The 57,671-nt window shown below is 42.9% G+C and carries 48 protein-coding genes; 5 read left to right on the top strand and 43 right to left on the bottom strand.

Translation table 11 applies throughout. The features are described from left to right. Positions 1–165: 165 nt before the first annotated feature. The 18 genes from ABD014_RS06645 to cobD all read right to left on the bottom strand — a co-directional run bounded on the left by ABD014_RS06645 (position 166) and on the right by cobD (position 23,961). A complete protein-coding gene (locus ABD014_RS06645; protein WP_343859006.1) occupies positions 166–3,366 on the bottom strand; it encodes a cohesin domain-containing protein in 3,201 nt (1,066 codons plus the stop codon). After that, positions 3,363–4,892: a dockerin type I domain-containing protein gene (locus tag ABD014_RS06640; RefSeq protein ID WP_343859004.1), complete on the bottom strand. Its 1,530-nt coding sequence runs from the start codon at positions 4,890–4,892 to the stop codon at positions 3,363–3,365. The genes ABD014_RS06645 and ABD014_RS06640 overlap by 4 nt, the downstream gene beginning before the upstream one ends. Positions 4,893–4,908: 16 nt before the next feature. Then, entirely contained in the window at positions 4,909–6,561 is a 1,653-nt protein-coding gene (locus tag ABD014_RS06635; RefSeq protein WP_343859001.1) for an S-layer homology domain-containing protein, read from the bottom strand. Positions 6,562–6,737: 176 nt separating this feature from the next. Further along, positions 6,738–8,984 carry a helix-turn-helix transcriptional regulator gene (locus ABD014_RS06630; RefSeq protein WP_343858998.1) on the bottom strand — a complete coding sequence of 749 codons (2,247 nt, stop codon included), beginning with the start codon at positions 8,982–8,984 and terminating at the stop codon, positions 6,738–6,740. A 56-nt stretch (positions 8,985–9,040) separates the two neighbouring features. Further along, positions 9,041–9,904: a carbohydrate ABC transporter permease gene (locus tag ABD014_RS06625; protein ID WP_251408447.1), complete on the bottom strand. Its 864-nt coding sequence runs from the start codon at positions 9,902–9,904 to the stop codon at positions 9,041–9,043. Next, the gene (locus ABD014_RS06620) at positions 9,898–10,875 is read right to left on the bottom strand and encodes an ABC transporter permease (RefSeq protein WP_379337857.1); all 978 of its coding nucleotides are present in this window, start codon (positions 10,873–10,875) and stop codon (positions 9,898–9,900) included. Before ABD014_RS06620 ends, ABD014_RS06625 begins: the two co-directional genes overlap by 7 nt. 94 nt (positions 10,876–10,969) lie before the next feature. Further along, positions 10,970–12,595 (bottom strand): extracellular solute-binding protein, encoded by a 1,626-nt coding sequence (locus ABD014_RS06615; RefSeq protein WP_343858992.1) that lies wholly within the window; start codon positions 12,593–12,595, stop codon positions 10,970–10,972. 306 nt (positions 12,596–12,901) lie between these two features. After that, positions 12,902–13,804, bottom strand: coding sequence for a Gfo/Idh/MocA family protein (locus tag ABD014_RS06610; RefSeq protein WP_343858990.1), 903 nt, complete (start codon positions 13,802–13,804; stop codon positions 12,902–12,904). A gap of 28 nt (positions 13,805–13,832) precedes the next feature. Continuing rightward, entirely contained in the window at positions 13,833–15,008 is a 1,176-nt protein-coding gene (locus ABD014_RS06605; RefSeq protein ID WP_343858988.1) for a M20 metallopeptidase family protein, read from the bottom strand. Positions 15,009–15,010: 2 nt separating this feature from the next. Beyond that, positions 15,011–15,895, bottom strand: coding sequence for an L-serine ammonia-lyase, iron-sulfur-dependent, subunit alpha (gene sdaAA / locus ABD014_RS06600; protein ID WP_343858984.1), 885 nt, complete (start codon positions 15,893–15,895; stop codon positions 15,011–15,013). Continuing rightward, positions 15,892–16,575, bottom strand: a complete 684-nt coding sequence (gene sdaAB, locus ABD014_RS06595; RefSeq protein WP_343858982.1) for an L-serine ammonia-lyase, iron-sulfur-dependent subunit beta — start codon at positions 16,573–16,575, stop codon at positions 15,892–15,894. The genes sdaAA and sdaAB overlap by 4 nt, the downstream gene beginning before the upstream one ends. Before the next feature lie 17 nt (positions 16,576–16,592). Further along, positions 16,593–17,708: a dihydrodipicolinate synthase family protein gene (locus ABD014_RS06590; RefSeq protein ID WP_343858980.1), complete on the bottom strand. Its 1,116-nt coding sequence runs from the start codon at positions 17,706–17,708 to the stop codon at positions 16,593–16,595. Beyond that, a complete protein-coding gene (locus tag ABD014_RS06585) occupies positions 17,663–18,679 on the bottom strand; it encodes an NAD-dependent epimerase/dehydratase family protein (RefSeq protein WP_343858978.1) in 1,017 nt (338 codons plus the stop codon). Before ABD014_RS06585 ends, ABD014_RS06590 begins: the two co-directional genes overlap by 46 nt. 96 nt (positions 18,680–18,775) lie before the next feature. Beyond that, on the bottom strand, positions 18,776–20,095 hold the full coding sequence (locus ABD014_RS06580) for a hypothetical protein (protein ID WP_343858976.1): 1,320 nt from the start codon (positions 20,093–20,095) through the stop codon (positions 18,776–18,778). An 81-nt stretch (positions 20,096–20,176) separates the two neighbouring features. Continuing rightward, entirely contained in the window at positions 20,177–21,025 is an 849-nt protein-coding gene (locus tag ABD014_RS06575; RefSeq protein ID WP_343858974.1) for a hypothetical protein, read from the bottom strand. A 145-nt stretch (positions 21,026–21,170) separates the two neighbouring features. Then, entirely contained in the window at positions 21,171–22,139 is a 969-nt protein-coding gene (gene cbiB, locus ABD014_RS06570; protein ID WP_343859707.1) for an adenosylcobinamide-phosphate synthase CbiB, read from the bottom strand. Continuing rightward, a complete protein-coding gene (locus ABD014_RS06565; RefSeq protein ID WP_343858971.1) occupies positions 22,139–22,867 on the bottom strand; it encodes an adenosylcobinamide amidohydrolase in 729 nt (242 codons plus the stop codon). The genes cbiB and ABD014_RS06565 overlap by 1 nt, the downstream gene beginning before the upstream one ends. Beyond that, complete coding sequence (gene cobD, locus ABD014_RS06560; protein ID WP_343858969.1) at positions 22,864–23,961, bottom strand: threonine-phosphate decarboxylase CobD; 1,098 nt, start codon at positions 23,959–23,961, stop codon at positions 22,864–22,866. The genes ABD014_RS06565 and cobD overlap by 4 nt, the downstream gene beginning before the upstream one ends. A 338-nt stretch (positions 23,962–24,299) precedes the next feature. Here cobD and lplA point away from each other — a divergent pair, with 338 nt between their 5' ends. The 3 genes from lplA (at position 24,300) to ABD014_RS06545 (ending at position 26,849) form a co-directional block, all read left to right on the top strand. Then, positions 24,300–25,304 (top strand): lipoate--protein ligase, encoded by a 1,005-nt coding sequence (lplA, locus tag ABD014_RS06555; protein ID WP_343858966.1) that lies wholly within the window; start codon positions 24,300–24,302, stop codon positions 25,302–25,304. A 284-nt stretch (positions 25,305–25,588) separates the two neighbouring features. Next, positions 25,589–25,807 (top strand): hypothetical protein, encoded by a 219-nt coding sequence (locus ABD014_RS06550; RefSeq protein WP_343858962.1) that lies wholly within the window; start codon positions 25,589–25,591, stop codon positions 25,805–25,807. A 241-nt stretch (positions 25,808–26,048) separates the two neighbouring features. Further along, entirely contained in the window at positions 26,049–26,849 is an 801-nt protein-coding gene (locus tag ABD014_RS06545; protein ID WP_343858960.1) for a Cof-type HAD-IIB family hydrolase, read from the top strand. Positions 26,850–26,947: 98 nt separating this feature from the next. Here ABD014_RS06545 and ABD014_RS06540 read toward each other — a convergent pair whose 3' ends face one another. The 19 genes from ABD014_RS06540 to ABD014_RS06450 all read right to left on the bottom strand — a co-directional run bounded on the left by ABD014_RS06540 (position 26,948) and on the right by ABD014_RS06450 (position 48,373). Further along, positions 26,948–27,727 carry an MBL fold metallo-hydrolase gene (locus ABD014_RS06540; protein ID WP_343858958.1) on the bottom strand — a complete coding sequence of 260 codons (780 nt, stop codon included), beginning with the start codon at positions 27,725–27,727 and terminating at the stop codon, positions 26,948–26,950. A gap of 752 nt (positions 27,728–28,479) precedes the next feature. Then, entirely contained in the window at positions 28,480–29,844 is a 1,365-nt protein-coding gene (locus tag ABD014_RS06535) for a sugar phosphate nucleotidyltransferase (protein ID WP_343858956.1), read from the bottom strand. 160 nt (positions 29,845–30,004) lie between these two features. Then, positions 30,005–31,063, bottom strand: a complete 1,059-nt coding sequence (locus ABD014_RS06530) for a nucleoside-diphosphate kinase (protein ID WP_343859705.1) — start codon at positions 31,061–31,063, stop codon at positions 30,005–30,007. Then, positions 31,053–32,033, bottom strand: a complete 981-nt coding sequence (locus tag ABD014_RS06525; protein ID WP_343858953.1) for a glycosyltransferase family protein — start codon at positions 32,031–32,033, stop codon at positions 31,053–31,055. Before ABD014_RS06525 ends, ABD014_RS06530 begins: the two co-directional genes overlap by 11 nt. 376 nt (positions 32,034–32,409) lie before the next feature. Beyond that, positions 32,410–32,658: an acyl carrier protein gene (locus tag ABD014_RS06520; protein WP_343858951.1), complete on the bottom strand. Its 249-nt coding sequence runs from the start codon at positions 32,656–32,658 to the stop codon at positions 32,410–32,412. A gap of 21 nt (positions 32,659–32,679) precedes the next feature. Continuing rightward, a complete protein-coding gene (locus ABD014_RS06515; RefSeq protein ID WP_343858949.1) occupies positions 32,680–34,146 on the bottom strand; it encodes a class I adenylate-forming enzyme family protein in 1,467 nt (488 codons plus the stop codon). 26 nt (positions 34,147–34,172) lie between these two features. Further along, complete coding sequence (locus tag ABD014_RS06510) at positions 34,173–34,418, bottom strand: phosphopantetheine-binding protein (protein WP_343858947.1); 246 nt, start codon at positions 34,416–34,418, stop codon at positions 34,173–34,175. Next, a complete protein-coding gene (locus tag ABD014_RS06505) occupies positions 34,415–35,293 on the bottom strand; it encodes a hypothetical protein (RefSeq protein ID WP_343858945.1) in 879 nt (292 codons plus the stop codon). The genes ABD014_RS06510 and ABD014_RS06505 overlap by 4 nt, the downstream gene beginning before the upstream one ends. Continuing rightward, a complete protein-coding gene (locus ABD014_RS06500; RefSeq protein WP_343858943.1) occupies positions 35,280–36,392 on the bottom strand; it encodes a nucleotidyltransferase family protein in 1,113 nt (370 codons plus the stop codon). Before ABD014_RS06500 ends, ABD014_RS06505 begins: the two co-directional genes overlap by 14 nt. A 27-nt stretch (positions 36,393–36,419) precedes the next feature. After that, positions 36,420–37,397 (bottom strand): hypothetical protein, encoded by a 978-nt coding sequence (locus tag ABD014_RS06495; protein ID WP_343858940.1) that lies wholly within the window; start codon positions 37,395–37,397, stop codon positions 36,420–36,422. Positions 37,398–37,476: 79 nt separating this feature from the next. Continuing rightward, positions 37,477–39,249, bottom strand: coding sequence for an ABC transporter ATP-binding protein (locus tag ABD014_RS06490; RefSeq protein ID WP_343858937.1), 1,773 nt, complete (start codon positions 39,247–39,249; stop codon positions 37,477–37,479). 14 nt (positions 39,250–39,263) lie between these two features. After that, on the bottom strand, positions 39,264–40,994 hold the full coding sequence (locus ABD014_RS06485) for an ABC transporter ATP-binding protein (RefSeq protein WP_343858935.1): 1,731 nt from the start codon (positions 40,992–40,994) through the stop codon (positions 39,264–39,266). Between the two features lie 15 nt (positions 40,995–41,009). After that, positions 41,010–41,666 carry a PHP domain-containing protein gene (locus ABD014_RS06480; RefSeq protein WP_343858933.1) on the bottom strand — a complete coding sequence of 219 codons (657 nt, stop codon included), beginning with the start codon at positions 41,664–41,666 and terminating at the stop codon, positions 41,010–41,012. A gap of 86 nt (positions 41,667–41,752) precedes the next feature. Continuing rightward, entirely contained in the window at positions 41,753–42,511 is a 759-nt protein-coding gene (locus ABD014_RS06475; protein ID WP_343858930.1) for a GTP cyclohydrolase II, read from the bottom strand. Next, positions 42,495–43,370 carry a glycosyltransferase family 2 protein gene (locus tag ABD014_RS06470; RefSeq protein ID WP_343858928.1) on the bottom strand — a complete coding sequence of 292 codons (876 nt, stop codon included), beginning with the start codon at positions 43,368–43,370 and terminating at the stop codon, positions 42,495–42,497. Before ABD014_RS06470 ends, ABD014_RS06475 begins: the two co-directional genes overlap by 17 nt. Before the next feature lie 26 nt (positions 43,371–43,396). Beyond that, positions 43,397–44,257, bottom strand: coding sequence for a queuosine salvage family protein (locus ABD014_RS06465; protein WP_343858925.1), 861 nt, complete (start codon positions 44,255–44,257; stop codon positions 43,397–43,399). Positions 44,258–44,275: 18 nt separating this feature from the next. Beyond that, positions 44,276–45,016 (bottom strand): BUD32 family EKC/KEOPS complex subunit, encoded by a 741-nt coding sequence (locus ABD014_RS06460; protein WP_343858922.1) that lies wholly within the window; start codon positions 45,014–45,016, stop codon positions 44,276–44,278. Between the two features lie 87 nt (positions 45,017–45,103). After that, positions 45,104–46,702 carry a discoidin domain-containing protein gene (locus ABD014_RS06455; RefSeq protein WP_343858920.1) on the bottom strand — a complete coding sequence of 533 codons (1,599 nt, stop codon included), beginning with the start codon at positions 46,700–46,702 and terminating at the stop codon, positions 45,104–45,106. A gap of 606 nt (positions 46,703–47,308) precedes the next feature. Next, the gene (locus ABD014_RS06450) at positions 47,309–48,373 is read right to left on the bottom strand and encodes a sulfate/molybdate ABC transporter ATP-binding protein (RefSeq protein ID WP_343858917.1); all 1,065 of its coding nucleotides are present in this window, start codon (positions 48,371–48,373) and stop codon (positions 47,309–47,311) included. Positions 48,374–48,849: 476 nt separating this feature from the next. Here ABD014_RS06450 and ABD014_RS06445 point away from each other — a divergent pair, with 476 nt between their 5' ends. Further along, the gene (locus tag ABD014_RS06445) at positions 48,850–49,824 is read left to right on the top strand and encodes an alpha/beta hydrolase (protein WP_343858914.1); all 975 of its coding nucleotides are present in this window, start codon (positions 48,850–48,852) and stop codon (positions 49,822–49,824) included. A gap of 220 nt (positions 49,825–50,044) precedes the next feature. On the opposite strand, the gene ABD014_RS06440 is transcribed toward ABD014_RS06445, so the two are convergent. The 3 genes from ABD014_RS06440 to ABD014_RS06430 form a co-directional block, all read right to left on the bottom strand. Beyond that, on the bottom strand, positions 50,045–50,641 hold the full coding sequence (locus ABD014_RS06440) for a TetR/AcrR family transcriptional regulator (protein WP_343858911.1): 597 nt from the start codon (positions 50,639–50,641) through the stop codon (positions 50,045–50,047). A 5-nt stretch (positions 50,642–50,646) separates the two neighbouring features. Beyond that, a complete protein-coding gene (locus tag ABD014_RS06435) occupies positions 50,647–51,279 on the bottom strand; it encodes a YigZ family protein (RefSeq protein ID WP_343858909.1) in 633 nt (210 codons plus the stop codon). 107 nt (positions 51,280–51,386) lie between these two features. Further along, positions 51,387–52,742 carry a glucose-6-phosphate isomerase gene (locus ABD014_RS06430; protein ID WP_343858907.1) on the bottom strand — a complete coding sequence of 452 codons (1,356 nt, stop codon included), beginning with the start codon at positions 52,740–52,742 and terminating at the stop codon, positions 51,387–51,389. 376 nt (positions 52,743–53,118) lie between these two features. On the opposite strand from ABD014_RS06430, the gene ABD014_RS06425 reads away from it, so the two are divergent. Continuing rightward, the gene (locus ABD014_RS06425) at positions 53,119–54,015 is read left to right on the top strand and encodes an NAD(P)-dependent oxidoreductase (RefSeq protein WP_343858905.1); all 897 of its coding nucleotides are present in this window, start codon (positions 53,119–53,121) and stop codon (positions 54,013–54,015) included. An 81-nt stretch (positions 54,016–54,096) separates the two neighbouring features. Here ABD014_RS06425 and ppnP read toward each other — a convergent pair whose 3' ends face one another. The 3 genes from ppnP to ABD014_RS06410 form a co-directional block, all read right to left on the bottom strand. Beyond that, positions 54,097–54,432 (bottom strand): pyrimidine/purine nucleoside phosphorylase, encoded by a 336-nt coding sequence (gene ppnP / locus ABD014_RS06420; RefSeq protein ID WP_343858903.1) that lies wholly within the window; start codon positions 54,430–54,432, stop codon positions 54,097–54,099. Positions 54,433–54,469: 37 nt separating this feature from the next. After that, positions 54,470–56,497 carry a transketolase gene (tkt, locus tag ABD014_RS06415; RefSeq protein WP_343858901.1) on the bottom strand — a complete coding sequence of 676 codons (2,028 nt, stop codon included), beginning with the start codon at positions 56,495–56,497 and terminating at the stop codon, positions 54,470–54,472. 930 nt (positions 56,498–57,427) lie between these two features. Next, positions 57,428–57,671 (bottom strand): hypothetical protein (locus tag ABD014_RS06410; protein ID WP_343858899.1); only part of this gene is annotated, 244 nt, incomplete at its 5' end.

Genomic DNA, 57,671 nt, shown 5'->3' with positions numbered 1-57,671 from the left:
CCATTTCTACACAATTAAGAGGAACGCCTGCACTTGGCACGCCGGGCAGCATACTAGCTCTCCGCCTATAAAAAAAACTCCCGGGACCATGACATCCATGATAATCATAGACGTCTGCATGGCCATCGGGAGATGGGAGGTTAATTATTTTATCGTCTGACTATTCTACTCCAGCGATTTCAGCACAACCAGCGCAAGATCGCTAATATCTAAAATACCATCGCCGTTCAAGTCCAGCATCCGATTGCTATCATCGAGCGGCTTGCCAAGTTGCTTGGCGATGAGTGCAGCATCCTGGGCATCGACCTTATGGTCTTTGTTCAAGTCTTCTGCAGCGTACCCAAACTGGACGCCGAGCTTCATATCATCAGACATGGAATAGGATAGCTTGGTAATGTCTGCATTCTTATCCGTAAATAACGATTGTTTACTTACAACTAGGTTCGCTGAATCGGCAAACTGTTTGGACTTCATTGTAATTTTGGCGATGTCTACAGTTCCGCCGAGCGCCCGTTCGCCGAACTGAGTGGCAATAATGTTGACTTTGCCCTTTTCGCTAACCTGATTCCAGCCTAAATAGGCATTGGAAGCAGAGCCGAAGCTGTTGGCCATTTGCACATCCACTATTTCGAAAAGAGTTGGATCAAATTCAAGCGCTGCCTGCACAGCGTACAGGTCAGTAACATCCTGAGCTTGCAAGGTCACGTTAAAGGTGTCCCCGACGTTAATTTCACCATTCGCCTTAAGTTGTAAGCTTCCTGGTGATTGCCCCTCAAAGGTTACATGATCATAATATCCGATCATCATATTCCATCCTGAAGAGTACAAGCCAATTCGTGTATATGCCGCTTGCTCCGGAGCCACCCCAGTTGCAGCGAGGTCGATCCATTCCTTTTGCGGCATGCCTTTGATCACAGTTCCGTTAGCCGTACCTATCTCTTTGCCTGACTTATCATAAAAATATAATACAATGCCTGAGTCATCCGTTCTTGTACCTTCGATCAGTCCCTGCTCAATATACAGCTTGGCTGCAGCTGTATATTCCCCGCTGCGAACTACCGGAATAGGATCACTAAGGTAAGTTCCTACACCTTTATCGTTCTTATCGATAATTTTCAAGCTTTGGCCCGTCTCCCCACAATAGCTTTGCTCGTTCGAAAGGCTAAATTCAACACTCGAAGCTGCACTGACATTGCTCCAACCCGGAATCGTTCCATCCGCATTAAGCGGTTCCTCGAAGCAGCTATTTCTGACTGGCAACTGTACGCTGGTTGACTCGGTAATTGGAATCATCATCAGCTTTGTTTTATCGGTATAATAGATTTGTTCATGCCCCTCAGCATCCTTGGCCAGCGTCATGAAGCTCATCTCGAAGTTACTCGGGGTAAGGGAGCGATACTCCAATGTATCCGGATCGACTACAGTCATCCGATTTGCCAGTCCGGCGTAGAGCAATCCGTCTTCACCCCAGCGGAAGTAGTATGGACGCCACATTCCGTAATCCTTCACATCAGTGTAAATATTCTTCTGTTTCACGATGGAGAGATCATCTGGGTTCAAAGCGAACAAAATCCCGTCTACGCCGCCCCAGAGTAATCCATCCGGACCAAAAGTGAGGCCGCTGATCATACGATGTGTTCCCAAGTCCTTCAGCGTTGTGAGCGGAGTGTGCATCGTCATTGCTTTTTTCTCAATATCCCAGACAAATACTTCCGGGTCATTCTTCGGCATATCCGTGTTCAATCCACCGGACTTCGTAGTTGAACCATAGATTTTCCCATCCTTATAAGCAAGGCCTATAATGCTATGGTCTTTGATAATATCTCGATAGACCTGTTTGTCACCCGTTGCCAAATCGTAAATGGTGAGCGCCCCGCCTAACCTCCCGTAATCCGGAATTGTCCCGATGATCAGCTTGCCGTCGGCGTACTCCATTTTATACGGTCTGTCCTGAGATGATCCGATCGTGAACAGCAGCTTAGGATCGCTCATTTTACCGCCGGTAATGTCCACCTCATAAATATCTCCGCCGGGATAGATCCCGTAATATACTTTATTTCCAACAGAGATAATCCCCTCGGCTTGGCCGATCAAGAAGCTGAAGGATTGATTCGTTCTTGGGTCAAATACTCCGCCATTTCCGCCTGGATAAGCCGACATATATAATCGTCCATCCGTCCCACGTTCCAGGTTGTGAATCGGAATTGGCCCACCCTTGGCAGCAACACCCGGCAGATCCTTGCGAATTCCCTTTTTGACATCCAGAGCCGATAATTTACCATTCGCCTGAATCGTTACAATCGTATGATCCGATGTTAATTCAGGGTCCTTCATATCAACCCAGGCTGCTCCACGCAATGAGGTAGCAAAGCTGATTCCCGTATTTCTCGTCTCAAGCGTCGTTAAATCAACCTCCAGGATGCCTCCATGAGCAGGCACATAGGCTTTGCCATCTGCAACCGGAATTTGATTGTAGCTCATGACTCCTCTGTTACTAACGGGATCAACGCCTATAAATTTATTTTCCCATTTCTTCTTTTCCAAATTGTAATACACCATGACTAGGCCTGATTCTTCTCCACTGGCTTTGACGAATAAATATTTATCCACGACTGCCATGTCATAGGCAAATTCAATCTTTCCATGTTCTATGCCAAGGATACCCGGCACCTCATCAGAGATAACCTCCGAAGCTCCCGTCTCTACGTTCACCTTAACCACTTCGAATGGCAACGCTATACCAGCATAGATATATCCGTCGTGATATGCCATGGAACGAATATAATTATGGCCTGCAAGCAAGGTCCCATAATCCCTCAATTCCTTAGTCTTCGGATTGTATTGGAACAGCTTGCCGTTATCATAAGTGCCAATATAGACATTTCCTAAAGGGTCGGTGGTCATAGACCATACCGATTTCTCGCTGCCCATCACCTTAAGCTTCTGAACTGTCTTGGTCACCGGAGAGTAGCTCCACAGTTCTCCTGTCCCCGATGAAGTAATTGCACCGATATAGACAGTTCCATCCGGTGCAATTACATGTCTCCACGACTGCGCCACACCAGCCAGCTCAAAATCTCGGATCCGCTCATTATTCTTCACGTCAATTACATTAAATACAGCCGGAGTCGTTGAGGCCGTCGTGTATAGAACCTGCTTGTCGTCTTCCACTCCCATAACACCATCATTGATCGATACGGAAGTGATCGGATACCCCATATTCACAGGTGTTCCGAATTTCATTTTTGACAACTTGCTCCCCTGCTCGGAAGCTGCCTGTGCCCCAGATGGCAACAACAAGCTTAGTCCCAGCGCACAAATAAGCAACAAAGCTAGCGAACGATTCCTCACATTGCGTAGGTTCATAAACTGTGTCCTCCTTCGTTCTCATCCAGCAGCTTCGTCAAGATCGCGTCGGTCAGCGTTTCGACATCCGCCTGATCGATTTTGCCGTCGTTAGTTACGTCGAATTTCCAGTTATCATTGGTTACCATTTGCCCGGTCAGCTTGGCTACAGCCATCACATCGTAAAGATCGATCTTACCATCGCCATTCACATCTAGAGAAGCTCTACGGATATAAGTGCTCGCACTCTCATCTCCAGGGCTTATATAAATTTTGTTATTCTGAACGCCATCGGTATCTTGGACACCTGAATCTTCCAGAAGCGTAACATCCACTCTCTCCGTATTACCCAATACTTTAAACTTAACACTGAGTACCTGCTTATCCTCGCTAACAGAAGACCCCTCAGACCTGGATACCTTGAATTTAAGAACCCCTGGTTCATTATTGCTCCATTCTATCGTTGCCGGCTCGCCAGCATTAAAATCATTGGCAACGATCACATCGGCAACCTCTAGTACCACCGGATCATAGGCCAGGCTTCCAAAGGCTGTCTCAACATCAATTCCGCGGCTAAGCAATATCTTAGCTTCAAGAGTCTGATTCGCTAGGATTCCGGTTGGCATTTGCAAATGAAGAGTACCCGGCGCTTTCTGTTCCTGTAGCGAGGTCAAAGTGAAGTCGTCATAAAATGCACCGGACTCAGCCGTAAAATAGTTAGATATAGAGGCTGCTACCCTTGCATACACAGCATTCGCCGGAGCAGTACCTGTCACGGTTACTCGCGTCCATGCCCCAACTTGTCTTAAATGCACGATATTTTCGCCGTCTTTATCCGTATTTACCTGCTTGCCGGTGGCATCATAGAAACGCAGCACCAGGCTCGCTCCGGCCGCATTCCCCGCATTCGGGGCAATATACATCATAGCCGAACCATTATACGTATACCCCGGTGTCACATATCGCGGATCGCTCTGCAGATAGATAGGTAGTGTATTCGATTTGTCTACCAGCTTCAGACTGGAATTGCCATAGTAGCGTACATCCTGCGTTATTTCATAGGATGTTCCGTCATTAGGAGCAAAGAACATGCTCCAGCCCGGAATCGCTCCGTCTGCATTTACCGGCTGCTCAAAGCCATTATTCAGAAGAGGTTCAACGGTATACACCGTCTGAGTCACCGTCTCAATCTGATCGCCTATTCCGGCCAAAAGCTCTGCTTCTTCATCTTCCACAGCCTGTAAATCATCCTGTTCAGTCACAGCTTCATCGGGTTCAATACCTTCTGATTCACCAGATGGCCCCTCCCCAACTTCCCCTGCGTGCCCATCAGTCACAATCTCAGCCTCATCAATGAGCCCCTCAGCGACGCCCGATTGTGATTCCCCCAGTTCGGATTTCTGTCCATTCATCATCATGTCTAGATCGAGTGTGGAAGCCTGAATCGTCGGAGCAGGTACAACCATAAGGGACGGCAGTACCAGCAGTAAAGCTAAGGCTGCCATGCTCCCCATTCTCCCCAGTTGTTTTAATTTGGAGTTTTTCATTCGCGCTTCTCCTCCTTTAGTTCAATTGCTGAAGCATTTTCCAGATGAATACCGCCGTATCCGCGCGATTGGTCGGCTGCTTCGGCATAAAGCGGTTCTGACCGGTACCTGATACAAGCTTCAATTCTCTGGCCATGTTCACGGAATCCTTCGCCCAACTGCTAATCGTCTCATCATCTGTGAACTTCTCAGCAGTGCCGCTGCTGTTCGGAAGTAGTTCTAGACTGCGCAAGGCATTCATGACAATGACAACCATCTGCTCACGGGTCACTGGGTCGTTCGGTCTGAACGTGCCGTCACTAAATCCGTTAATAATGGCAAGCTTATTCAAGACAGCTACATCCTTGGAATACCATGCCTCTGTTCCTACATCAGAATAGGCGCTCTTAGCTTGATCAGCCGAATCAAGCAAATCCAGATTAAGCGCTCTCACGATCATCGAAGAAAATTCAGCGCGAGTCACTTGTTTGCTTGGCGAGAATAACGTGTCTGATGTACCGTTCACAATATGTTTTGCTGTTAATACTTCAACTGCGTATTTGGCTTCCGCATAGATTCCTGCGGTATCCGTGTACGGCCTGGAGTATTCCATGATGCGGTAAGAACCCGCCTGCTTCGCGGCAACTGTAAATTTCCCAGCATCGATCTGATGCACCGTGCCTCGTACATAATCCCAGGTTCCAGAAGTCTCGTTATAACGATACACGCCCAGCTTGTTGACATCCCGTCCAGACAGCGTATATTCCATCACCGCTTTTAGCTGTGCGTTGTCAATTTGCGGAGAATCTATATTCCATTTATGCAGTGAAGCTCTAATACTCTGAAGCAATGAATCATATTGAGACAAATCGGCGGCGGAAATAACGTAGACGGTATCTACACCCGTTCCCTCCTTGTTTGCAGGTACCACGGAAAGTCCTGCAACCGTTGCCTCGGCCGCCTGAAGCAAAGCCTCCTTCTCTACGGCTGATAGCTCTGATTTCAATCCGCTAAGCAGCGCCTGCAGTTTCTCTGCAGCTTTCATCGGATCCTTTTCATTCAAAATGGCTTTTGCTCCATCGATGATGGTAGGTGCTGACGCTGCAGGCTTATCACTAGAACTTGTCGAACTCGTCTGCCCGCTGCTATAATCCGGCGCTTTACCATCCTGTTTGGCGATTTGGATGACGATCGCTTCGCCAGCTTCTGATGTAAGCCCTTTCAAATCTTTGTATCCTTGTTGATTCGTTTGCCGTTCACTACCCACTGCTTTTATCCGCCGGATTTGAACTTCCACACCCTTATCCTTCAGCGCTCTAAAAGTGACATCTGCCAGATGGACTGAAGCTTGTGGGTTAGGCTGCAGCTGCTTCCTTGCTAAGGGTAAGTAAAGCTCCCCTTTTGCAGCGTCAATCTGATATGCATCAAAGGAATCATATGCCTCACCGGCTTTCACATCTTGCACTTGTAAAGCTTGGGCGTCATAAGCTAGCATAACTTCAACGGCGAACAGATCCTCGAACTGCTCTCCGTTAATCTGCAGCTTGAACGTATCTCCGACGCGAATATTGCTGACATTGCCGCTAATTGTTATCTTCGAGCTTTCAGCCGCCCTTACCCCCGTACTGCCATAAGTAAATACAGTTGAGCTTATCAGGATCAAGCATAGGGCAAAAATCATTTTTTTCATCCTAACTTCCCCTCTCTTCGGATCAAACATGGAATTCCTAATCATGAATCTATCATTTACCGGATTACCACCTCCCTTCGCAGCCTCGCAACAGCCTGCACATAGGAATCAGCAGCTATTGCGGGGCATTAAGGAGTACAGAATGATAACACTAGAATCGATCCATCACTTCACAGTTATTCATTTGTATTTTGCTTACGATATTCACTCGGAGAAATACCGTAATATTTCTTGAAGGTCGTTGTGAAAGTAGAAGAGTTCAAATACCCTGTCTTCTCCCCGATTTCACCGATCGTCAAGGATCTGTCCTTCAGCAGTTCTTTGGCATGGGACAGCCTTACTTTGTTGAGATATTCCACGTAGTTGACCCCAAATGTCTTCTTGAAATAGCTTGAAAAATACTTTGGCGAAGTCTCCACGATCTCTGCGATATGATCCAGATATAAATTCTCCATATAGTGCAGCTCGATATACTGCGAAATAAAGCTCGGATTAAGCCGGTTCGTATCCTCGGGCTTGCTATGCTTGGCAATATGTTTTGCCGCTTCTATTAGGGTGTTCTCTATATCCAGATAATCATGCGCGAAATCGATTCTCTGCAGAAATTGCTGCTCCAGCTTATACAAATCATCATCTGTGCCCGCCGTCTTATTAGCGTGCCTGAGCATGTACAGGAACATCGTCTTCGCGATATGCGCCATCTGATGGTGATGAACATTCCGATTCGCATTCTCCCCGAGCGTCTCGGAAATGATCTCCTTCGCTTCCTGCAGCTTACCGTTCGCCATATAGTTCGAGAGCTTCTCTATTTTATCGAATGGGAAATACAGACTCCATCCGAAATGAATTTTCTCGGCATCCTGAACATGGGACGACTCTTTCACATTTCTGTATAGCAGACCATCCATAGCGCTGCGGTAAGCCAGCTTATAATTTTTCAGCTCGGTCGCATACAACTTGCTTACACTTGCCCATACGGAATAGCCCTGCAGCTCCGCCTGTTCCAGACTTATGCACAGCCGTTGCAATTGCTTCAACAGGGCGGCCCGATTAGCAGGCTGCTCCAGGCCAATGACCACTACGAAATGCAGATTCTTATCATAGAACACTAGCACCTCGCCATTTACTTGACGCAGAGCCGCATTTAGTACCTCCGTAATGCTCTCCACCGTCATAGACGGCGGCTGATCCTTGGTCTTCGGATCCAGATGCACCATGGTCAGTACAAAATACTTACTGCATAAAATGTCGCTATAACTGCTTTGCAGAAGCGAATTATGCTCGCTGGAGTAAGCGTGTTCATCGACCGTCTGAAGAAAGACGCTGCGCCTCGCTTCTGACTCCGCAAGCTTCAATTGTTCCTTCGTAGTGTCGATCTCCATTTGCATTTTGACAACACCGCTCAGAATTTTGCGGAAATCATTACCCCGACTCGTACCGCCAAGCTGACGGATAATCTTCTTAACCGGTCGATTCAAATAAATGCTCAGAAGCACAGATAGAAGTACCGCGCAAATGATCGCCGACATCATAATCATCTCGTTCGCTTCAACGACAGAATCGATATTCTGGAACTGATACGGTACTTTATTGATATAGATGAAATCGTTAAATTCCGATTTATAGAAATTGTATTGATAATCTTCTCTCTTCAATGAACCTTCCTGAGACGAATTGAAATAGACCTCGTCGAGCAATCCTGATAAATCGGTGTCTGCGTCTGTACTCAGCACTACACTGCGGTCTTGATCGAGTACAATTAGCGAAGCACCAGGGATCATCAGCTTCTGGTTCACATGCTTCAGCAGTGCCGCCTCATCGATAAGAATAATGATGTTCTTGTTCGATATGCGGATCTTATTACCGCCAACGGCGACCATTAGCTTCTTCCGCTGCCACGATGAATTCGTGGCCACCTTAAAATTTTGTCCAGGCATCAGCTTAAAGCTGTTCTTGCCCCGGATATACGAACGCCAGTAGCTCTCGTTATACAAGTCATGCTTATATTTCTTCTCGAATAACTGACTTAGGCTGCTCGTACCTACCGAGGTGATGGCCAGATCCATATCATCGTAGAACACAATCACATCCTCGATGAAGTCCACGGAAGATGCAAGTGAAGAAATGCTGTCCTGCATCGTATATACCTTGGCCATATCAATACGCCCATCCTCCTCCGATTCCAGGCTGCTATAAGGAAGGCCATGAATCGTATGGATGATGTTGTTGACCGAGCGGAAGCTGTTGTCGAAGGACTGAATCATCGTTCTTACCGACAGCGTATTGTTCTGTGCAACCTTCTCGTAAATACCTGAGATCGAATTCTTGAATACAAAATAATTGGATACATACATGATGCCGATGACTAAGAGCAGCGAACAAAAGATTTGCACGATACCCAGATTAGTAAAAAAACGCTTCAAGTCATAGTCATCCTTTCTCCTTGTTGTTTATCCAATTAATTATACATGAAGTAGACTCATCCCTTCTCGGCACCGATCATAACGCCCGAAGCAAAATATTTCTGAGCAAATGGATAGATCATCAAGACAGGGATCATCGACAGGATGATCGTGGCATTCTTCTTCGCCTGAGGCGCGAGTGCAGCCGCATCAACCAAGCTAGAACGGTTCCCCTCATCAAAGATGAGCATATCCCGAAGCACAACCTGAAGCGGATACAAGGTTGAATCATTCAAATAAATCATCGGCAAGAAGTAGCTGTTCCAGTGCCCCATGAAATAAAAGAGTGCGATTGACGCCAGCGCTGGTTTGGATAGTGGAATCACGATATTGAACAGTATCCGATATTCAGAAGCACCGTCAATGAGCGCCGCTTCACGGACCTGATCAGACATGCCCTCATAGAAGCTCTTCAGAATGATCAGTTCCATCGTCCATATCGCATTCGGAATAACGAGCGCCCACACCGTATCAGTAAGACCAAGCCCTTGAACAATCAAATAGTTCGGAATGATACCCGGATTGAGGAACATCGTTAATACGATGCCAAACATCCAATATTTGCGCCAAATGAAATTAGGACGAGACAGCGGATATGCCGCTATCGCAGTTAGTGCCAGGTTAATAAAAGTACCGAAGCCGGTATAAAAAATAGTATTCAGATACGCTCTCGGAATCCGTTTGTCTTTTAAAACATCCAAGTAAGCATCAAAATTAATTCCTTTAGGAAATAAAGTGATTTTCCCCTGAACAACAGCGGCTGTATCACTTATCGATATTGAGAAAATATAAACAATCGGATAGACGGTAATAATTCCAACGCAGATTAGGAGCAGGGCGTTGATGACTCCGAACAGGTTAAATTTTGATTCTCCTACCATAGCCCCTTACCTCCAGCCTTTTTACTTATGAAGTTAGCCGACAGCAGCATGATCATGGCGATTAATGCTTCAAACATGCCAACAGCGGCGGCATAACTGTAATTAGACTCAATCAGACCTTTTCTGTAAACATAAGTAGAGAATACATCCGCCACTTCGTATGTTGTCGGCGTATAGAGAAGCAATACCTTCTCGTATCCGATTTGCAGCATTTTGCCTGTTTTCAAAATGAACATAATGAGAATCGTCGGCATTAAACTTGGAAGCGTAATATTCCATAGACTCTTCCATCTGCTGCACCCATCCACCCTGGCAGCTTCATACAACGTCGGGCTAATTCCAGCGACAGCAGCGAGATAGATGATGGCGTCATAGCCGGCGGTAGCCCAAATATCCGACGCGACGTAAATGGTACGGAACCATTCAGGCGCAATCATAAAGTAAATTTTCTCGAATCCAAGCGCGACCATCAGCTTGTTAATCAATCCGGTGCTAGGAGACAAGAAGTCAATAACCATACTGCAAATAATGACGATCGACAAAAATGCCGGCAAATAGGTAAGCGTCTGAATCGATTTTTTTAACCACTTCACCCGCAACTCATTAAGCGAAATAGCCAAAAGAATCGGAATCGGAAACCCGAATATCAAGGTGAAAAAACCTAATGTTAGCGTATTTTTGAATAGAAGCAAGAAATCATCACTCGAGAAAAACTTGACAAAATGCTTCAGACCGACCCATTCACTACCAAAAATGCCTTGAAATACGTTATAGTCCTTGAATGCTATCGTTAATCCAAACAACGGACCGTACCGGAAAATAATATAAAACACAAGGCACGGCAGAAAGAGAACCAATAGCTGTCTGTCCCGTTTGATATGATCCCACGTCGAACTAAGCGATGTAGAGAACCGGGAGCCGCGTGGTGGCTTATTCAGTGTGAGGACCTTCTCCGTGTTAGGGTTTGGCACGTTTCTTCTCCTCCTGGATGTTGGCGAATGGCATTTCGGGCTTGAAGCCATTTAACCCGTCATGCCATTCACCACCCTATTATCTGTTTTCTATTTATTTATTGGCGTCATAGCGTTTTTGGGCCTGATTGTATACATCGGCATATTTACTTGCGCCCATCTTCTCAGCCGTTGTCAGCCAGTCATTCCATTCCTTGTCCCCATAATTCTTATTAAGAATGTACTTGGCGTTGAATTCTTCCATCGATTTGATAATCGAGGTTTGCAGTTCAGCAACCGTTGCAGTTTCTTCCTCGGTTAGATTAAGTACAGGATCGAGCGGTTCAAATTTGTTGCCAGATAGTATCTTATCCTGAGCTTCTTGTTCTTTCTCAGTAAAGTTATAGTATACAGAACGATGATCCGGGTTCAGGTACATTCCTTCCACCCACATCCCATAATGATCTTCCAACGCTTTAATATCTACATTCGGAAGATCAGCGAGCTCTGGATATACCGGCTTTCCGTTCTCATCAAAGTTGAAGTTAACACCCTCGATACCAAGCGTAATCAACTCAGCGCCCGATGGACTCGTCAGATAATCAAGCAATTTAAGTGCTGCTTCTTTATTCTGGTTATTGGAAACTGCCATCGAGAAATCTGCATCGATTTTTGGCAACGTACGGATGTGACCTGTAGGTCCGACCGGATTGCCGTAACGCAGATCATATTCTGGATTTTCCGAGCTTACTTGGTTATAGAACAGATCTAGACGGCCGATCCAGTCCCAAGTGACAAAAGATTTGTCGGTCGTCATCTTGGCTGTCCAGGATTCCGGCGTATCGGTCAAGAATTCTTGATCGAGCAAGCCTTCGTTGTACAGTTTTTTCAAGAAATCTAGCATATCCTTGTATTGTGGCTGAGTACCTGCAAATTTCCAGGTGCTATCGGATTCATCATAATAGGCAGGGTAGGTTAAGCCCCCGATTCCCCAACCGTAAGCAAGATCTCTGAAGATATCTCCCTTGGTTTTAGAAGCCATCGGATAAGAATCAGGGTAGATCTCTTTCAATTTCTTCAACGCCTGATAGAATTCTTCGGTATTGGTCCACTCAGGAATGTTATTTTTATCGAAAATATCTTTTCTGTACATCATCCCATGGTTCACGTCACGGTTCATGTTGTAAATCGGCCAGGTGTAGAGTTTTCCATTCTCATCACCATATGAATTCACGACCCATGGATTCTCATCAATGTACAATTTTTTGAAGTTCGGCAGCATATCTACATAGTCATTAATAGCCACTACCGCTTTTTGCTGACCAATTTTCTTCAGTTCATCCGGTCTGAGTCCATTGAAAATATCAGGCAGTTTCCCGGATGCGACAACTAAACGAAGCTTATCTTCATAAGTTGTTGCGGAATAGCTTTGGAAATCTACTGTGATCCCCGTACGCTTCTCAATTTCCTTAGCAATCAGCTTGTCGTTTAGCTGAAAATCACTAACAACCATCCAAGTGAGCTTCGTCGGCTTATCCACTAACGGGAGCTTCAATCCGCCAGTATCACCATACTGATTGCTAGTATCTTCCACTACTGTGTTGCTTGGAGTGTTGCTAGCTCCTCCGTTCTTGTCTCCGTTTGAAGCGCTCCCATTTTTGCCGCCGCCTGAACCACATGCAGCCAGCAGTGTACTTGCCATAATCAGAACAAGTACCATACTGAGAATTCTCTTTGACATTTTTTTGCCTCCCCTTGTGATAGGTGATAATTCACTATGTCCGAGTCTCTCGTATCGGACAATTCAAATTGTAGGATGGGGGTTAACACCTCGTAAATAAAGCGTTTTCATCAACCGCAATTTTTCGGTATAAAAAATTATAAAAAAACGCAAAAACCTTGATGCACCAGGCATTTTCGAATATGGAAAATGCTAAAGAGGTGGAAAATGCTATATAGGTGTTTTCTTTTTTTTGCTTTTTCCGCATTTTCCGAATTTCTACCCCTTAAATCGATGAAGAGATAACCAGTAAAATACTCCAATTCCTTACAGGCAGACTGGATTTCCTGACTTTCTGCTCTCCTCAGCCGCTTCAACAAAACGAATGACCTCCAGCGTCTCCTGCCACCGAAGCGGAGGAATTCGGGTCTGGAACAAAATCATAATCTGTTCGAGCAGACTAGCATAAAAGGGCTTGGCTGCAAAATCGATCTCGATCGATGAGGTTTGTCCCTGTCGGTGAATTTCCGCACTGAACGGAGTTCCCGGCTGGCGGCTGAGCCTGACCGTTCCCACACGTCCATCTCTCCAGACTGCTGAAATATGTTCCACCTCTTCCGCTCTTGTTACATTTACCTCCACACAGTTGCTGCCCATGATACCATACAACAGCTCAATAGAATGTATTCCATACCAGTAATAGTAGGATTGCGTCAGCTCGACATCCAAAGGTCCGCCGACATCGGCGCTAATTACAGATGCGGTGCCATACAAGGCCAGATCTTCTGTAATTTGCTGGGCATATCTTAGGGTCGAGCTGCTCATCAGCGGAACCTGATGCTCCTGGGCGATACGGAATATCTCCTCCGCCTCTGGGCTGCATAAAGCCAGTGGTTTATCGATAAAAACCGGCTTGCCATAGGGAGCGATCCGCTTGAATTGCTCCAGATGCACCCGTCCATCCGCCGACGTAAGCAGTATGGCGTCGCAGTTTGCCGCAATCTCCTCTGGACTATCCATTCGGCTTACGCCATATTCGGTCTCCAGCGTGGCCATAAAGCCCTGAACTCGATCTGCGCTTAGCGCAAAATCCTCTGACCCGCCTAAAAAAGCTGCTACAACCTTCCCGCCCGGAATATGATTCACATCGGACGGGTCGTTGAGCAGCCTGGTAAATGCAACGGAATGAGAGGAATCCGTACCTATAATTCCAATATTCAAGTGTTCCACCCTTGCTTTCCCCTTTCCAGACTGTTTATTAGTTTGCAGATAATCTCTGTAATGCTATAGCTGCAAGTAGGGCTGCACCAAGCGGAATACATTCTTCATTCAATTCATATTTCGGATGATGAAGTCCATAAGCACTGCCTGCGTTAACGCTAGGACCTGAGCCCAGCCAGAAGAAGCAGCCTGGAACATGCTGCAAATACACAGAGAAGTCCTCCCCAGCCAAGGTCGGAGGGGCCTCGATTCGGCGTTCAGCACCAATCGCACGGTCGATTACCTGTTCAACATGTCGGTTGCATTCCTCATCATTGACTAGTACCGGGGTTTGCTCGATATACTTCAGCTTCGCCTGGCACTTATATCCTGTGGCGATTTGCTTGACGATCCGCTCTATTCTCTCCGGCATTTGCTTCTGAACCTTGGCATCAAAGGTGCGAATCGTTCCGGTCATCTCCGCGTAATGTGGAATGACGTTATTTGCCTCGCCTGACTTGATGCTGCCGATCGTGACGACAACCGGATCAAAGGGCGATACCTCACGACTGACAATACTCTGTAGTGCCATGACGATATTCGAAGCACATACGACGGGATCTATAGATTGATCCGGAATCGCTCCATGCCCGCCGCGGCCTTCCAAATGAATCTCGATGCGGTCCACCGAGCCCATCAAGGAACCGTATCGCGTAGCTGCCAGTCCTGCCGAAAGTGTCGGAAGATTATGCAGTCCGTAGATTTCATCAACGCCATCAAGCGCGCCCTGTTCAATCATCGCCTTCGCTCCTGCATTAATCTCCTCAGCCGCTTGGAACAAAAAGCGCACAGTGCCCTTTACTTCTTTATCGGCAAGCAGCTCCGCCGCGCCTAGTAAAATAGCCGTATGCGCATCATGCCCGCAGGCATGCATAATCCCCGGGCGCGTGGAAGCAAAATCCAGCTCCGCTTCCTCATGAATCGGCAGAGCATCCATATCCGCCCGCAGCGCAATAACCGGCCCCGGCTGCTCCCCTTTCAATTCGGCGACGAGCCCAAAGCCGCCAACCCCGCTGCGGAAATCAATTCCGAGCTGGCTAAGCCTCTGCACTACCTTCGCAGCCGTCTCCGACTCCTGCAAGCTTAACTCGGGATGGCGGTGCAGATCTCTGCGAAATGCAATCAGTTCCGCCTCTAGCTGCTTGCCCTCTTGAACGAGTGATGATAAGTCCATCTTCATCTCTCCTCTTTTTCATACAGCTCTTTCATAATTTTCTTGCCTGTAGGGGTCTGTGCAAGCCCTCCCAGCGCTGTCTCGCGATGCTTCTCTGGCATCATGCTGCCGACTTCCAGCATCACATCAATGACTTCATCTGAAGGAATAACGCTTCTGATGCCGGCCAATGCCATATCCGCCGCGGCCATCGCCGTAACCGCGCCGAATCCGTTCCTGACGATGCAGGGTATCTCTACTAATCCGGCTACCGGATCACAAATAAGACCCAGCGAATTTTTCAGCGCCAAACCTACCGCATGCACTGCCTGCTCGGCCGTTCCTCCACGCAGCTCGACTAGGGCTCCCGCGGCCATGCCGATAGCAGAGCCTACCTCAGCCTGGCATCCGCCTTCGGCCCCAGATACGAAGGAGTTATTAGCGATAACATAACCGATTGCCCCCGCACTGAACAAGCCCTGAACCATATGCTCATCGCTCCATCCAAACCGTTCCTGTGAGCTGACGAACACCCCTGGGATAATCCCGCAAGAGCCTGCTGTCGGAGTAGCAATAATCCTTCCCATTGATGCATTTACCTCAGATACCGCCAAGGCATAAGCCATCGCGGTGCAGGCTTCCTCTCCAAGAGAAGGCATGCCCTGCTGTAAATAAGAATGGACTCGCCCAGCATCTCCGCCGGTTAATCCGCTGCGGGGCTGCATCTCGCCCTGTATCCCCTTTTGAACGGCCTCTTTCATAACTTCATAATACGCTGTCATCTGCTGGACGATCTGCTGCTCTGTCTTCCCCGTCTCAGCAGCCTGCTCTGTGACCATCAACTGCCCGATCGTGGCCGCTTCTTGCTCACATAGCCGAATTAACTGCTCTAAATTAGCAAACCTCATCCCCGATCCCCCTTAGCGCCAAGATGAATAAGACGAACCCTGTGAACATCCGGTAAGCTGCAAATTCTCTCGATAAATTCACAATCTAATATCTCATCGCACTCGATCACGGTCAGAGCATCTCCACTTCTCGACTTCCGGTCGACTTCCATAAAACCGATATTGGTGTTGGAATGCTTGAATATATCTGTCATCTCGGCCAAAATACCGCGTCGGTCGGAGTGAAAGATCAGCAACGTCGGATAGATCGCCGTAAATTTAACGTCAAAATCGTCGATACTCACGATCTCTATATTTCCGCCACCGATGGAGCTGCCCGTTACAACGATTTTATGCTCCCCCCGCCGCAAGATCATCGTTGCGGTATTGGGATGCACTCCGCTCTTCTGGATGGAGCGAATCTTTACCTTCATCCCAGCTATTTCAGCCTGCTCAAAGGCCTCCCTGATTCGCAGATCATCCGTATCGTAATCAAGCAAACCGGCAATAATCGCCAGATCCGTTCCATGACCGCGATAAGTTGCCGCAAAGGAACCATAGAAAATAATCTCCACCTGCTCCGGCTGTTCCCCAAGAACATGACGGGCTGTTCTCCCCAGCCGCACAGCGCCTGCGGTATGAGAGCTGGAGGGGCCCACCATGCTCGGACCGATAATGGAGAATACATCCTTGAATCGCATGCTTGAGCCCTCCTTAATTATTTGTGTTCAAGCCATTCAGTCAGATGCACAGCCACAAATTCGTCGTCGTGCAAATGAGGATAGTCCCGGTACACGCGGTCGATTTCCTCCATCTGACCCGGTGACAGCTCCTCGTGCGGGTTCAGACACCAGATGCCCCGCATCAGACCTTGGCGACGCAACACTTCATGAATACCCGGAATACAGCCAGCAAACTGATGGGCAGGATCAAAAAAGGCTGCATTGGTATCCGTCACCTGAATGTTGCGGGTTAACCATTCTTTCGCGATTTCGCCATGAACGCGGGCAAGCTTGATTTCTTCCAGCAGTTCAACGGCTTTTTTCGTCCAGACTGCCCAATGACCCAGCAAACCACCAACTACAGCCTTTTCGACAACTTCTCCATTTACTTCAAAACGGTAGGTTGTCAGCAGATCATTGATGATATTGTCATCATTACCTGTATACAGTGCGATCTCATCCCGTCTGCTTGAATAGCATATAGCACGAGCTACATCGATGGATTGGTAACGGTTGAACGGAGCCATCTTGATCGCGACCACATTCGGGATCTCGGCAAACTGGCACCAGAAATCAAAGCTGAAGATCCGTCCGCCAACAGACGGTTGCAAGTAGAAGCCGATAACAGGCATAATGCCGGCAACCTGCTTCGTTCTGTCCAGAATATCCTGCTCGCTCCAGTCAACCAGTCCGCCCATACTGAGCAGGACAGCATCGTAACCCAGCGATTGCGCTAACCGTGACTCTTCAACCGCCTGCTCTGTCGGCCCACAGACGCCTGCCACCTTATTAAACGGACGATCGATATTGGCCTTGGCGATCTCCTCGGCAGCCATTCTAAGCACAGGCTCAAACAGATTATGCTCTGGATCACGAATTTCAAATTGGGTGGAATGAACGCCAATCGCAATCCCACCGGCCCCCGATGCAGCATAATAACGGGTTAAAGCCCGTTGATACTTCTCATCCAATCGACGGTTCTCATCTAGCGCCAGAGGATGGGCAGGGATGACCAGGCCCTCGTGCAGCGCTTTCATCAATTCCGGTGAAAGTGTTGTAGCAGCCACTAGAATTTCCCCTTTCTTTCCTGGAAGTGAGTCGGTTTGTTCCATGTCGATCCTCCGGCTTCAACCCATTCGGCCATCCAATCGATCATTTGCAGCAAGGATACCGCAGGGTAGCCGAAGCGCTGATGTGACTTCGAGGCATTGTTAAGTAGCGCCAGCTCGGATTCCGTTCCTTCGAAGATCGCTTCCTTACCAAGCCGCTTGGCGAATTCCTCGGCAGCCCAGCGGATCGACATCGTCTCCGGCCCGGTGATATTCATAATGCTTGGCGGATTTGTGCATTCCGTCAGGCAGCGCAGCGCCATCTGGTTGGCATCCCCCTGCCAGATCACGTTCGCATGCCCCATCGTTAGATTGATCGCCCGCTGCTCATGGACGGACTTGGCGATTTCGAGCAATACACCATAGCGCATATCAATCGCGTAATTCAAGCGATAGAACAGCATCGGCGTTCCGTTCTTATGTGAATGGTATTCAAAAATGCGCTCCCGCCCCAAGGTTGATTGGGCATATTCACCGATCGGTTCCGGTGTGATCGATTCACTGGCGCCGCCGCTGCCGACCGACATAAATGGATAGATGTTCCCCGAAGAGAATACGACGATACGCGAATCCTTATATTTCTCAGCCACTCTGCCTGGCAAATACGTATTCATCCCCCAGGTGAAATGCTCCCGGCCTGTAGTTCCAAATTTATTGCCGGCCATATAGATGATGTTGTCAGCATGGGGCAGCTTCATCAGTTCCGCATCGTTCAACAGGTCACAGGAAATTGTCTCAATGCCTGCATCCTCCAGCTCGCGTCTTGCCTCTTCATTGGAGAATCGCGATACGCCGATGATGCGCTTGTTCAAGCCGCCCTCACGTACAGCGTTTTGCGCCAATCGGGCTAGACTAGGGCCCATTTTTCCGCCTACACCAAGAATCAGGATATCTCCTTCAATTGTAGATAAGTCCTTAACCAATGCCTCGGAGGGCTCAGCCAATTTTGCTTCCAATTCCTCAATTGTTCTCAAAGCATTTTCCCCTTTCATCAGTGGATCTGTCTCCATCATAACGACAGGGAGTATATAAAGACAAATCTTTAAATAGTCTTTAAATAGTTAGAAAATTTAAATCATAGCCTTATCTCTCAAGAATGAAAAGCGATAAATTTGCCGTGGCCGTCCCTTTGGCACCTTCTCCATCCCGGCAATATCAACAAGCCCGTTATCGATCCAGAGCAGCAGCAGCCGGTGGGCACTTCTAACTGTAATATCAAGCAAAGCAGCAAGCTCATGTACCGTATATTCATATTTGCCGAATTTCGCCGTATAAGACAGCAGCTTACTCAAATAAGCGCTTGTCATCCCCGCTTCCTCCGCCTGCTTGATTAAGCCCGAGTAAGTTGGGGATAGCACAGTCTGTATGGGATCCGACATTTCCAGCGGCCCGATCAGCGTCTGATCTTCGCGAATAATGAAGCAGGTATTCCCGCCAGCTTCCCTCGATTTGCGCAGCGCGGCCCGTGCGTTGGTTCCCGCTTCATTGGCCGTGGTTCCAAACCCTACTCCAAAGCTAAGGGAAATCCCAAAGGACTGGTTAGCATCCTTGGCCAGCGGAATCGTCTTGTAACCGCCGGTTTCTCGCTCGAAGATGCCTCGAGTCGTAAAAAATAAATACTCATCGCCGCCGATCGGCGTCAGGTAGCCATCCAGCGACTCAACATAATCCAATACCATGCGGTGGATGTCGAGCTTCAGCTTCTGCACCTCATGCTCGCTGCCGCGCTTCATCACAAGCTTCCCGAACTCATCAACCTTAATCATGCCCACTACAATTTGTGATTCCTTCATCCGCCGTGATTCCGTAGACAGCAGCGCACGCTCCAAGGTCACGCTCATATCCTGATCCGATGGAACCAGCCATTCATTGGCAGCACCAGCAGCGGATAACCTGCGGGCCACCGATTCTACCCCTGTAATCGCCAGAGAGCAGGCCCCGGCATTCAGCTGTTGTTGGTGAAAAGCAAACAGCTTGTCCGCTGAAGCATGTGCAGGACCATTGTAAAGAACGATCTTCGCCTGCTCGATACCGAGATCCTGAAGGGCGTTCATGACCATCGTCTTGGTCAGTGAATCGATGGAGATACCGCCATCCAGACGTCCGGTATGCTGGGCTCGAAACAGCGTCCTGTACAGCCCTGCCCCGGTCAACGGAACATAGTGCACTGGAATCGTTAGATTGACTTTCTCCTTCACCTTGCGGTGCGATTGCGCGCCGAACAGAATCAGCGCCTCTACCTCTGTCATCAGCAGCTCAGCAGCTGCGGGAATCTCGCCTTCGTCCTGCACGATCTTCACCGCCGGCATAAACGTCGGAAACGCCTTGAGCACTTTTAGCAGCTTATCTACAACGGGCTGAATGCCAATAATACCAATCTTGATTTGCATGGATAAGGTTCCTCCTCTATCTATGGCAAAATGAAATTTTCTTAATCATACTACAGGACTCCACAGTGAATCTTGATATGGTCAAGAATTTTCCTTTTGAATTTTGGCTGGGTTGTTGATTTTATAAGCTACCGGGTGCTTCGTCAGCTTCTTGGCAACTATTTTGGCCTCAAAAGTAATCGTATCCCCAATGGCGAGCTCAAGCTTTTTAAGTGTCGCGCTGTGACTCGACCAGGCTTCTCCGATTTCGGTCTCCGGATCCAGAATCGCAACCGCCTCATAGATAATTACTTCATCGTCCCGATCGGCAAAATGATTCGGCACTGTCGTGAAATCCTGGACTGTAGCCGTCATTTTCACTTTACCTTCAGGAAGTTCAATCTTCGACTTCTTCGCTTTCTTTACTTTTTCCTTAGGCGCATCATCGGGGTCCGAGATATCAACGATAGGCGGTTCGACCGCCTCAGGAGACTTGACAGCAGATTCATCCTTTACTGCCTCCGTATTCTGAGCTGCTGCAGTCATTACCGCTTCAGCACTCTCCGAGGTCTCCTCCACCTGTAGTTCGTTATTTTCCAGTTCAGGAGAAGTTAATGGCTCTTCAGTCTCCAGCACTGCATTTTGAGGATCAGCAGCGCCCGCCTCATCCGCAACCGACTTCTGTCCATAGCCCGCCGCCTGCATCTCCTTCAAGTAAGAAGGATGAATGCAGTGCAATTGCTTATTTTCCAATTCAATAACTGCGGTAATTTTATCCACCATTCCAACGATACTGCAGGGAAGATTCTTGCCGTATCCCTTGTAATAGAATGCCTTTGTCTTCGTGGCTTTGCCGGATACTAGCCCCCATTCCTTGCATTGCTCCAGCTGCGCCGTCTCGTCCTCGAAGGCGATATAGCTTAGCGGCTCGATCACAAATTCATATCCCATTGATTCTCCACCTTTCATCATATAAGTGATTATATTATTTATTTCTTAACCATTCACAAGTTAGTGATACAAGACGGCAGGAATAACTTCCGGTCACCCCGTACCTGCACCTATCTATTAATAAGCTTCACGTCGTATTTCTTGCTCAGATCCAATGCCATCCGCCATTCACCCAGACCGTAATCAACGTTCCTAGCAGGACTGCCGCATTCGCTGCGAAAAACATCAAGCCGACCGCACGTGGAATATCTTCCCCATTAAGCTCACGGGTCTTCTCTCCCATATGAGCACGGAACGATACAACTCCATGATATGAATTCTCTCCGCCAAGCTGAATGCCGAGCGCCCCGGCAACCGAAGCTTCCGGGTAGCCGCTGTTTGGACTGGGATGCTTCGGAGCATCGCACCGTACAGCGCGTACAGCTCCCTTCACATCAAGCCTCATCATCCAAGCCCCAAGGAACAGCAGCAAGGCTGTTATACGCGCCGGAATATAATTCGCGACATCGTCCAGCCGGGCCGAGGCCCAACCCAGGTCGATATATTTGTCGTTCTTGTAGCCGACCATCGAATCCAGCGTATTCACGGCCCGGTATGCGATCGCCAGCGGAGCGCCGCCGAGCAGGGCGAAGAACAGTGGCGACACGATCGCATCGACGATGTTCTCGGCGACCGTCTCGACGGCGCCGCGGGCGATCCCTGGCTCGTCGAGGTGGCCCGTGTCGCGGCCGACGATCATGCCAAGCGATCGTCTGGCTGCCGGGAGGTCGCCCTTGCGCAGCTGGGCGCACACCTCCATCCCGGCGTCCCGCAAGCCCTTGGAAGCGATCGTCGTCCAGATGACGATCGCCTCCGCGGCTGCGGACAGCCACGGGCTCACCTGGGCCAGCAAATACAGCACGGCCCAGGTGAGAGCGAAGCTGCCGCCAACAACGGTCAGCGGCAGCAGCAGCCCCGCCGCCCGGTAGTGGCGGGGCCTACACCGGCGGCGCAGCAGCGCCTCGACTGCGGCGATCGCCTTCCCCATCCCGATGACCGGGTGGGGAAGCCATCTTGGATCGCCGAGCAGCCGGTCGAGGGCATACGCCGCCGGCAGCACCCACCACGCCGCCATCATCGGCGCTCACCCGCTGCGGCGCGCAGCGATTCGCTCACGGCGGCGTACACCAGGCGGCTTACCGTGCCGCCCAGGTCGGTCGCGGTCCCGGCATAGGCATGCTGCAGCGGCCAAACGGCCCGCTGACTGGCGCCGATCACGACCGCGTCCGTCGTGGTGCCGGTGGCCGCAAGTCCATTCTCGGCGTCAAGCACGCCGAGGTCCTGCAGCGCTGCGGTCTTGGCCTCCGTCGCCGTGATGACGGCGTTCACCAGCGCTGCATCCGTCATCCTGCCGTCTACCGCCAGCAGGATGTTGATCGTCCCCGGCGTCCAAAGCGCCGGGAACGTCGTTCGCTGAACTCCCGCCCGTGCGGAGTTCGAAGCCCCCGCCGTTGCGCAGCAGAACACAGCGTAATCATTGGTGCGCTCCTCGGCAACCGCCGCGTAACGCAGCCTCACCGCCGTCAGCAACCCAGCGGTTTCCTGCTCCGGTATATCCCACTCCTGCAGCAATTGCCGAATATCATTCTCCGGCTCATCACAGCGATAATGCTTGTCCACATATATATTGACGACTTGGCGAAGCTTGCGCATACCGCCTCCGTAGACAGCACTGCTGACTCCATGGAGCGAAGTCGGAGGTGTAAGCAACAAATGGCGCTCCTTCCGCAGCAGCTTCAGCCCCGGCCAAGCCTTCGATTCATAGAGCCCCTGCTCGGCTCCATCTATAAATGGCAATGTCATCTTGTCTTGCCTCCCAGCACAGCGCTCAATTCCGTGAGCAGTCTCCGGCTCTCATGTTCTCCTTTGACGGCTATCCGGATATCGCGCTCACCAAGTCCTGCGTACATCGCACAGCTACGAACCAGCACTCCGCGCTTTCCAAGATCAGTTTGAACCTCAGCTGCTGTCCAGCCTTCAGGTAGACGGACAAGCATGAAGTTCGCCTCTCCTGGCCACGTTTCACAGCCAAGCTCTTGCAAGGCAGCATGCAGCAGCTCACGTTGCTCCATAATGATGGCGATGGTCGCCTGCTCATAGGCCTCGTCCGCCTGCAGACACACCTCTCCGGCGGCCAGAGCCAGCGAATTGACGCTCCAGGTTACCTGCTTACCACGCATCCTAGCTGCAAGCTCCGGTGAAGCGATCGCAAAGCCGAGTCTTAGCCCAGGAATCGCATAAAATTTCGTCATCGAACGGATGAGTACAAGTTGGCCATACTTTGTCAGCTCTGGGAGTAGCGACTGTCTCTGCTGTTCGGGTATGAAGTCGACAAAAGCTTCGTCGACAATCAAATAAGTACCGCTCCGCTCGGCAATCTCCGCAAATCTGCGTAGTTCATCAAGCGGATACTGCACTCCGTTCGGATTGTTGGGTTGTCCCAGAAATACAAGATCCGTCTCGATAATCAAGCGTTCAACGTCCTGTGGCTCCGCCCGAAAGGCTCTCTTCGCTGACCCGAACACTGAGCTGACCTGTGCGCCGAACTGTTCAGCCAGTGTCCGATACTCTGAGAAGCATGGCTCAATGATGCCCACCTTCGTTGGAGATAGAGCTAACAGAGCTAGTGCCATATTCTCCGCAGCGCCATTACCGATCACAAGACAGCCCGGTTCCACGGCATAACGCCGGCTTAACAAGGATACCAAGCGACGATGGCCGGGATCCGGGTACTTTACAATTTCCGGTAGAACCTCCTGCAATTTATCCAGTAAGCCGGGCGGCGGACCAAGCGGATTAATATTGGCGCTCAAATCCATCATCTGCTCCGGGGCAATTCCATAACGTTCTGCGGCGGTCTGTAAATCTCCGCCATGTCCGTACACTTCCAGCAACATATTGCTACTCTCTTCCTCTCTTTCAGAAAGGTTCAACAGGTTTGAACTGCTCTCAGGTATGATTATACCATTATGAAGATATGCTCTGACTCTCGTCAATCGTCAGCCCTAAAATAATTGCTGCTGTTTTCACACTTATTCACTTCTAGACACAACACGCTTTATCACGTTTGACATACGGCAGGATGTCGTAACTCCTTCAGCCAACGGGTCGACGAAGGATTACATGCATTTTTCATGAATAAATGACGACGATACTTTGGTTTGACTTGTAATTGGTTTACAATAGAAGTGAATATACAAAGAATACATCTCATAGGCAATGGAGGCTGAAGCATATGCTGTTTATTGATAATCAAGGAATTAACGATCCATCGATTAACCTCGCTATTGAAGAATATACATTAAGGCATCTTCCACTTGAAGACGACAGTTATTTGTTGTTCTATATCAATGCCCCATCAATCATCATCGGCAAGCATCAGAATACGATCGAAGAGATCAATCAGGAATACTGCAAAGAGAACGGAGTTCAAGTCGTTCGCCGTCTATCGGGAGGCGGTGCAGTCTATCATGATCTCGGCAACCTTAACTTCAGCTTCATTACGAAGGATGATGGTGATTCATTCCACAATTTCCGCAAATTCACACAGCCGGTTGTTGAAGCTCTGAAATCAATGGGCGTTAATGCCGAACTGTCGGGACGCAACGATCTTCAGGTCGGTGAGCAGAAAATATCTGGCAATGCCCAATTCTCCACACGCGGACGCATGTTCAGCCACGGCACACTGATGTTCAACTCCAATCTGGATAATGTCCAAGCCTCCTTGAAGGCCAATCCGGAGAAATTCAAATCCAAGAGTACCAAATCGGTGCGCAGCCGTGTTGCCAATATTAGCGACTTTATGGAACACAAAATGACGATTGAGGAATTCCGTGCGGAATTGCTGCGTCATATTTTCGGAATGGAAGCAGATCAAGTGCCACAATACAAATTGACTGAAGCCGATTGGGCAAAAATCAATGAAATCTCACAGCAGCGCTATAAGAATTGGGACTGGAACTACGGTCTGTCCCCAGCCAGCAATGTAAAGCATGCCAAGAAGTTCCCTGCAGGAATTATTGACCTGCGTATGGACATCGAAGAGGGCCATATTCGCAACATTAAAATCTACGGCGACTTCTTCGGCGTCGGAGATGTCGTAGATATTGAGGACAAGCTTAGAGGCCTCCGCTATGAAGAAGGCGCGGTCCGTGAAGCACTTGCAGATATCGATGTAAAATATTATTTCGGCAACATCGACAAGGATGAATTTATCGGCCTGGTGTTCCTGGAAGAATAGTACCTGGAAAATATATTAATATGTATGCATCTGCCCGGACACGATGAGCTTTCTTCAAGCTTTCTTGTCCGGGCTTTTATTTTCAACACGCATCAATGCAACTCATCAACTAAAATCTACACCCATGCTCCTCTGCATTTAACTCTCAAACCTTAAGCTTTCTCCATCCAATTTGCCGAACCGTGGCTTATCTACATTTCCTTTATAGCTATCTATTGGCCCTATCAAGATTCAATAGACTCTCATATGATGCATTATCTTAACTAAAAGAGGTGAGCTATTATATGGGCTGCAAAACACAAGAATCGCTGCACGACAGGGCGCAGCGGCTCTTGAATCAAGAAGCTCTTATCGTATTAGGAGATGACCGCGAGCTCGAGGGCGTTATTTTGTTTATGTCCAGCAGTTGTCTTGTACTCCGCGTTTGCAGCGACGAAGTGCATCTCCGCGTAAAGATTCCATTCTGCAAAATCCGTGAGATTTCCCCTGGTGGTGGTGAATAATTAACGGATGTAGCAACGTTCCAAAACTGTGGATTCCTCCCTTTGCCACAAGGATTGTTGACGCCGCCGTCAACTTCGCTCTGACATAGAAACAAGACTGTCCTCGCCCTGACGAACTAGGGTCCAGGACAGCCTACATATTTCTTTTTTCTTGGATTGGAATTGAATTATATAGTCTGAAAGGTACAATAGAGGTAGGCAAGCTATCGATAGATAAAGAAACCATCAAAGGAGAGGGACCATGTACAAGCTGATTGCCATCGACATCGACGATACTCTAATCAACGACAGCAAGGAAGTCACCCCGGCCACACAGCAGGCGCTGGAGCAAGCGATCGCCAAGGGGGTCATCGTTACGCTGGCCACCGGACGTGCCTACGCCTCGGCACAGGCGATTGCCCGCCAGATAGGAATGAATGTACCGATCATAACCTATCAGGGATCCCTAGTTAAAAACCTTCTCGATGAGAAAGTGCTGTATGAACGCTATGTGCCTATGGAAGCGGTCCGCAAGGTGTTCGATTACTGCATGCTGCATCATTTGCACTTGCAGACCTATATTAACGATAAGCTCTTCGCCCGGGAAGAGAATCAGAAGCTGATCGACTACACTACGCTGAACCGGACGGAGTATTATATTGAACCTGATGTCGCCAAATTGGCTGCTCACCCAACACCGAAGCTGCTCATCATTGATGATCCCGACTATTTAGATGAAATCGCTCCTCAGCTTCGTGAGCTGCTTGGCGAGGATGTGCATATTACAAAATCGAAGCCGAATTTCCTTGAAATTATGCATCGCGAAGGTACGAAAGGCCATGCCCTGAAGTTCTTGGCTGCTCATTTTGGCTGCGATATGTCGCAGACGATTGCGATTGGTGATTCCTGGAATGACCATGAAATGCTGGAGGCCGCCGGTCTTGGTGTAGCGATGGGCAACGCGATTCCAGCCCTGAAGAAGCTCGCTGATTATGTAACGCTTAGCAATAATGAAGATGGAGTTAAAGCAGCCATCGACAAGTTCGTACTACAACCGGAGTAATGCTAAGGATCCTTTGACCAGACCCGAAGGTTAGTTGCTAGCTAAAAGAGCCTCAGTTCCACTTCTTCGTGGATTTGAGGCTCTTTTCTCTTTCCCGGTTAATCCTGCCCTAGCGGTACTCTCATTCCTGTCCTGGCAAAGGACACGCCCTTAGGCAGAGAATAATCATTGCGCTGATCGATATCATGAGACATATGAGTAAAGATCGTACGCTTCGGTTTGATTTCTTGCAGTAGATCAAGTGCTTCTGTTACATCATAGACAGAACGCGTAGAGAATTCGGCCAGTTCTTTGTAGAAGCTTACTCCAAGGATCAATAGATCAAGCCCTTGGAGCGGCGTTCTCTGCTCCGGTGGAAGATCGATGGAATCCGAACAATAAGCCCAAGCATATCCGGGCTTATCGAACCGATAGGCATAGGAATAACCGTTCTTGCCGTGATTTACCTTCCACCTATATATCTTCCATCCGTCTATTACGATTCCTTCATCTAAGAAATGTATGTCGAGATTCCGTTCCAGCCAAGGATATTGGCGGAGAATGATGTCCACAACTTCACGGGGAGCGTACATTTGCCCTCTTCTCTCCAGCCAGCGGCAGGCATCGGCCCATTCCGGCAATCCTCCGATATGGTCGAAGTGAGCGTGCGTAATCAGTATTCGCTTTATAAATCTTTGGCCGCGCCGCTCCATGCCGGCCCGGAAATCCGGACCGCAATCGATCATAAATTGCTCTCCTTGCCCGCATCCTACGACCACCGCAGAACGGTATCTCCGGTTCTCACCGCCATTCCTCGCTTCAGTGCATACCTCACAATCGCAGTATAGTCTTGGCACCCCCATCGCATCACCTGTACCAAGGAACACTAGTTGATCCATCTACGATGTTCTCCTCTCAAGAATTTAGCCATTTGCTTACATCTATTAAAAATCTCTCACTGATTCAGTTGCGTCCTCTAAACGACTAAGCGCGAAATGACCCGTCGAACATTTCGTAAACTGGTTTGACATCTCTTCATTTTGCAAGTTTATGCTCCTTCTCTTATATCTCTCGTTTTATCAGAAACAACGATTTTTGAAAACCCCTTTAATTAATTTTTGAAGTTCAATCCTAACCTGAATCTCGTTTGTACCACCATAACCATTTAACCGGAACAATCGACAAGACGATGGTCTGATTCGGTAACTCCTATTATTTGTTCATGCGCCCATTCAAAAGTTTAATACATAAATCATTAGTGCACATAAAGTAAAAAGGCTCAAGGGAGGCTATTCAACTCAAGGATGGGAGCCTGTGACCCAAAGGTTTCTTCTAGTGATATAAAATTTCATTATCGATGAATGCATAAAGGGCCTGCGGCTCTGGCAGGCCCTTTATACTGCTCTTGTTTCGAACGTATTTCTCTTATCGAGTCTTCCACATATCGATTTGACATATCGATTTCACATACTTACGAGCCATGACCTTTACTTACGCCTCTATATGGTCCTGACTAATATAAAGAGTTGTCAATGTAAAATGCGATAACTTTTTTTTGGAACTTCGTAAACAAAATTCTTCTCATCTGAAGACTAACAAGAGAGTTCAAACCGTGGCTCTATTTTCCTTTTATTGTCTACGTATATGTTATCTATATAACGATATCTTTCAATTTCTTCGCAGGTATTAGTGTACTATCCTCATCAGTCATTTCTGCACCTTTTTGTACTTTAATAAACTCAATATCGGTTATTGCTTTAATATAGTGTTTAGTATCCGCTGATATTTGGAGAACATCTCCGGGTTCAACTCGACTAACATTCCCATTCGATGTAACCTCACCCATACCAGAAACAACTATCCATATCTCACTAAGTTTCTGATGAATCTGACAATTTAGATACCTTCCAGCAAGAATGCAAATCCGCCTAGTTAACACTTCATATTCCTTGAATTTTTTATAATCTACCACGCGGCTCCATCCCCAACTCCGTTCTTCATACATTTGCCTTTGTTCAACATCTTTCAATAGCTCTTTGATTCTAGGACTCTCCGTTTTGTCTGCAACTAATATACCATCAGGGCTAGCAGCTACAACAACATTTGACAACCCAACAATAGTAACCGGAATGTCTAATTCGTTTATAAGGTGAGTATTAGTAGAGTCTTCGCTTATGATCCCTTTACCAATAGCATAAGCGTTCATTTCCTCAGTAAGTGAATCCCATGTACCCAGTTCCTTCCACTCCCCGATGTAAGGAACTACTACAATTTTATTGGACTTCTCAACAACTTCAAAATCAAAGCTAATATTCGGCAACTTGTCATATTGCATCAATAATTCTTCGAAATGAACCGGATAACCCTTCATCTCTAGCATTGAAATCAGAAAATCGAGTTTAAAAGCGAATACTCCGCAATTCCAAAGAGCATCCTGTTCAATTAATATTTCAGCTTGATCTTGAGTTGGTTTTTCTTTAAAACATTTTACTTGCCTATACATGCTGTCTAGTGAGGATTCAACGAATTCAGGAATAATATAACCATACTTTTCTGAAGGAAAGGTTGGCTGGACGCCGACTAATACCAGCTCAGCTTCAGACTCAAGTATAACCTTTTCCAAATCTTTGAGCCGTTCAAAAAAGTTATCCTCTACATACGAATCGACTGGTAAGATACAAATAACTTCATTAAGGGGAATATCAGCAACAGAATACAAATAAGTTGCGGCCAAAGCGATAGCTGGAAAAGTATCTCTTCGCATTGGCTCCACAATAACTGGAATGTCATGACCTAGTTGACTATAAATGATATCAATTTGAAACTTACTCGTTGCAACAAATGAAAAATCTGCTAGTCCCACTGCATCTAACTGCCCCCATACTCTTTGCACCATGGACTCAAATTCATCAGAATGCTTACATTGCAGGACTTTTAGAAATTGTTTAGAACGCGCGTCATTTGAAAGTGGCCATAAACGTTTACCTGAACCTCCTGATAATAGGACAAGTTTCATGGGTTTGCACATCCTTAATTCGCATATATTATCGATTAATTCGGATTTTTTTAATTTTACCAGGCCCACCAACTAAAGGTTTTAAAATGAAACTTTCAATCGGAAATTAATCAATAATTATCAGGTGATTTTCGGCTATACAAAACTTGTAACTCCAGTACTAAACCATCCCTATGTTGTTATATTCTTCATGTGAATTTTTATATTCTTTGTCTGCTCCAGGTAGTAGCTTTAACAGTTGATTAAATATCTCATAAGAAACACTATATCGTCCAGTTTGAGTTATCCCACCACTACCACCAGTCGTAATCAAATTATTCTTGAAAATATTCTCTCTTAGAAATTCTGTCTGCTCCAAAGTATATTGAGGGTGATATACTATACCTCCTTTAATACCTGATTCAGCTAATATTTCGAAAGATTCTTCCTGTAAATTATTTATGTTAGTACTGTGGCTAAGAAATGCGATACCACCACTACCATGAATAAGATGAATAAGATCATTAATATCATTATAGAAAAATCTATAGTGATCTTTTGATAATTCTAATAGTGAACAAATCTTATAATAGCCTAAAATTTTAATGTTTTGATCTTGAACTTTAGTGTTATACTCTAATCCGATAAGTGTAAATTTTGAAAAGCCTTTTTTCTGATCAAAAATTATAATATTATCTAAGTAATTCATAAAAACATCATTGCTAAAAATATGTGCAAGAGCCTTTACTGTTGTTCCATTTTGTAGATGTTCCATCTTAGCACTAAAACCATCAAAATTTAATGGGAAAACATTTTTCGCGTACAAATCTGCATACAAATTGTATTTATTAATGTCGAGATCGGGAAAAAACATCCTAAACTGTAGGTCGAATTCATTACCAACTTCTGAAGAATGGATAATATTTTCCATGACATCAATGGCATACATTTTTCTAATATTTTTTTTAAGAATTCTTAATTTTTCTACAGCATTTTCTCCTTGTAATAATACAGCGGTTAATGGTCCTCTAGTCATATAAGATCTATATTTTCGATCATTATATATATGAATAAAAGTATCTGAAACTTGACTTAAGCTTAATTTAAAAGTATTCCGATGGACTTCAGTAAGCCCTCCATGCTCTTTTAAATATGATAGAATTATATTAATTAATTCTTTTTCATTCCCATCTGGTTTCACTAATAGCAATGTATATTCAGTTATGTCCTTAATGTCCATAATATCCAATTTTCACCTCCACGCTCGAAGTAATATTATTACCAGAGGGTAATAGCGACATTAAATATTCCACTCTTTTACTCCAGGTATGTTGTGTATACAATACTTCTCTTCCCTTATTTATTATTTCTTTTTGTTTTTCGGGATTTTTCAACAACTTTGATATGATATCTTTAGTATTTTTATTTCCTTCTGTGTACAAGACACCACATCCCTCTGGAAACATTTCCATCATTACAGGGTGAATATCCGAAATTAATACGACACCAGTTGATATTGTATGAAATATTCGATTAGTCACTAATCCAAACTTATTTATATACTTTTCATTGTGAATACTGATAACAATTCTTGCTGAACGATATATCTCGATCATTTCATCAAATGTTGCGCTGCCTTTGTAATATGGATGATAGGCAGAAAACATTTGATCATTCCAGCCAGTCCCATATATATGTAGATTATTGTCTTTAGCCGGTAATAGATACTTATCATATTGCTCAAGACTTCTCATTCTCGTATTTCCAATAAAAACAACATCACATATATAACGTTCGTTTGGGGTACCAGGAGTGAACTTCTCTTCATCTACAGCAAGAGGAAAATAATATACATTATTAAATCTCTCCGAAGTTGTTTTGCTATTAGTAATAACTAAATCAAATGAGGAGAAGCTTGGTTGAGCCTGATCAATAATTTCATCACTATAATATTGCTGAAAAAAAAGTACATTGATGGCGTCTTTTACTTTAAAGGTAGGATAATCAAAGTGGATGACAATGTCGAACTTCACTTTATTCAAAGAATCCTCTAAATACTTCAATATGTTTGGAGTGACAATTTCGACAAATGTGTCAGGTCGTTTTTCAAAAGCAGCTTTTAATCCTAGCGCATCAATTTCTTCTCCCCATATCATTCCATGAAGATATGAATTATAAGCCATATCAGGTAAAGCAAGAGCTATATTCAAGAACTCGCCTCCAATAATTCGTATTTTCCACCAATATTTTCGTTATCTCCCAAAAAATGCTCTAGAGAAAAATCAATTCATCTCAAATTTATACCGTAGCGTCCATGATAGTCTCATATGGTTGTTTTGAATGAGGTCCAATAAATAATTTGTATGAGAGGTTCAAAGTATGTATATATTCGGGAATTCCCCATAAATGTTTGCTTTGATGATATAGACAGATTGAAAGGATTGGAGAATGATTTAAAATTGTTTTTCGGGCTCCTAGTATAGCGTTATATTCGGCACCTTAACTATAATCTTATTTCTATTTATATTTTCTCCTGCCAAAAGGGATTTACTTAGATTCAAATATGGTTCTTATAATATATAACAACTACTCCATTTTGCATTCGATAATAATTGCACTTAACTTTTGAATTGTTGAGGCTTCTTCCATAATTAACTTTTCGTCAGGAAAAATAATTTCAAATTTATCCTCAATTTTTGTTACTAAATTTATAAAAGCTAATGAATCCATACCAAGCATTCGGAAATCAGTATCAATATCTACTTCATGAATTGGTACAGTTAGTGGAACTAGAGCAACTATCATTTCTCTTAACTCTGTCTCGTACTTAGTCATTTTATCACCAAGATCCTTTCATTATTTATTGATATATTTAGGTCTGACAGTTTTTCCTGAAGCATTTTTTTCAATGTGCTCAACAACATTTATTTCATCTGGTAAGAGGTGTAAGGGTAATGTATTTGAACATATCGACATTATTTCGCGTTGATCCAACTGCACATTTTCTGATAGAACAACGTTAATTCCAATACGCATCCCTTCCTTTTTTCTAATCCCATAAGCAATAATGTCTCTGATCTCCCAATTTTTTAATAATACTTGTTCAATTTCCCTAGGGTATATATTCATTCCCCCTTTAATTATCATCTCATCTGCTCTAGATTTTATAAAAATTAATCCGTCATTATTTCTGCAAGCAATATCTTTGGTCCATAACCAGCCATCTCTAATAGAGTCATCGCTTGAATCTTCATAATAACCTTTCATAACATTAGGGCCTTTTACCAATAAATTCCCATCAATATTTGGGCCTAATGTATTCCCACTATTATCAACTATTCTTACTTCAACAGATGATAATGGTAGCCCTACAGATTCCGGGTATTTATCAAATAAATCTGGAGATAAAAAGCTCACTCTTGGAGCTGCTTCAGTTAAACCATAAACATGATAAATTATAGTACTTTGAAAAACACTTCTAATTCCCTTTGCTACCTCACCGGATAAACACTCACCACTTATGGAAATCACCCTTATTTGCAGCCTTTTTGACATTCTCTTAATAAAAAGAACTAAATGATGAAGTAATGTGGGGGTACCACCAAATACAGTTATTTCCTGATTCTCAAGTTCTTTAATTATTAACAACGGATTATATTTCTGATCCAGAAAGTGTATATTCACCCCTTTTAGCAACGATACAAGTAGTTCACCAGTGAATACTCCACTATGATATAAGGGTCTTGCAATCAATATTTTATCTTTGGAATTAATATTGAAATATCCGGAAATATCATTAACATTTGCAATCAATCCCTTTTCTGTAATCATAGTTCCCTTGGGATAACCTGTAGTACCCGAAGTAAACATAATCAATGCTATATCTATAAGTGACACTTCAACCTTGATATGACATGTTACTCCAGTCATCTCTCCACGAGTAATAGAGAAAATCGGAAAGTCCGAGGCTGGAATTAATTCATCACAAATAATATCGTTGTCTGTAATAAATATATCTGGGCAAGACTTGGCAATAATTTTTTTGCTATGATTAATACCATAATTTTTTGAAAGTATAATTGGGACACAGCCCGCTCTCCAACAAGACAGAACCGCCAACATAGTGTTAAATTCCCGATCACATAATATTGCGCATTTTGATCTTGTAGGAATTGTCTCTTTAAGTTTCTTACCCATATTATCAACTATCTCATAAACATCTTTATAACTTTTTGAGACAACGCTATCAGAGATCATCGAACTTGAATTAACTTTCAAATAGTTACATATAAATGTCCACATTGTATTTGTTCTATCCTTCATAATTATTTTCCGGAATAATTAAATGACTAAGCTTTGCTCAAGGTAGAATGGATCAATTCGAGAAGATCTTCTATTGTAATTAATTTTGAAGGATCTAGAGTAGAATCATTAAACTCTATTCCAAACTCCTCCTCAATGGCAATAATTAATTCAACCATTTTCAACGAGTCGATACCTACTGATGATAATGTTTCTGTCTCGCTTAAATCATTAGTAACAACCGACATCCTTTTAATAACTTCTAATGTTCTCTGAAAAATTGCTTCATTCATGATATAAGTCCCCCTAAATTTTCTTTAACTTTTCTCATAATATTAATATCCATAATATAGAGTTCATCAATTTTTTCTTTTATATAGTTCAAATCTAGCTTTTTTCTTAGGCGTTGGTATTCGCACGTCGTATATAATTTTTTGATTTCAGTTATATATGATTCCATGAAATTACTGTCAATAAAATTACTAATAAATCGTTCAATTCTAATGCGACTTATTCGCAGAACACCAAGAAAATCTCTAATTTTAATAGTATGTTCATCCTCCAAAATCGTATCAATTGTATCAATAAGGTTAGATTTCTCCTCAAATGTTAAGTTCGTATAAAATTGTTTCAATATTTTATTTTCCTCTAAAGAGAAGGTATCACCAGTTATTCTATATTTGATTGTCTCCCCATTAAAAATCTGATGCAATTCAGACGTAGTGATATAAGATTCATCCCTTGGATTATCATTTAAATAGTAGTAGGTATTCTGGTTTTTTTGTCTGATTAAAACGTAATGGTCTTTTCTCCATGGATAAAAATTATATTTAGCATAAAAGTAATCTGAATTTATACCCAACAGAAAATCCCATTCTTTGTTCTCGAATATTTCTGTTAAATTTATGTTATCATTCCATTCAACTTCAATGAGATTATGTTCCTTCGCTACATCTTGAATTCGAGGAATTTTTTTTAAATAAGCATACTCAACCTCTTTGAATAAAAAATCATTGTATAATTCTTTATATGGAATATAGCTCAAATAATAAAGCAATGTTATATTAATTTTTTCTTTTTTAAGATACGCTAGTATATAACTTTCAACGCACGAAAACGACTGTAAATTATCTAAATCATCTCTTGTTATATTCTCAACTTCTGACATTGCTGATCTCCTTTAATACACTTAATTTATCCTCATAAAAAATCCAATCGATAAATTCAGTATTATGTGTGTAGACCTTTCGCTCAAGCGGCCAGTAGATTTCATTCAGGTAAGTTAGATTATCAGGTCTAATATTTTCAATTAAATTATTTAGTTCGCTAATGTCACAAATATAAGGAAATAGTTTCCTAGAATTTACAAATGTGAAATAACATTCTTTCTCTAATCCATATTCAAATATCTTTTTTTGTAAATTTTCAAAAAAAGTCGAATCAACAGTTTGTAAAACTGCATAAATATCACAATATTTATATAATTGAGTATCCCTATTTTCTTTAACCCAATCATAAATCGTGGCTTCTTTAAATAAATGTGCACATAAATGAATCAAGAAATCTTCTCTGCCTAAAGTAGACAGTTTTAAGTCATTATCAACTTCAAATAATATTGAGTTTTCTAACATATCATCTACTAGATTTGTATTATATTTCGCTTGAAAATCGAGTGAAATATTAATATCAACTATAACTGTACTTATTCCCTTTAAAGGATAATCTCTAAAGTAAGGAACTAACTCACCATAATTCATTCTAGCGAAAATCTTTTCTCTTCTTGTTGGCTCTACAAATCCAATTCCATCTCTATAAACCTTTTGAACAAAATTTGCTTGTTTCAAATCAACATCAATTTGATCTATACCACTTTGGGATATTAATATATCTATATCATTAGAGACACGCTGTCCTTTTTTATATATTTTAGGTATTAAATATGAACCTTTTAAAAAAGCATATTTATATGAACTATTATTAATCGCTGCTCCAATATCTTTAAGTATTAGATTCAAATCATCGTTTTTTAATTTGTTTATTTCAAATACTTCCGACAACATATCACGAAAATCAGTGTTAATTTTAGATAGCAACTGCGTTTCCATTAGTACACTGTAAACTATTCCTTCGAGTCGATTATGTTTAACAATTCTTGCTAAATAGTCCCAATCTGAAATTTCATCAATTGCATTTCTAAGAGACTCTTCGTTATAAGTATTGAAATTAATGCATTCTAAAATAAAAATTTGATAAGGTGACATTACCATTCTTCATCTTCCCCTCTAATTTACAATTTATTTTTTCATTGTTGTTTCTATTAAGTTAGTTGCTCTACTGAGTAAATTAAAATATTCTTCTTTTATTACAAGTAGCTGTTCTCGACATCTAATTAAATCACGACTAATATGTGTCATTGTGTATTTGCTTATTAATGAAAATAGAATTAATAATTTACTACTAACTCTATCAATTTGATTGAATATTTCTTGATCATTTGAAAAATAACCATTATCGATTAAATATTTGAAGCGAATTGTATGACTTTTAACATGCTGAGACATTAGTTTTATACTCCAAATACCTTGAGTAAAATCTGTTAGTGTTATGTTCTTCTCAAGAGTCTCTAATAATAACTCAAGTCCATTAAAAATCATCATTCCATTATAATATTTTCTTTTCTCCCCCCCCTCATAGTTAAATTCAATTTCAGAACCTCTTAGTTGTGTATAAAAATCGTGATAAATTTTTCGTAAATTGATTTCAGGTAAATTACTTCGAATTGAAAAAGATGAAAAGGGATGTCCGAAGGCAAATTGCCAATGAGTCGCCTCAAGTTCTTGAGTCCGAATGATGCTATCTTTAAGTGATAGACATATGTCATCGTAACTAATTTCATCGATATCATAATCTTTATTATTAATTAAACTATCATGAAAATAAAAAACCCTTTTGTCTGAATCATATCCATAAATTAGTGCTTCATGATACTCATGATTACATAAATAATCTGTTGTTTGTTTCACATAAAATCTATCCCAATGCACTAAGACGTATTCATTGTTGTTCAGTAAATTTACAATTGTTTGTACATTGTCATCAAACTTAAAATTATTTAACTCTGCTGCTTCATCATAAATGCTAAATACTTCATATGTATTATCCGTATCGTAACAATGAATATTAAAATTATCGTACATAACCTGAGGAATAAAATTGTTTATATACCATGGCATTGCACTTGAATTGGCCATTATCGCTATTAATCTATTCATATCCCGACACATACCTCCATATGGTATGTTCCTATTAATTGGTAAAATTTTAATCATATGTCCCTCACTTTCAATTTGATTATTTATACCAGGAAGATTGAAGATTAAACATATCAGAATATAATCCATTATTAGCAATTAATTGTTCGTGGTTCCCTTCTTCTGCTATGATACCGCTTTCTAATACATATATACGGTCAACACTTTTAGCCCAACCTAATCTATGAGAAATGAAAATAGCTGTTTTATCTTGGCAAATGTCTATTAATTTTTGATAAATTTTCATTTCAGAAATTGGATCAATAGCAGAAGTTGGTTCGTCAAAAATTATCAGATCAGCATCGTTATATAGCGCTCTTGCGATTGCCAATTTTTGCCATTGGCCTCCTGATAATTGTCTACCCCCCTCGTATATTTGTCCTAATTCAACATCCAATCCACCTAATTCATGAAATAAATCCATTAATTCGCACTTTTCTAAAATCTCCATTACTCTTTCATCGTCTATATTTTCATTTACATTTCCTAAAATAATATTTTCTCTTAAACTTAATTCGAATTTTATAAAGTTTTGAAATACAACAGATACTTTACCATTAGGATACTTACAATTATTCCAATCAATAAATCCCGAACTTGGTCTATACTGTCCTAAAATCAATTTAATTAAGGTTGACTTTCCTGCTCCATTCTCACCTACTATAGCTATCTTTTCCCCGGGTTTTATTGTCATATTAATATTTGATAATACGTATTTTTCAGATATAGAATATTTAAATGAAACGTTCGAAAAAGTTATAGGAATCAAAGATTGATAGTTTTTATTAATTTCGACTTTATTAGAATAGTTGTGACTAATTTCAAGAACTTCATTTAAATCGTATAATTTACTACTACTTATATATAGCCTGCTTAATGGCCATGTTAAGCTCATTATTTTATTTCCACATGATAACAAGGCTAAAAATAATACTGAAATTGTTCCAATTGTAACTGTGTTATTACCATCCAGCCTATTTAATAAAAAGATTAATACAATAAAGATTGTAGTGGTTTGAAGAAAAGCAACAATCGTTCCTATCTTTATTTCAAATTTTCTAGCACCATATCTTTTGTTATGCTGCTTACTCATCATATTTCCCCATAATTCAATAAAATAGTTAGTTGAGTTATATGTTTTCATTTCCCGTAAGGCATTATAATCTTCTAATGTTTTTGATAGATAGTCCCCCATTCTCCCATCAAATGTGATTTCTCTCCCAACCCTTCTCACTTTCACCTCTGTAATGAGCCGGATAGTCAGAGTACTTACGATCATGATTGAAATTATTAAGGTTATCAAATAGTAACCTGATGTCGCTGATAGCCAAATGATGCTAATAAGTGATGAAATAGTACCAACACTAGATACTAGGAAATTTGTGATACCATCTAAATCTTCACCAACAACACCCTTCGCCCTTTGTAACTTATCACCAAATTCTTTATTATCAAATCTTTCGAAATCAATGTTGTTTGCAACATCAATTATGTCTGACTGAAATGCCATTGTTACATTTGCATTCAGTTTATTCTTTATAATCATTGTTATACTAGAAAACAAATTCTGAACTCCATAAACTGATATATAAATTAAAACTGGTATAATAGCTGCTGCAAAAACTTGATTCCATGTAAATTCTCTTGATTCTACAGCCACTAAATTAATTAATGTAACTTGAGCTGAATATGAATAGAATGTTAAAAGACCACTGACTAAAGGAAAAAGAAATGTCAGAGAAAAAATCAATGGATTTTTCTTGAAAATTCTGAATATTATAAGAAAAATATTATATATGTTTTTCTTTAGCATAACCTTCTCCTTTCTTATAAATATAACGATGATTGAAGCGTATACATTTTTTCATACTTACCTTTTTTATCAATTAATTCTTGATGAGTTCCGCATTCTACTATTTCACCATTTTCAAATAGATATATCCTATCCACGAATTTTGCCATATAGAGTCTGTGTGTAACGATAATTGATGTCTTCTTATCTCCTAACTTTACAAAGGTTTCAAATGCCTTTTGCTCAGAATATGGATCTAGTGCAGCAGTGGGCTCATCAAAAATGGTTAAATTACCTTCATTTAGGTAAGCCCTCGCAAGTGCAAGTTTCTGCCATTGCCCTCCAGATAAATCATTTCCACCAAATTGAGGACCTAAAAGAGTATCAAGGTTTGTAGCAAACTGATCTGCCTCCGCTTTTTCCAAAACAATTTTTAAATTTGAATCTTCATTAATTTTTTCAATATTCCCTAGGGCAATATTTTCACGAATTGGTCTATATAATTTAATGAAATCCTGGAAAACAACCCTGATATTTCCCACTCTATTATTTACAACAATTCCATTATCAACCCATTCAACAATACCTTTTGTTGGATTATACAATCCTAAAATTAGCTTGACTAAAGTTGTCTTACCTGAACCATTATCTCCTACAAAGGCAATTCTCTCGCCAGAATTAATAGTTAAATTGATATTTTTAAGTGTCTCGCTAGAATTGCTATTGTAACGAAAAGATAAATTATTAACTTGCACTTGAATAGAATTATTATTGCGGATGGAAGAATTGCCGTCCAAAGTTTCTGGTTCTTTAAGCATCATATAAGACATGTACTCTTTATATCTCATTCGACTAACAGCTAATTCTGAAAAGTTTTTAATTATAGAGGGAATTAATATAAATAGCTGATTAATGATTTGAAATAGTATAACGAATAATCCAGCGCTTTTGCTACTTCCTCCTAGTACAACTACTAGAACTGTTATAGTTACACCATTTAACAAAGTATTTATTATGTTCTGGGATAAATTAACACTTTCGAATAATATTACTTTTTTTTGCATTTGTTTAAAATTTTTAAAAAATATATTCTTTAATTTATTGTATAAAAAGTGATGCATTCCATAAGTTCTTACCTCCTGAATTGTGCTTCTACTTACAAGTATTTCTACAAGATAATTTATTACGCGTACAGAAGACGTCTGATTCTGAGTTATATTTTCAACTTTCCTGGAAGCCCATTTTATAATGTATAATTGTAAAATCAAAACGAAACAAACTATTATGACCAAGTAATAAAAACCATAATATGATAAAACTACAATTATTGTAATTAGTGTTAAAAGATTGACTATAAATCCTGTCCACTGATCCAGTAAACCAAATAATGATAAGCGTTTAGCCATCTCTCTTTTTGTTTTGATTAAGGGATCTTCAATATCTGCTAGAGCCAATCTTGATGTTTTCATTAAAATACTGTTTTCCAACTCGAAAATGCTAGTTATTGTGAGATTTGTTGAGGAAATAGCTTTCAAAGAGCTATTAGTACTACCAATGTACAAAAACAACATAAGTAATATCACTGCACTCAATATATATTGATAGGAGTAGTCGTTATTATTCTGAATAATATCAACTACATGTTTCGTAGCAAATAATTCAGAAAATAATATCGGAGCAGTTAGAAAGCTAGTAGTACAAAATACTATAAAATTCCTTTTATCTTTATGATAGAAAAGTTTTAAGAGATAGAAAATGTCCGACATTCTCCCTCCCCTTCCTTATATAGCTCTTATTTTTATTTCTGAAATAAATGGCTCAATAATATAATGGTACTTTGTATAAAGAGCATTATAGTTACTATTATCTCCACCTAAATTTCCATGGAAGTCAGTTCCAAATGTACAGTATAAGTTTTTATCACGACAAATTTGAATGAGCTCTTCAGTAAATTTGACATCTTGTGCCGGATTAATACATTCCAATCCATCAATTATTGATATAAGATCGTTGAGCAACAGTTTATACATCACAGGATGGGCCAGTATTGCTATACCATTACTAGAATGTATTAATCTGATTATTTCTTCAATTGGATAATGACCTATTGGCCAGTCAGACGCATTGGACCTAATTCTCTTGACAGCACTGATAATTGTCTGATGTTCAATATATTTAACAATGGAATCTGATGGGTAATTTGGAAAGTACCCTAGAACATGAACCGACTGGTTTTTATATATTGTTGATAACTCGACACCAAATACATACTCAATGCCGAATTTGTCACATAGTGACTTTGCTTCTAATTGAGATTTGAACGTATCATGATCTGTAATTGCAATGGTCTTTCCGGAATTACCAACAAAAATTTCAATGGTTTCTTGTACAGAGAGTAAGCCATCAGAGCAATTGGTATGTTGATGTAAATCGATCAATTCCTCACTTCCTTGCCATCTTTTTTGGGAAATTTAGTAGAGGGGTCTCATATCTCACATCTGTTTTTACTTGAAGCTGACAAGTCTCAAGATAATTTTTCTTCATCAAAATCTATATGATTAGCAATACGCTTCAATTTAGAATTTAAGTATCTTTTGTTATCCTCATTTTCAAAACCATGTATTGGTATTACGTCATTTACAATAATTCCTTTTTTCTTAAAGCATCTTAATTTATCAGGATTATTACTAAGCAATGTTATCCCCTTTTCTGCTCTAAAATACTTTATTATGGATATTGCTTCATCATATGTTCTTTCATCATCTTCAAAATCAAGGATATTATTGGCTTCATACGTGTCAAAACCAAGTTCCTGTAACGTATTAGCTATGGCTTTAGCATATAGTCCAATCCCTCTACCTTCATGATTATCCATATAAACAATAGCACCCGAAGTACTATTAACAATATGCTCTAATGAATGATTTAATTGTGGGCCACAATCACACCTGGTAGAGCCAAAAACATCACCTGTTAAACAACATGAATGAATCCTGACCAAAGCATTATGAGAATTTTCAAAATCTCCGTAAGTAAGAATAGAATTATAGTTTTGATCTGCCCCGTTATTTTTTAGTTCTTTTAATAGTTCCTGAAAGCTCATGCTATAATCTTTCACTTTCCATACGTACCAATTAAAAACATACCTTTTGGAATTTAAATTTATCGGAAAATTCACTGGACCAAATAAATGTATAAATTGAGTATCTTCCCTCACTACTGTATATTTTTTTTCAAGTTCATCATGTATTGTTATGATATTAGTTTTAATCCCTACATTCATGACCCATATCCCTCACCTTATTTTTATTATGCTTAAGTATACCGACTATATATCCCGTAAAAACAACACTCCATTGGAATATAGAAAACAACATATACGTTAAGCTTTCATTTCTGGTATATACAATGGGTGGTGTATACCTTTTCAGTTTGTATAATAGATTGTGTTCTGGATCTCTCCATAAACGAAATCCATATCCAAGTCCATATCCATACCAAGTTTTTATTATTTTTTTTAATTTTGCATCGGCTTGATTTTGACAATATAAAATTGCATTTGACGCATGATATATTTCAAAATCATATTGTTTTTTTAATCGCTGGCTTAAAATAAAATCATCTTGACTATCAAGATTATCATGAGACCAACCACCTGCATTTTGCAGGAAATTTTTATCAATGATTAAATTAGGTGTAAAAGTTTCATCTTTAAAAAAAAGCTCATCGCATAATGTTCGATAAATAGAATTGTTTTTTGAAAGCCAGGTAGTATCTGAAACGTATATATTTTTACCTCGAATAACTTTCTGATTCGAGATCTTAAATATCTCTTTTACATAGTCAGGATGAATTTTACAATCACTGTCGACAAATGCTACCATTTTCGCTGTGGATTTCCTCAATCCTTCATCCTTCCGCTGACATCTAGAAAATCCAGGCATAATAAATAATTTTATATTTTTATGCCCATTTACTATTGAGTCTATTAATTCCTTATTGTTATCATTTAGTGATTTAAATAATATGAGTAATTCAGTTTCTTTTGAATAATCCATAACTAAATAACTTTTGATAAAATTACATAAATCATTAATATCTCTTTCTATTGAGGTAACAACAATTGATAATTTGGGTTCCATATGTATCCCCTTTGCGCTTGAACTACTTAATATGCTGTTGTTGGAGTTAAATGATGTGGAGTCGAAATTTCCTTTGCTTGTAGCCATAAAGCATAATCTAACTGTAATGGACTAACATTTATATTGAAGTTTCTCAATTCCTCGCATAATAATTTCATGGATTCAACTGTATTTAACCTAATATTAAACTCATAATCACTATCTTTAGAAATTAGAGTTTCCGAATCTACCATATCCTCTAGTTCTTTAGAGTACTTTAAAATACCAATATGCCTCAACACTTTCGGAAGTTGATAATCCGCAAGACAGCTTAATTTATCGATATCCCTAATTTTCGATTCTTTCCCTAATCTTCCATGCAACATGGCAACAAATAGTTGGGCACGTTTATTAAACTTTACGTTTCGCTGCTCATCTCTCCACATCGGAAATTGTTCTGTTATTATGTCTACAATTGTAGGCGCATGCCATTCAGCTTTTTCACAAATCTTCAGTGCACTACCCGAAAAGTTATTGAGTAGTACCCTTCCAGCCTCAGAGAGTGAGTTTATTCTTTCTGAACTCATAGGAAGATCTAAAAGCCCAGGCTGGTTTTCATTTATTTTATTTAGAGCTAGGTATTGTGGTTTAATTAGATTCTTGTTATCTTTCAAGAAAGCCCACATTGCTGCTGAACCGGTAAATTTTCCGTATATAAATCTTTGTCGAGCTGAGCTGTACCAAAATCTATAATTAATGGAGTTCCCAATAAAAAAAAATAGGGCTATTTCTTCAATATTATTACTATCCAAATAGAATTCATCTTTCCATTGATGAAATTTGTGATTAATCTCAGATAATTTCCCGGCAAAAAAATTAATCCTTTCCTCGACAATCTTTATCTCCATAAAATTTAAGACTCCTTATTAAGAGAGATCAATATCATCTAAATAAAATAGAACTCTTTCAATTATCTCTTCTGGGGATTTTTGTTTTAGAATTGTTTCTGGTAGTTGAATACCTTTACGATGTGCTGACGGAATTACCAAATGATTTAGAAAAACTATATTGTCAAGTTTTTGAAATTCTTCTTCAAAGGGCATAGCACCTATTATATCGATAAGTATAGGTTCACCTGAAAAGGATGAAACCATTACATTGTGATCAGTTGGATCAGTATGGCAAATCCCCTTTTTATGAAGCTTAAGTATAAGGTTCCCTATTTTCCTGAAAACTGATACTAATTCTTTCTTATCGCACAAATCAATATAATCTGTAGTGTAAGAGAGTGGACCTAACAACCACTTTTCTTTCTTAGCATTGAGTAGTTTACCATCAATATATTCAACAACCACTGTACATGAGCACATGTCTATGATCTTCAACAAATTTGGATCGTTTAATTGTTGAATTCCCTTTAATATCTCACCTCTTTTAACAACGTTATCTCTATTTACTGTAACTCCAAAGTCATGTATTTCAGCATCCCAACTTTGAGCTAATCGCTCCAAATATAAAACATCCTTAAATCGAAGGCCTTTATTATGCCTTTTACTAAATCCAGCAAAGCAAATTTCATCAGGTTGGTCATTAATTTTATTGAGCACACAATCCGAGGCACAATATTGAAAACAAGTCTTCCCTTCATTCCCAATTGTAAAATTCATTAACTACACCCCACTATTAAAACAACTTTTTGGGAGTAAACTTTTTGGTACAAACCAATGATATATAAACACAATTCAAAATAATGATTATTTCGACTCATTAAACACGGATAGTTCGTAGAGTGAATATCCAAAAATAGTAGCTCTACTTATACAGGTTACACGGACATATCTACCAATAAGGTCCAAATCCTCTAAAATAAATACTCCTGGCTCTCCTGATACTTCCTCATAGATCAAATTCCAGTCCTCTAAATTATCCGAGAACTCTATTCGGTACTTGCTTGGATATGCTCCTTCCCAATGAAGCCGTATTTGGGTGATTGTTTTGCTAAGTCCAAGATCTACATATATCCACTGTTCGTCTTGATAGTCAGTGCTCCACCGCGTATTTGGATCATTATCCACAACATGAATACAGTCGAAATCACTGTTTTCTATGGAAGATGCTTTCACTGGCTTATGCAATGCCAAGTTACCACTTGTTATTACATCTAATGTACTTGCTTCAACTTTAACGCCGTCACTTATCTGCCCTATATGATTTCTCGCCTTTACTGTTACACAGTAATTTTTTGAGGGATCTAGATTTCCTAAGGTATACTGTAATGAGGAAGTAGAATCTACAAGAGTGTTATTTAGCCATATATCATAGTAAATCTGTTCGTATTCTCTTTGTTTATCCTCCCACTCCAACCACAAACTAGTGTCTGTGGCATGGATGACTTTACAATGAGTTGGGGGGTGTAATTCTGATTGTAACCGCTTTCTCTTTATCCCTGTAAGCAGTTCATTTTGCAACTCTCTAAGGGCATCTTCCTCTAGCCCTTGGATCGTTGTACATCGTTGTTGAAAGTCAGCGATATCAAATTTATGAGGAGTAAATGAGCTCTTCATCAAATAATTTTTTATATTCTCAGTTGATTTTGAGATTTTTAGCATCTGTTCAACGTTTCTATCTGAATAGGATGTATACTTCAAGAACATTGAAGTTAACAACCTTGAAAGAGAAATCACACCGAAAGCTTGTACAGACCGATTCAACCAAATTTCAAATTCCAACTCATTGTAAGCCCTTACAACACTTTCATAGAAAGAAGAATCACGCCTTATGGAGAGAATACTTTCCTTAAAAAGCTGTTTTATAGGATCAATCGCATTTTGATAATGAACTCCAGCCTCAAAGGTGAAACGCGACACAATTTTCGTATCTCCGGAAATATGGTCAAACCCTTTTTGAATTATGTGCTCCGTATAGGTCTGTTCAAAAGGATAATCAACCACTTTAAATTTTCCTTCATCATATGATGTCAATGTTAAGGAATGCTCACCTTCTAGATCACTATTCGTAAATTCCATATGGGGAATCCATTTATTTTTCACCCATATGTAAATTTCAGAATCATTTTCTAGACATTCGATGATATATGACCTCGCCTGCTGATAGTTTTCAAAGGTCCGGTCAACCAACTTTATACCTAACTCTTTATTCTCAATCTTAATTTTCCAAGGATAGCTCCAGCCGTTCTCCCCATTCACTATAATTTCTTGGTAAACACGCGAGGTTAGTTCATAGGCATCATGAAAAAGAAGTTCAATAGGAACTTTTTTGCTTATTTGCCTTAAAACCTGGGATTCACGACAGTGCATGTAGCTATGAAATAAAGGATTTGAGATTAAAAGCAATACTTTCCCCTCTTTTCTTCTAACTAACTTCATGAATTCTATAAATCAAAGGCCCTATTTATATTAAAAAACGAGAGACTTCCTTGATTGAATAATAGGAAGATTAAGCCGTGACGATTCCAGTACATTCATAAAATTGATTCAATTATCAGCTTGAGTTACATAATTAGGCATTAATTGTTGAATAATGGTGCTTTATATAACTTTTCTTTAATAGTACATGTAAATCCAATTAAGGTATATATCACAAATCAATTGAATTTTATACTTAACAACGATAGATTCATGTAAAAACTTTAAGTAGTATCTAAGTGGACCATAATCGTTTGAGTGGTAGATGCTTCCTCAAATCAACTTTTATATATAAAGAGTAAAGGACCTGGCGTTTCCGCCAGATCCTTTACTCATTCCCATCCCGAAGTACCAATTAATACAAGAAACCCATATACAATAACTGCGATTAAAATAGCGCCCCAAGCTGTATTATTAGTCGTAACTTCCCCACGTTGTATTCTCTTTAATAATCGGACTGTGTTCACGTAAAGTACCGCTGCAAGGACTGGCAAGCCAAATACGATGAGTCCTTCAACGATTGTATCACCTCGCTTATATCATAGCGCTCATTGGATCACGCTTCAACGGATTCTCCACAATCCAGCTGCGCTCCTCATTGTATAGATAGGCACGATGCACAAGAACACGAATCTCCTGCCCGATCTCAAGTGTCTCCTTTTCCAGCGAGCGGAAGGTCGTCAATACATTTCCTCCCACTTCAACGTCAACCAGCCATTCGCTTCCACGGAAATGTACATGCTTCACGACTCCAACAGAAGTAGCAGACAGTAAGGCAAAATCCCGCTCGCTGCCAATCTCGATATATTCCGGACGGATTAAGGCCTTTGCTTGTGAACCCAATACCTCCGTCTCGAAGCCTCTAAGCTCACACGGGTTATCAACCAGGGTTGATTGTCCGATAAAGGAGGCGACAAACGGTGTCCGCGGCTCCCGATAGATGTCCCATGGTGACCCTTTCTGCTCCAGTCGGCCTTCGCTAATGATCATAATCTCATCCGCAACCTCAATCGCCTCATCCTGATCATGCGTGACGAAGATTGACGTAATGCCAACACGTTCGATCAACTCCCGCAGCCAGGACCTTAGCTCTTGGCGGATCTTCGCGTCAATCGCAGCGAAGGGCTCATCAAGCAGCAGAAGCTGCGGCTCCGGTGCAAGCGCCCTGGCGAAGGCGACTCTTTGGCGTTGGCCGCCGGAGAGCTGATGCGGATAACGGCCCTCGAACCCTTTAAGCCCAGTTAGCTCTACAAGCTCCATCACCCGCTCTTTTATCGCACTCTTGACCACTTTTTTGACCTGGAGTCCGAAGGCGATATTATCGAACACCGTCATATGCTTGAACAGCGCATAGCTCTGGAATACGAAGCCGATTCCGCGCTCCTGTGGTGCAAGCTCATTCACGCGCTGTCCATGGAACAGAATCTCCCCTGAATCCGGCTGCTCCAGCCCAGCCAGCATGCGAAGAATCGAGGTCTTGCCCCCTCCGCTCGGTCCGAGCAATCCAATCAACTGCCCTTTTTCAATATCAAAGCTCACGTCTTTCACGGCATGGAAATTGCCAAAATGCTTATCTAGATTTCGCACTTCTATATGCATCGGAAGAGGCCACATCCTTTCATCAATTCCGGCAGCAGATGATTGAGTAAGACCGCCAGCTATGTAAGATTAACATTCCATAATTTCATATGCAATTACTTGGTTTTTTTCTTATTAAACACTTTATCAAACCGTCTAACCTCAGTCAACCAAATATTTCTAGTCCCCACAGCGTACTAAAAAGCCGTAACAATAGCTTAAGGCAATAATATGGTGGAACAGCTTCCACCATGTGGTATAATTCACTAAAGGATTATTGTCCTAGGCTAACGGAAATAGTGGACGCTATTAGAGAAAAATGCGACTTTTAAAAACCTAACGGAAAAGAACAATCTTATAAACAAGAAATTCTTCGAAAAAGGGCTGTTAACCAGCAATAGAGGATCTCATTTCCGTTACAATTTCAACATGATCATCATTTGCAAAATAGCGACTGTGGCTTCCGTTAGAGTTATCTAACGTAAAGGAGCATAGCAATGAACGAGAATGTAGTGAATGAGGTTATCCAAAAGCCCAGAAAATCCAGGGCAAAGAAAATTATAATCATCATTGCTGTAGTATTGATTGTACTGTTTATCGCCTTACTTATATTTATCCCCTATTCGATCATGCCAATGTTTCTGGGACAGCGATATGAGCAACAACAGTTCAATTCTCTAGACTATGGCATTCCATCAGAGCGAATCACCCTGGTAACAGATGATTCTCTTCATCTCGCAGCGTGGCGTACCCGAGCCGAAGACTCTAGAGGCACTATTATTATTTTATCTGGAATACAAAACCCTTCTGTTACTGCCTTTTTTGGGTATGCGAAAATGTTTGCCGACCATGGCTGGGATTCTCTGCTGATTGAAATGCGCGCCCGAGGCGAAAGTGAAGGGAAAGAAATCGGCCTGGGGATGACCGAATGGCGGGATGTAAAGGCCGGAGTCGACTTCCTTAGAGCAGATAAAGAAGTAAGAGACCTGCCCGTTGTCGCATTGGGGACATCCATGGGAGGCAGCACAGTGATCAACGCCGCAAAAGAGCTGCCGGAAGTGAATGGTGTTATATCGATCTCTGCATTTTCTTCATGGGCGGATGCGTTCGTCTCCAATATGGAGATGTCCGGGATGCCCAAGGCGATAGGTATTATGGATATTCCTTTTATTAATACATATCTTGGATTCCACTTTGGCTTCGATGCTCTGAAATATTCTCCCGAGAAGAGTATCACAAAATTAGGGGAGCGCCCGATCCTAATGATGCATTCGACAGGGGACACACAAATCCCCTACGAACATTTCGAGAAGCTGCTTAATAAGGCCAAGAAACATCATATAGACGTAACGACCTTTATCCGTCAAGGCAACGAACATTTTGTCTGTTATGAACAATACTCAGAGGCCCCCTCTCAAGACACTGAGTTTAGCCAAGCCATTCTCGATTTTTTAGCTGTTAAATTCCCTTAGCAACTGTTTTTAGTGATACATGTGTTCTAAGACGCATTAAAAGGGCCTGTATTCCTTATCGGGAATTCCAGGCCCTATATTCTTTGAAATAAGCATACATGTATGAAATAACTCCAAGAATATATAACAATCGCATCATTACCCTATTTAATTAATGCAATACAGAAGTACAGCGATGATAGTGTAAATGGATAAAGTCCTGATGGAAAACAAAAACGCCCTATGACGTTAAACGGTAAATGCTCTGACTTAACATTTTGACATGGCCGATTGCAGCGGGCATGATTTCATCAAAGGTAAGACGGTCCTGGATGTAGAACGAAATAAACCCGTGTATTCCCAAAAACATACTTAGCGGAAAGGAAGGATTCTGCTGTAGCGGATGCTGCTCTTCCTTCAAGAAACGCTGCACAATGGTCTTGAACTTATCGAAGCACTTGGACTGTTCTGTACGACAATAGGACAATATCTCTTCATCGCGAAGCATGAACATAATCTCGTATTGATGCGGATGGTCGAGACCAAATTTAATGAACTCCAGCATCAGTTCTTCGGTCTTCGTGAGTCCATCCACCATCGGGCGTTTTGTCACCTGCTCACAGAGCAGGGTCAAATGATTGAAGTCCTGTACCACAATCGCATAGAACAGCTCCGCCTTCTCTTTGAAATGATAATAAAGTGAACCGTGGCTGTATCCCAAATGCTGCCCAATGCTCCGCATGGAAATACCCCGATAACCTTTCGTAATGAACAAATGTCTCGCGGCATCCATAATTCTTTCCCTTGATAATTCCTGCTCTACTGCTCTTCTTGCCATAGGCATTATTCCCCTTCAATAAAATAGACCTTGTCACCCGCCATCATCTCTGCTTGCCCTTGAGTCATATCCGTCATCCAGCCTACAAATTGCTCCGCCTCGTCTGCGAGCGGTAAACAGTGCAATGTGACTTTATCAGTAAATTCGGTCTGCCCCATGCGGATTCCACGATTGTGAAGCTCGTTCTCTGCTTTGCCAAGCCAAGTATAATCAAGCTCGACGAGGACTTCCTGATGCAGTACTCGAGTAATCGCCTCTCCCGCTTCAATCGCTGCTACGGCACCATCTGTATAAGCTCGGATCAGGCCGCCCGCCCCAAGCAGAATACCGCCAAAATAACGGGTTACGACGATCGCTACATTTTTTAAATTCTGATTCTTAATCACTTCCAGTATCGGCTTGCCTGCCGTTCCGCTCGGTTCCCCGTCATCGGATTGCTTCTGGATCTCATCTCTCTCGCCGATCATATAAGCCGAACAATTATGGGTAGCGTTCCAATGCTTCTTCTTGATCTCTTCAATAAAAGCGACCGCATCCTCCTCGCTCTCTACCGGCTTGATATGGCCAATAAACCGAGATTTGCGAATGACGATTTCCTTTTCGCCTGCTTGCCTAACTGTTCTGTAACGTTCCAACATTGATATCCTCATCCTTATGAATGTGCCAAAAAGCAGCCCATCCGGTTTTCCCGAAAAGAACTGCTTTCTGGCGTTTTGTCCTCTGGTGATTGAACTAAGTCGTAATATTATTCGGACAGTCTTGCTTCCAGAGCTGCTTTTTCTTTCTCATAGCCCGGCTTGCCAAGAAGCGCGAACATATTTTTCTTATAAGCTTCAACGCCTGGCTGATCGAATGGATTTACGCCTGACAGGTAACCGCTGATGCCGCAAGCTTTTTCAAAGAAGTATACGAGGTATCCGAAAGAATATGGAGTCATATCCGGTACATTAACGACCAGGTTAGGTACTTGACCATCCGTATGTGCGAGCAAGGTTCCTTGGAAGGCCTTCTTATTCACGAAGTCCATCGTCTTGCCTGCGAGGAAGTTCAATCCATCAAGATCGTCCGGATCGGATTCGATCGTAATATGACTTGGTACATCAGTCACTTGAATAACCGTCTCAAAAATGTTGCGGTTGCCCTCTTGAATGAATTGACCCATGGAGTGCAGATCTGTAGAGAAATCGACAGCCGCTGGGAAGATGCCTTTATAATCTTTACCTTCGCTCTCGCCGTAGAGCTGCTTCCACCACTCGGATACGTAGTGCAGGGACGGTTCGTAGTTGACGAGAATTTCGGTTACTTTGCCTTTGCGATACAATGCATTACGCACTGCGGCGTATTGGTAGCTCTCATTCTCGGCTACGTTCGGATTGCTGTATTCCTTCGCTGCGTCAGCTGCACCTTGCATCATCGCATCGATGTCGATGCCAGCAACGGCAATCGGAAGCAAGCCAACCGGAGTAAGCACGGAGTAACGACCACCTACATCGTCCGGAATGACGAAGGATTCATAGCCTTCTTCGTTCGAGAGCTTCTTGAGAGCACCCTTCTCGCGATCTGTTGTTGCGTAGATGCGCTTGCGAGCTTCTTCCTTGCCGTATTTCTTCTCCAGTGCTGCGCGGAAAATACGGAAAGCAATCGCCGGCTCTGTCGTCGTACCGGATTTGGAGATGACGTTCACGGAGAATTCCTTGCCATCGATCAGGTCAAGCAAGTGATTTATATAAGTGGAGCTGATATTGTTACCTGCAAAATAGATTTCAGGAGTTTTGCGTTTATCTTTTGGAAGTAGGTTGTAGAACGAATGCGACAAAGATTCAATCGCAGCGCGTGCGCCGAGATAAGAACCGCCGATGCCGATTACGATCAATACTTCGGAATCATTTTGAATTTTGGCAGCCGCCTTCTTAATGCGGGCAAATTCCTCTTTGTCATACTCGGTAGGCAGGTTAATCCAGCCAAGATAGTCGGAGCCTGCACCTGTACCCTTATGTAGCTGCTCATGAGCAAGACGAATGGGTTCAGCAAAATAATCAATCTCATGCTGTCCTACGAATTCCAGAGCGTTACTGTAATCAAACGTTACTTTTTTACTCATCTGAAACAAACCTCCATCTATATATTTATCGCACTGCCTATCCACAAGAGGTAATGATAGTCATTAGTCCTCTTAAATAAAAGTGACAACCTCTTAAATAGAAGTTCAAAAAGATCGATTCTCAGCACCGAGAAGGTTGGATAAAGCTAAGGCTTGAGGATGGGGCATACCTACCTTTGCATCGCGGTCGCTCAGCCTTGAATGAATTCGCTCGGTTTTCTTATCAAAAGCGGGCTTTTTGAACAACTACTAAAAGAACTTAAAAATAGGATACTGTAAAACCTGTATGAACACAAGGGCACAATATGCACCCTTCCCTGCCAAACATGTTAAAATACAAATATGTTTGCAGATACTTAAAAAGAGGTGGACAATCATGAAAAGAATAGGATTTATCGGCCTGGGTACGATGGGCGCGCCAATGGCTGCAAACTTGCTGAAAGCAGGCTATGAAGTCACAGTGTACAATCGTACTGCTTCAAAGTGCTCTCCTCTCGTTAGTCAAGGTGCTAAGCAGGCCGCATCTCCTAAGGAAGCGGCGGCATCCACCGATATCGTCATTACAATGGTAAGCAATGACCAATCGATAGAAGCCGTATACGACGGATCCGAGGGTGTTCTCTCCGGGCTTAAGTCCGGCGCAATCGTGATCGATTGCAGCACGATCTCCCCTTCACTTGTGAAGCAGACTGCGGCGAAGGTTCAAGAGCGGGGAGGAAGCTTCCTTGACGCTCCTGTAACCGGAAGCTCTCCAGCCGCTATTGACGGGACGCTCGTCTTCATGATAGGAGGTCATGCGGACATCCTGGAGAAATGCCGCGGCCTCTTCGAAGTTATGGGCAAGAAGATCCTGTACATGGGACCCAACGGCAGCGGTGCCGTAGCCAAAATCGCCCATAATGCGATCGTGGGCATCAATAACCTGGCACTTGCCGAAGGTTTTGCCATCGCCGCAAAATCAGGTTTGCCTGTGGACAGCTTCCTCGAACTGGTGCAGCTAGGTTCAGCAGGAAGCAAAGCAGCCGAACTCAAAGGCCGTAAAATCATCGAGCATGATTTCTCGAACCAGTTCTCGCTCGCTCTTATGCTGAAAGATTTGAAGCTAGCCTCGTCCCTTACGGACAATTCGGGAATTCCCGCTCCCATGTTAAACTTGGCCAAGAGTCTGTTTCAAGCTGGCCAGACCGAAGGTTATGGTGATGAGGACTTATCCTCCGTTGTAAAAATTTACGAGGCCTGGATCGGCCAGAAGATCGGTGATAAGCAGTCCTGATCCATCTCTCCTTCGATTTCTGCCCAATCATCATTGTCAAAAAGGCAGGTTCAGCGTTAGCTGTTCCTGCCTTTCATTTATTTACTTGTTCTCACAAGCCGCCGATCCATAAGAGCAGCAATAGTCGGTTACACTATGAATTTTCACCTTGAACGAGGATTGGGCAGGAACAGAAAATGTTCCCCGGCCACTAATTTCTCGCCACAAAGTCTCTCCAGAGAGAAGGAACTCCATCTCACCGGAAATGACATCGATGACCTCCATAGAATCCGTCTGGAATTCATATTCCCCGGGAAGCATGATGCCAAGCGTGATTTTACTGCCGTCATGAAGCCATGCGGTACGACTCGTTACCCGGCCGTCAAAGTAAATGTTGGCTGCCTTCTCAACTGTTACATTTCTCCACTCCTGCGTCACACTTCCCGCTCCCCTCGCAGAACCCGCTGCTTGCGCTTTATTTCAATTGTTCCTTCACATGCTTCACTACGTTCTCTACGGTGTAGCCATATTCAGCCATAACCTTATCGCCAGGCGCGGATGCACCAAAGGTATCAATGCCGATGATCGAGCCTTGCTCGCCTACATAACGTTCCCAACCGAATGGATGCGCCATTTCCACAGCGACGCGAGCTTTGACCTCAGGCAGAATAACCGAGTCTTTATAAGCCTTGTCTTGCTTATCGAACAGATCCCAGCTTGGCAAACTGATGACACGTACATGAATGCCTTCTTCTGCAAGAGCCGCTTGAGCCTTCACAGCCAGCTGCACTTCAGAGCCTGTTGCAATAATTTGCGCCACGGGCTTGCCGTCCTTCGCATCGGATACGACATAGCCGCCGCGTTTGATGCCTTCACGAGCAAGCTCAGCACTCTTCTCCAAAATTGGCAGGTTCTGACGAGTCAGGACAAGTGCTACAGGGTTTTCCTTGTTCTCCAGTGCGTATGCCCAAGCAGCGGAGGTCTCATTACCGTCAGCCGGGCGGATTACAGTCAGACCTGGAATGATACGCAAGGAAGCCAATTGTTCAATCGGTTCATGCGTTGGTCCGTCTTCCCCAACCGCAATGCTGTCATGAGTGAGTACGTAAGTTACCGGCAATTTCATCAAAGCTGCCAGACGTACAGCAGGACGGAGATAATCTGTAAATACGAAGAAAGTACCACCAAACACTTTCAACCCGCTATGCAGCATAATCCCGTTCATCGCTGCTGCCATACCGAACTCGCGTACACCGAAATACAAATTGCGTCCGCCACGGGTATCTGGTGTATACATATCAATGCCGTCCAGGTGAGTCATCGTCGAGCTCTCGAGGTCAGCGGAGCCGCCAAGCAGTTGCGGTACACGGTTTACAAGTCCATTCAGGGCTTTACCGGAAGCAACGCGTGTAGAAATCGCTTTGTCCTCAGCGCTATATTTAGGAAGGTCAGCATCCCAGCCCTCAGGCAGGTCTCCAGCTACAGCCTTTTCAAATTGATCTGCCAGCTCAGGATATTGCGCCTTGTATTTAGCAAAAGCTGCATCCCATGCTTTATTAGCTTGAATTCCGTGCTCCTTCACTTTGGCGAAATGCTCGCGCACCTCTTCAGGAACATAAAAGTCCTCTTCATATACCCATTTATAGAATTCCTTCGTCAGTTTCGCTTCTTCAGTACCAAGCGGGGAACCGTGCGTACCGCCGTGGCCGCCTTTACCTTGCTTGTTCGGGCTGCCGTAGCCGATGACCGTCTTCACTTCGATCAGGGTAGGGCGCTCCGTATCGGCCTTCGCTTCTTCAATCGCTGCCGCCAGCGCATCAAGATCGTTGCCGTCTTTAACGAGCAGCGTCTGCCAGCCATAAGCCTCAAACCGTTGTCTTACATTCTCTGAGAAGCTAAGGTTCAATTTGCCATCCAGCGAAATATCGTTGGAATCGTACAGGAAGATCAGCTTGCCCAGCTTCAAATGGCCTGCCAGGGAAGCAGACTCGCTAGCTACGCCTTCCATTAAGTCGCCATCGCCACAGATGCCGTAAGTATAGTGATCGATAACTTTGAAATCATCCTTGTTGTAGGTTGCAGCCAATTGAGTCTCAGCCATTGCCATGCCGACAGCCATCGAGATCCCTTGACCAAGCGGTCCGGTTGTAGCATCAACACCAGCTGTGTGCCCCCATTCCGGGTGACCAGGCGTTTTGCTTCCCCATTGACGGAATTGCTTAAGATCCTCAAGAGAAAGATCATATCCGCTTAAATGAAGCAAGCTATAGAGCAGCATGGAGCCGTGACCTGCGGACAGCACAAAGCGGTCGCGGTTCACCCAAGTCGGGTTCTCCGGGTTATGATTCATCGTCTTCGCGAACAATTGATACCCCATTGGCGCGGAGCCCATTGGCATCCCCGGATGACCGGATTTCGCTTTTTCGATCGCATCGATCGCAAGCGTACGGATCGTCGTAATCGACAGATTTTCAATCGTATTGTTGTTGTCTGACACTGGCATTTTGTTTCCTCCTTAGTTAATGAAGAGATATAACTGACAGTTGGACGTACCTTTTCTCACAAAACATTCAATTTGAAAAAATCATTTCGACTTTATTCATTATATCACTTCCAGCACACCTTTTCCATACCATTATTGCCATTCCTTGAGCAAGGAATTACGCAAATCGCACAAGAAAAGAATCCTGTATTTCGCAAGGCTTCCGTGCACAAATCAAACTTTGCTCCGTATGTACCTAGCTAGTATTAAGCAAGCTCCTACTAATCCATTAACTCATGTTGCTCAAAGAGAAATCGCCTCCATATCAATACGAGATCAATATGAGGAGAGGAGTAACTATAATACAACGATGCAGATCACCGCTCCCTCGAGATCGAGGATGTTTGGATCGATCGGGTTGGCGATATGCATACGAAACTACTAATCGTTATTTTACACAAATAGCGCCCCTGCTAATTTTAACGAAACTGGGTATCGCTATTCGCTCAAAAATAAGGCCAAACCGTTGATTTTTGTTCCAATAGCGATATGGTGTTTCGTTAGATTTATTTTGCCCCCATTTTAAGCAATATAACGTTCCATAGTTTCGTTAGCGGTAGGATACAGAAGCTCCAATAGGGAAATATCCGCATTTTTCGCCACCAGTACCAATGATGCTTGCAAAGTACATGAGACAAAAAACAGTCCGAATTAACTCCTGACGTAACAGTATTAGCAAGCTCCGACGCAGGCATTGAATCTGAAGCTATCGTCGTGCTTATCGAGCGGTCAAAAATGACCGTTAGAACGAAAAAAACAATTTTGCTCTTCCATCGGACACTTTTGACCATTAAAAGCAAAATTACGATTTTACGCAGCATATTCTCCTTGTAGTGGACATCGTTGTCCGTTACAGAAATAGTTTGCCAAACTATCAAAGCTAACGGTCAATTATGTCCAAGTGTCAAGTGATTGGGCTAAATGCAAAAGGACGGTCTCCAAGCCGGAAAATCGGCTTGGAAACCGTCCTTGTTGTCCGCTGCGGCGAGCATCCAGCCGCAGCCCTAGCGCTTGCCGCGCTGCTTGGCTGCAAGCAGCCGGCCAAGCGCGTCCCCCGCTGGCGCGGCTTCGCCTGCGCCAGCCTGCGGCCTCCCGGCCTCCTCCACAGGAGGAGAGGCCGGAGCCGCCTCTGCCC

Source organism: Paenibacillus motobuensis, from assembly GCF_039521865.1.
Lineage (GTDB): Bacteria > Bacillota > Bacilli > Paenibacillales > Paenibacillaceae > Fontibacillus > Fontibacillus motobuensis.
The sequence above is the reverse complement of the archived record's forward strand: the minus strand, read 5'-3'. Positions and strand labels throughout refer to the sequence as shown.

Bases quoted from the DNA above. Each gene is read 5' to 3' on its own strand.
- ABD014_RS06645 (WP_343859006.1), bottom strand. From the start codon at position 3,366: ATGAACCTACGCAATGTGAGGAATCGTTCGCTAGCTTTGTTGCTTATT.
- ABD014_RS06640 (WP_343859004.1), bottom strand. From the start codon at position 4,892: ATGAAAAACTCCAAATTAAAACAACTGGGGAGAATGGGGAGCATGGCA.
- ABD014_RS06635 (WP_343859001.1), bottom strand. From the start codon at position 6,561: ATGAAAAAAATGATTTTTGCCCTATGCTTGATCCTGATAAGCTCAACT.
- ABD014_RS06625 (WP_251408447.1), bottom strand. From the start codon at position 9,904: ATGGTAGGAGAATCAAAATTTAACCTGTTCGGAGTCATCAACGCCCTG.
- ABD014_RS06615 (WP_343858992.1), bottom strand. From the start codon at position 12,595: ATGTCAAAGAGAATTCTCAGTATGGTACTTGTTCTGATTATGGCAAGT.
- ABD014_RS06605 (WP_343858988.1), bottom strand. From the start codon at position 15,008: ATGGACTTATCATCACTCGTTCAAGAGGGCAAGCAGCTAGAGGCGGAA.
- sdaAA (WP_343858984.1), bottom strand. From the start codon at position 15,895: ATGAGGTTTGCTAATTTAGAGCAGTTAATTCGGCTATGTGAGCAAGAA.
- sdaAB (WP_343858982.1), bottom strand. From the start codon at position 16,575: ATGCGATTCAAGGATGTATTCTCCATTATCGGTCCGAGCATGGTGGGC.
- ABD014_RS06590 (WP_343858980.1), bottom strand. From the start codon at position 17,708: ATGGAACAAACCGACTCACTTCCAGGAAAGAAAGGGGAAATTCTAGTG.
- ABD014_RS06580 (WP_343858976.1), bottom strand. From the start codon at position 20,095: ATGCAAATCAAGATTGGTATTATTGGCATTCAGCCCGTTGTAGATAAG.
- ABD014_RS06575 (WP_343858974.1), bottom strand. From the start codon at position 21,025: ATGGGATATGAATTTGTGATCGAGCCGCTAAGCTATATCGCCTTCGAG.
- cbiB (WP_343859707.1), bottom strand. From the start codon at position 22,139: ATGGCGGCGTGGTGGGTGCTGCCGGCGGCGTATGCCCTCGACCGGCTG.
- ABD014_RS06565 (WP_343858971.1), bottom strand. From the start codon at position 22,867: ATGACATTGCCATTTATAGATGGAGCCGAGCAGGGGCTCTATGAATCG.
- cobD (WP_343858969.1), bottom strand. From the start codon at position 23,961: ATGTTGCTGGAAGTGTACGGACATGGCGGAGATTTACAGACCGCCGCA.
- lplA (WP_343858966.1), top strand. From the start codon at position 24,300: ATGCTGTTTATTGATAATCAAGGAATTAACGATCCATCGATTAACCTC.
- ABD014_RS06550 (WP_343858962.1), top strand. From the start codon at position 25,589: ATGGGCTGCAAAACACAAGAATCGCTGCACGACAGGGCGCAGCGGCTC.
- ABD014_RS06545 (WP_343858960.1), top strand. From the start codon at position 26,049: ATGTACAAGCTGATTGCCATCGACATCGACGATACTCTAATCAACGAC.
- ABD014_RS06540 (WP_343858958.1), bottom strand. From the start codon at position 27,727: ATGGATCAACTAGTGTTCCTTGGTACAGGTGATGCGATGGGGGTGCCA.
- ABD014_RS06535 (WP_343858956.1), bottom strand. From the start codon at position 29,844: ATGAAACTTGTCCTATTATCAGGAGGTTCAGGTAAACGTTTATGGCCA.
- ABD014_RS06530 (WP_343859705.1), bottom strand. From the start codon at position 31,063: ATGGACATTAAGGACATAACTGAATATACATTGCTATTAGTGAAACCA.
- ABD014_RS06520 (WP_343858951.1), bottom strand. From the start codon at position 32,658: ATGACTAAGTACGAGACAGAGTTAAGAGAAATGATAGTTGCTCTAGTT.
- ABD014_RS06515 (WP_343858949.1), bottom strand. From the start codon at position 34,146: ATGAAGGATAGAACAAATACAATGTGGACATTTATATGTAACTATTTG.
- ABD014_RS06510 (WP_343858947.1), bottom strand. From the start codon at position 34,418: ATGAATGAAGCAATTTTTCAGAGAACATTAGAAGTTATTAAAAGGATG.
- ABD014_RS06505 (WP_343858945.1), bottom strand. From the start codon at position 35,293: ATGTCAGAAGTTGAGAATATAACAAGAGATGATTTAGATAATTTACAG.
- ABD014_RS06500 (WP_343858943.1), bottom strand. From the start codon at position 36,392: ATGGTAATGTCACCTTATCAAATTTTTATTTTAGAATGCATTAATTTC.
- ABD014_RS06495 (WP_343858940.1), bottom strand. From the start codon at position 37,397: ATGAATAGATTAATAGCGATAATGGCCAATTCAAGTGCAATGCCATGG.
- ABD014_RS06490 (WP_343858937.1), bottom strand. From the start codon at position 39,249: ATGCTAAAGAAAAACATATATAATATTTTTCTTATAATATTCAGAATT.
- ABD014_RS06485 (WP_343858935.1), bottom strand. From the start codon at position 40,994: ATGTCGGACATTTTCTATCTCTTAAAACTTTTCTATCATAAAGATAAA.
- ABD014_RS06475 (WP_343858930.1), bottom strand. From the start codon at position 42,511: ATGAATGTAGGGATTAAAACTAATATCATAACAATACATGATGAACTT.
- ABD014_RS06470 (WP_343858928.1), bottom strand. From the start codon at position 43,370: ATGGAACCCAAATTATCAATTGTTGTTACCTCAATAGAAAGAGATATT.
- ABD014_RS06465 (WP_343858925.1), bottom strand. From the start codon at position 44,257: ATGGAGATAAAGATTGTCGAGGAAAGGATTAATTTTTTTGCCGGGAAA.
- ABD014_RS06460 (WP_343858922.1), bottom strand. From the start codon at position 45,016: ATGAATTTTACAATTGGGAATGAAGGGAAGACTTGTTTTCAATATTGT.
- ABD014_RS06450 (WP_343858917.1), bottom strand. From the start codon at position 48,373: ATGCATATAGAAGTGCGAAATCTAGATAAGCATTTTGGCAATTTCCAT.
- ABD014_RS06445 (WP_343858914.1), top strand. From the start codon at position 48,850: ATGAACGAGAATGTAGTGAATGAGGTTATCCAAAAGCCCAGAAAATCC.
- ABD014_RS06440 (WP_343858911.1), bottom strand. From the start codon at position 50,641: ATGGCAAGAAGAGCAGTAGAGCAGGAATTATCAAGGGAAAGAATTATG.
- ABD014_RS06435 (WP_343858909.1), bottom strand. From the start codon at position 51,279: ATGTTGGAACGTTACAGAACAGTTAGGCAAGCAGGCGAAAAGGAAATC.
- ABD014_RS06430 (WP_343858907.1), bottom strand. From the start codon at position 52,742: ATGAGTAAAAAAGTAACGTTTGATTACAGTAACGCTCTGGAATTCGTA.
- ABD014_RS06425 (WP_343858905.1), top strand. From the start codon at position 53,119: ATGAAAAGAATAGGATTTATCGGCCTGGGTACGATGGGCGCGCCAATG.
- tkt (WP_343858901.1), bottom strand. From the start codon at position 56,497: ATGCCAGTGTCAGACAACAACAATACGATTGAAAATCTGTCGATTACG.